Annotated in this window: 40 protein-coding genes; 28 read left to right on the top strand and 12 right to left on the bottom strand. The window is 37.8% G+C overall.

The annotated features are described in order from the left end of the window. Positions 1 to 10: 10 nt before the first annotated feature. Positions 11 to 559 (bottom strand): NUDIX hydrolase, encoded by a 549-nt coding sequence (locus GGG_RS0112125; RefSeq protein WP_029574568.1) that lies wholly within the window; start codon positions 557 to 559, stop codon positions 11 to 13. 125 nt (positions 560 to 684) lie between these two features. Here GGG_RS0112125 and GGG_RS0112120 point away from each other — a divergent pair, with 125 nt between their 5' ends. The 16 genes from GGG_RS0112120 to GGG_RS0112040 all read left to right on the top strand — a co-directional run bounded on the left by GGG_RS0112120 (position 685) and on the right by GGG_RS0112040 (position 15904). Then, a complete protein-coding gene (locus GGG_RS0112120; RefSeq protein WP_010115243.1) occupies positions 685 to 1299 on the top strand; it encodes a CoA pyrophosphatase in 615 nt (204 codons plus the stop codon). A 24-nt stretch (positions 1300 to 1323) separates the two neighbouring features. Continuing rightward, positions 1324 to 1860, top strand: coding sequence for a gamma carbonic anhydrase family protein (locus GGG_RS0112115; RefSeq protein WP_010115241.1), 537 nt, complete (start codon positions 1324 to 1326; stop codon positions 1858 to 1860). 155 nt (positions 1861 to 2015) lie between these two features. Further along, positions 2016 to 2681 carry a tRNA (adenosine(37)-N6)-threonylcarbamoyltransferase complex dimerization subunit type 1 TsaB gene (gene tsaB, locus GGG_RS0112110; RefSeq protein WP_010115239.1) on the top strand — a complete coding sequence of 222 codons (666 nt, stop codon included), beginning with the start codon at positions 2016 to 2018 and terminating at the stop codon, positions 2679 to 2681. A 32-nt stretch (positions 2682 to 2713) separates the two neighbouring features. Then, positions 2714 to 3538, top strand: a complete 825-nt coding sequence (locus GGG_RS0112105) for an undecaprenyl-diphosphate phosphatase (protein WP_010115237.1) — start codon at positions 2714 to 2716, stop codon at positions 3536 to 3538. 5 nt (positions 3539 to 3543) lie between these two features. Next, the gene (locus GGG_RS0112100) at positions 3544 to 4350 is read left to right on the top strand and encodes a class I SAM-dependent methyltransferase (protein ID WP_171057698.1); all 807 of its coding nucleotides are present in this window, start codon (positions 3544 to 3546) and stop codon (positions 4348 to 4350) included. 121 nt (positions 4351 to 4471) lie between these two features. Then, positions 4472 to 5911, top strand: a complete 1440-nt coding sequence (locus GGG_RS0112095) for a C13 family peptidase (protein ID WP_029574567.1) — start codon at positions 4472 to 4474, stop codon at positions 5909 to 5911. A gap of 44 nt (positions 5912 to 5955) precedes the next feature. Beyond that, entirely contained in the window at positions 5956 to 6792 is an 837-nt protein-coding gene (fghA, locus tag GGG_RS0112090) for an S-formylglutathione hydrolase (RefSeq protein WP_010115231.1), read from the top strand. A gap of 236 nt (positions 6793 to 7028) precedes the next feature. Then, entirely contained in the window at positions 7029 to 8135 is a 1107-nt protein-coding gene (locus GGG_RS0112080) for a YjgN family protein (protein WP_010115228.1), read from the top strand. Between the two features lie 49 nt (positions 8136 to 8184). Continuing rightward, positions 8185 to 9336 carry a M48 family metallopeptidase gene (locus GGG_RS0112075; protein WP_010115226.1) on the top strand — a complete coding sequence of 384 codons (1152 nt, stop codon included), beginning with the start codon at positions 8185 to 8187 and terminating at the stop codon, positions 9334 to 9336. Between the two features lie 205 nt (positions 9337 to 9541). Beyond that, on the top strand, positions 9542 to 10228 hold the full coding sequence (rpe, locus tag GGG_RS0112070; RefSeq protein ID WP_010115225.1) for a ribulose-phosphate 3-epimerase: 687 nt from the start codon (positions 9542 to 9544) through the stop codon (positions 10226 to 10228). A gap of 426 nt (positions 10229 to 10654) precedes the next feature. Continuing rightward, a complete protein-coding gene (locus GGG_RS0112065) occupies positions 10655 to 11077 on the top strand; it encodes a hypothetical protein (RefSeq protein ID WP_010115224.1) in 423 nt (140 codons plus the stop codon). A gap of 56 nt (positions 11078 to 11133) precedes the next feature. Continuing rightward, complete coding sequence (locus GGG_RS0112060; RefSeq protein WP_010115223.1) at positions 11134 to 12972, top strand: copper resistance system multicopper oxidase; 1839 nt, start codon at positions 11134 to 11136, stop codon at positions 12970 to 12972. Continuing rightward, the gene (locus tag GGG_RS0112055) at positions 12959 to 13936 is read left to right on the top strand and encodes a copper resistance protein B (protein WP_010115222.1); all 978 of its coding nucleotides are present in this window, start codon (positions 12959 to 12961) and stop codon (positions 13934 to 13936) included. The genes GGG_RS0112060 and GGG_RS0112055 overlap by 14 nt, the downstream gene beginning before the upstream one ends. 253 nt (positions 13937 to 14189) lie before the next feature. Beyond that, complete coding sequence (gene sugE / locus GGG_RS0112050; RefSeq protein WP_010115221.1) at positions 14190 to 14507, top strand: quaternary ammonium compound efflux SMR transporter SugE; 318 nt, start codon at positions 14190 to 14192, stop codon at positions 14505 to 14507. Positions 14508 to 14720: 213 nt separating this feature from the next. Further along, the gene (locus tag GGG_RS0112045; protein WP_010115220.1) at positions 14721 to 15203 is read left to right on the top strand and encodes a methylated-DNA--[protein]-cysteine S-methyltransferase; all 483 of its coding nucleotides are present in this window, start codon (positions 14721 to 14723) and stop codon (positions 15201 to 15203) included. Positions 15204 to 15238: 35 nt separating this feature from the next. Next, positions 15239 to 15904, top strand: a complete 666-nt coding sequence (locus GGG_RS0112040) for a nuclease-related domain-containing protein (protein WP_010115219.1) — start codon at positions 15239 to 15241, stop codon at positions 15902 to 15904. Between the two features lie 68 nt (positions 15905 to 15972). Here GGG_RS0112040 and GGG_RS0112035 read toward each other — a convergent pair whose 3' ends face one another. Together GGG_RS0112035 and GGG_RS0112030 are read right to left on the bottom strand one after the other, a co-directional pair. Beyond that, positions 15973 to 16464, bottom strand: coding sequence for a hypothetical protein (locus GGG_RS0112035; RefSeq protein WP_010115218.1), 492 nt, complete (start codon positions 16462 to 16464; stop codon positions 15973 to 15975). 285 nt (positions 16465 to 16749) lie between these two features. Then, entirely contained in the window at positions 16750 to 17517 is a 768-nt protein-coding gene (locus tag GGG_RS0112030) for a hydroxymethylpyrimidine/phosphomethylpyrimidine kinase (protein WP_010115216.1), read from the bottom strand. Between the two features lie 110 nt (positions 17518 to 17627). Between GGG_RS0112030 and GGG_RS0112025 the strand changes: the two genes are divergently transcribed. Continuing rightward, the gene (locus GGG_RS0112025; protein ID WP_029574565.1) at positions 17628 to 18272 is read left to right on the top strand and encodes an HAD-IA family hydrolase; all 645 of its coding nucleotides are present in this window, start codon (positions 17628 to 17630) and stop codon (positions 18270 to 18272) included. Between the two features lie 69 nt (positions 18273 to 18341). Here the strand turns inward: GGG_RS0112025 and GGG_RS0112020 are convergent, their stop codons facing one another. Together GGG_RS0112020 and GGG_RS0112015 are read right to left on the bottom strand one after the other, a co-directional pair. Further along, positions 18342 to 19085 carry a sporulation protein gene (locus GGG_RS0112020; protein WP_010115213.1) on the bottom strand — a complete coding sequence of 248 codons (744 nt, stop codon included), beginning with the start codon at positions 19083 to 19085 and terminating at the stop codon, positions 18342 to 18344. Between the two features lie 79 nt (positions 19086 to 19164). Further along, positions 19165 to 19629, bottom strand: a complete 465-nt coding sequence (locus GGG_RS0112015; RefSeq protein WP_010115212.1) for an Lrp/AsnC ligand binding domain-containing protein — start codon at positions 19627 to 19629, stop codon at positions 19165 to 19167. 138 nt (positions 19630 to 19767) lie between these two features. On the opposite strand from GGG_RS0112015, the gene GGG_RS0112010 reads away from it, so the two are divergent. From GGG_RS0112010 to GGG_RS0111980, 7 genes are all read left to right on the top strand, one after another. Beyond that, positions 19768 to 21027 (top strand): D-amino acid dehydrogenase, encoded by a 1260-nt coding sequence (locus tag GGG_RS0112010; protein ID WP_010115211.1) that lies wholly within the window; start codon positions 19768 to 19770, stop codon positions 21025 to 21027. An 81-nt stretch (positions 21028 to 21108) separates the two neighbouring features. Next, positions 21109 to 22236, top strand: coding sequence for an alanine racemase (alr, locus tag GGG_RS0112005; RefSeq protein ID WP_010115210.1), 1128 nt, complete (start codon positions 21109 to 21111; stop codon positions 22234 to 22236). A 29-nt stretch (positions 22237 to 22265) separates the two neighbouring features. Then, positions 22266 to 22637, top strand: coding sequence for a RidA family protein (locus GGG_RS0112000; protein ID WP_010115209.1), 372 nt, complete (start codon positions 22266 to 22268; stop codon positions 22635 to 22637). A 151-nt stretch (positions 22638 to 22788) separates the two neighbouring features. Next, positions 22789 to 24219: an amino acid permease gene (locus GGG_RS0111995; protein WP_010115208.1), complete on the top strand. Its 1431-nt coding sequence runs from the start codon at positions 22789 to 22791 to the stop codon at positions 24217 to 24219. A 149-nt stretch (positions 24220 to 24368) separates the two neighbouring features. Then, a complete protein-coding gene (locus tag GGG_RS0111990) occupies positions 24369 to 25472 on the top strand; it encodes an acyltransferase (protein ID WP_010115206.1) in 1104 nt (367 codons plus the stop codon). 83 nt (positions 25473 to 25555) lie between these two features. Next, complete coding sequence (locus tag GGG_RS0111985; RefSeq protein WP_138920277.1) at positions 25556 to 26563, top strand: hypothetical protein; 1008 nt, start codon at positions 25556 to 25558, stop codon at positions 26561 to 26563. Between the two features lie 6 nt (positions 26564 to 26569). Further along, positions 26570 to 26872 (top strand): hypothetical protein, encoded by a 303-nt coding sequence (locus tag GGG_RS0111980; RefSeq protein ID WP_010115202.1) that lies wholly within the window; start codon positions 26570 to 26572, stop codon positions 26870 to 26872. Between the two features lie 45 nt (positions 26873 to 26917). On the opposite strand, the gene hemJ is transcribed toward GGG_RS0111980, so the two are convergent. The 7 genes from hemJ to GGG_RS0111945 all read right to left on the bottom strand — a co-directional run bounded on the left by hemJ (position 26918) and on the right by GGG_RS0111945 (position 40053). Continuing rightward, complete coding sequence (gene hemJ / locus GGG_RS0111975; protein WP_010115200.1) at positions 26918 to 27370, bottom strand: protoporphyrinogen oxidase HemJ; 453 nt, start codon at positions 27368 to 27370, stop codon at positions 26918 to 26920. Positions 27371 to 27447: 77 nt separating this feature from the next. Continuing rightward, the gene (locus tag GGG_RS0111970; RefSeq protein WP_010115198.1) at positions 27448 to 28680 is read right to left on the bottom strand and encodes a beta-ketoacyl synthase N-terminal-like domain-containing protein; all 1233 of its coding nucleotides are present in this window, start codon (positions 28678 to 28680) and stop codon (positions 27448 to 27450) included. Between the two features lie 286 nt (positions 28681 to 28966). Then, positions 28967 to 32809, bottom strand: coding sequence for a DUF4132 domain-containing protein (locus tag GGG_RS0111965; protein ID WP_010115196.1), 3843 nt, complete (start codon positions 32807 to 32809; stop codon positions 28967 to 28969). Between the two features lie 117 nt (positions 32810 to 32926). After that, positions 32927 to 35101 carry a hypothetical protein gene (locus tag GGG_RS0111960; protein ID WP_010115194.1) on the bottom strand — a complete coding sequence of 725 codons (2175 nt, stop codon included), beginning with the start codon at positions 35099 to 35101 and terminating at the stop codon, positions 32927 to 32929. Beyond that, the gene (locus tag GGG_RS0111955) at positions 35098 to 36303 is read right to left on the bottom strand and encodes a VWA domain-containing protein (RefSeq protein WP_010115192.1); all 1206 of its coding nucleotides are present in this window, start codon (positions 36301 to 36303) and stop codon (positions 35098 to 35100) included. Before GGG_RS0111955 ends, GGG_RS0111960 begins: the two co-directional genes overlap by 4 nt. Further along, on the bottom strand, positions 36296 to 38959 hold the full coding sequence (locus GGG_RS0111950) for a DUF5682 family protein (RefSeq protein ID WP_010115190.1): 2664 nt from the start codon (positions 38957 to 38959) through the stop codon (positions 36296 to 36298). The genes GGG_RS0111955 and GGG_RS0111950 overlap by 8 nt, the downstream gene beginning before the upstream one ends. A 2-nt stretch (positions 38960 to 38961) precedes the next feature. Then, entirely contained in the window at positions 38962 to 40053 is a 1092-nt protein-coding gene (locus tag GGG_RS0111945; RefSeq protein WP_010115188.1) for an AAA family ATPase, read from the bottom strand. A 203-nt stretch (positions 40054 to 40256) separates the two neighbouring features. On the opposite strand from GGG_RS0111945, the gene GGG_RS0111940 reads away from it, so the two are divergent. The 4 genes from GGG_RS0111940 to fusA all read left to right on the top strand — a co-directional run bounded on the left by GGG_RS0111940 (position 40257) and on the right by fusA (position 45261). Beyond that, positions 40257 to 41759, top strand: a complete 1503-nt coding sequence (locus tag GGG_RS0111940) for an EcsC family protein (RefSeq protein WP_010115186.1) — start codon at positions 40257 to 40259, stop codon at positions 41757 to 41759. Positions 41760 to 41906: 147 nt separating this feature from the next. Next, positions 41907 to 42281 carry a 30S ribosomal protein S12 gene (gene rpsL, locus GGG_RS0111935; protein WP_002050319.1) on the top strand — a complete coding sequence of 125 codons (375 nt, stop codon included), beginning with the start codon at positions 41907 to 41909 and terminating at the stop codon, positions 42279 to 42281. A gap of 180 nt (positions 42282 to 42461) precedes the next feature. Continuing rightward, the gene (gene rpsG / locus GGG_RS0111930; RefSeq protein WP_005190966.1) at positions 42462 to 42932 is read left to right on the top strand and encodes a 30S ribosomal protein S7; all 471 of its coding nucleotides are present in this window, start codon (positions 42462 to 42464) and stop codon (positions 42930 to 42932) included. 190 nt (positions 42933 to 43122) lie between these two features. Continuing rightward, positions 43123 to 45261, top strand: a complete 2139-nt coding sequence (fusA, locus tag GGG_RS0111925) for an elongation factor G (RefSeq protein WP_010115159.1) — start codon at positions 43123 to 43125, stop codon at positions 45259 to 45261. Positions 45262 to 45355: the final 94 nt, after the last annotated feature.

Raw genomic sequence — 45355 nt, 5'->3', positions numbered from 1 at the left:
TATTTAAAAACTAACCAGTTTGATCCAAACGAGTACCTAAAGTTTCGATATGCATTGGGAAAGTATTATTTTTGCGATCTTCAAAATAATGTCTGAGCGTTCGTTCCACACTTGGAAAAGCTAAATCATTCCATGGAATTTCATGCTCTTCAAATAAACGGCTTTCAATGGTTTCTTCACCCGCGCCAAATACACCATCTTTAATGTGTGTTTTAAATAATACGTAAATTTGCCCGATACGAGGAATATTGTACATGCAGTACAATTGTTCGATTTCTACTTCGGCTTCAGATTCTTCACGTGTTTCGCGAGCTGCACCTTCTTCCATCGTTTCAAACAGTTCCATATATCCAGCAGGAAGTGTCCATAAACCATAGCGTGGCTCAATTGCACGGCGACACAGCAAAACTTTATTGTCCCAAATGGCGAGCGCACCGCAAATCACTTTGGGATTGACATAATGAATGGTACCGCAGTTGGTACAGACTTTACGGACTTTTTGATCACCTAATGGTATTTTTTCTATTGTCGTTTGACCACAAATAGTGCAAAAACTCATGAGCTTCATTGTAAATTTGAGATAACTCAGCATAACTGAAAAATTTCAGTTTCGCATCATTTATAGCCTTATCCATAAAATTTCATATATGATGTAAATAGAACAAAAAGGTAAGAGTGTCATTAATGCAGGATCATGAGTTAACCCAAGTATTGCAAAATCGATTACGTTTTGGCAAAAGAACACATCCTGCCAAGGCCGCAGTACTGGTTGCAATTACTCAAGAAGCCGATCCTAAAATATTACTAACAAGACGATCTGTTTACTTATCCAATCATGCAGGTGAGGTTTCTTTTCCTGGCGGTAAGCGCGACCCCAATGATACCAGTAATATCGTTGTTGCTTTACGTGAGGCATGGGAAGAAACTGCATTAAATCCATTTGATGTACAACTGATCGGTGATTTACCGATGGAGCGTGCGAAAAGTGGAATGACTGTAAAACCCGTTGTGGGGCTTATTCCTCCAGATGTAAATTTAATCGCTCAACCAACCGAAATTGATCGTATTTTCTATGCCCCAATTAAAAAAATGATGGAAGCTCAACCGATTCCTTATGAAGTTCGTCTTGCACATCAATCTGTTTATTTTCCAAGTTTAAGAATTGAAAATGAAGTCATTTGGGGCTTAACTGCACGAATTTTAATTTCACTGTTTAAGTATGGTTTGGATTATCAAAAAAACTGGCCTTTTTTGCTTAATCCACCGACTTTGACTTCAAAATTTTTTAATAAGAAGTAATCAGCTACACAAGGAACAGTTGTTATGATGTACAAATTTAAAGGTTATGCACCGAAAGCATTGCATGAACCTTTTGATGGCTGGGTTGCAGATAATGCAACGGTCATTGGACAAGTTGAATTTGGTCAGCAAGTTAGTGTTTGGTTTGGCGCAGTTATTCGTGCGGACAATTCTAAAATTCGAATCGGTAATTTTAGTAATGTTCAGGAAAATACGGTTTTGCATACCGATGCAGGTATTGAGTTGAACGTCGGAAACTATGTCACTATTGGACATCAAGCGATGCTGCATGGTTGTACCATTGGCGATAATAGTTTAATTGGTATCAATGCCGTTATTCTCAACAATGCCGTGATTGGAAAAAATTGTATTATCGGGGCAAACAGTTTAATTCCAGAAGGCAAAGTGATTCCAGACAATTCATTGGTGGTTGGCTCACCGGGTAAGGTTGTGCGAACTTTGGATGAAAATGCAGAAAATTTATTGAAAATGAGTGCATTGCATTATGCTTCTCATTATAAGGATTTTATTGATTTAGAAGTGTTTCAATTCGAAAAATGATTTTTAATTCGCTTTAAAGTTGATGAAAAGCCAAGAATTGTTTCTTGGTTTTTTTATGCAATATTTTTATATCTTTCGCTTTGGTGCTAAGCGCTCGCACTCTTGAAATGAGTGGAGTATCATAGTCAGCATTTTTAATACAGTTAAGGTTGTGCATGAAATTGCTGGCATTGGAAACTGCCAATGAGCAGTGTTCCGTTTCAATTGTTGATGAAACAAAAACGCTATATTTTCAACTTGATGAACGAGCAAAGGCACAAACTCAAACCATTTTACCAATGATTGAGCAGGGCTTCGAGCAAACACAGATTAAAAATGAGCAGCTTACAGCGATTGCTTTTAGTCGTGGGCCGGGCTCATTTAGTGGTGTGCGTATCAATGCGGCAGTGACGCAAGCTTTGGCATGGGCCAATGATATTCCAGTCATTCCTGTTTCAACTTTACAAGCACTCGCTCAAGCTGCATTTAGATTATTACAACTGACTGAAGTAACAGCAGTTTTAGATGCGCGAATGAAAGAAGTCTATATGGCGAGCTTTAAGCTTGATCAAAATAATATTATGCAACTCGTAGATGAAGAAAAGCTACTTGACTATCAACATGCTACTGAATATCAAAAATATACATTGGTTGGCTCTGGTTCAGCTTTAGTTAAGGAAGAGGCGATAGAGTTGCGCCACATTACTGCAACTGCTGAAGACATAGCAACGATTGCACGTCAAAATGCAATTGAAAAACATTGGTTCAGCGCTGAACAGGCCTTGCCCGTATATTTACGTGATGATGCATGGAAAAAAATTGCAGAACAAGGCAAACCATAATCGTTTTTTAGATTTAAATTTTAGGATTGAACATGGATCTTTTACTGCTTTTCAAAGCAGCTATCATGGGTATTGTTGAAGGTATTACCGAATTTTTACCTATTTCAAGTACTGGGCATTTAATTCTTGCTTCTGAATTGATGAATTTCTGGACCAAAGAAAAAAGTGATGTGTTTGTGATCGCAATTCAAATGGGTGCGATTGCGGCTGTGATCTATGAGTATTGGGGCAAACTGTGGGGGGCTGCGACGGGCTTATTCACAGGAGAGAAAAAAGGCCGACATCTCGGTATTAGTATTATTGTTGCTTCGATTCCAATTATCATCGTTGGTCTTACATTTGGGCAAACTGTTAAAGATTTGTTATTTAATGATATTACAGTTGCGATGGGTTTAATTATTGGCGGTTTGATTATTTGGTGGGTTGAAAAAAATCCCCCTAAAGTCAATGCAGTTGAAGTTGATAATATTTCCATCAAAGAGGCAGCATATATCGGCTTGATTCAGATTTTGTCTTTGATCCCTGGAACTTCACGCTCAGGTGCAACCATTATTGGTGCAATGATGCTCGGCGTTTCACGTAAAGCAGCCACTGAGTTTTCATTCTTTCTCGGTATCCCTGTGATTATTGGCGCAGGTTTACTCGATCTTTATCAAAGCTATGATGTATTTACAACAACCCAAGATTGGGCAGTATTGGCAACAGGAATCATCGTTTCTTTTATTTCAGCATTAATTCTGATTCGTGTTTTGGTTGCGTATGTAGCTAAACGAGACTTTATGGTCTTTGCTTGGTATCGTATTGCATCAGGGCTATTGATTTTATTATTTGCATTAACAGGTTGGAGATTATGGTAAGCGATATTCGCTTATTTACTGAATCCACATTTTTAGAGGAAGCACAGTCTTATCAAACTGTGCTTTCTTCACGTGGTGTGAGTGTAAATGTTGAAATCATTGAAAAACTCAATGCACGTTTTTTAAGGTTAAACCCTGAAATTGCGCTCTGTGCAGATGCATCGGGTTTAAGTTTATGTACCAATGGCATGAAAATGCAGCCAGACTGGAAAGCTGAGATCCCACGATTGAAACGTGCCAGTATTAAGTCTGAAATGATCGCGCGTGCCTGTAACATTGCTGAAAAACCTTCTTTGATTGATGCAACAGCAGGTTTAGGGCATGACACTTTGTTAATGGCTTGTTTAGGTGCTGAAGTGAGTTTGATCGAACGTCATCCGATTTTATTTACATTATTGGAAGATTCAAAAGTGCAAGCTGAAAATGATCCATTTCTATCGAAAGTGGTCAGTCGTATCCAATTGATTTTTGCTGATTCCAGTGAATATCTTAATCAAGCGATTCTTGAAAATAAAAAAGTCGATGTGGTTTATTTAGATCCGATGTTTCCACAACGAGATCAAAATCAGCAGGCGATTAAAAAGCAAGCCCAAGTCAAAAAACAAATGCAATTGTTACATATGCTTTTACCTGAAGATGGTGAAATGGATCTAGGGGATCATCTTTTAGTCTTAGCCCAGCAAATTGCCAAGCGAGTTGTGGTAAAACGACCTAGACTGGCTGTGTTTTTAAATGATCAACAACCAGATCATCAATGGCAAGGCGATGCTTGTCGTTTTGATGCATATTTTAGCAACAAGGTTATTGAGTAATTTGGTAACTGTTTCAATAATAGCCGAATTATTGATATATAGTTAAATGAAGCATTGATAAAATTTTAGCCGAGCATAAACTAGATATGCTGATTTAAGCCACCGCCTTTAAAGACTCTTTATGATAGATCTTAAACCATCAATTAACTTCTGGCATGATTTACAAAGTAACCAACGTGCAGGGGTTTGGTTATTTCTAGGATCTCGAAAGTCCTTACAAATAGTCCGACCATCCATTCTTCAGCTTATTTTTTGGGGGCTGATGGGCGGATGTGCCAATACGTTATTCAGTTGGTTAGTGGCAGGCGATGGTGGTGTATTTAATCAACAAGGCTTGGTCAGCTATGCGCTATGGCCTTTTATCGCACTGATTGTTGGTATTTTTCTTTCTCAGCGTACCAATAACCCACGTTTGATGCTCGTACCTGCGCTGCTATGGTTAGTTCTTGATACACACATTATGTTGTTTCAATGCCTATTACAATATTTAGGCAATCAAGATCTATTACCTTATGTGCTTTATGATGTTATTCCTTTACTGTTTTTTGCCTTATTTATTTGGCAAAGCCTTGCAGTGGTTTGGGTGATTTCTAGGGAGCTACACTGGCCGTGGTGGGAGCGTGCTTTGATTATGTTCGCGACAATCGCAACATTATTTACATGGCAAGTTTCGATTAAAGAGCAACCGATTTGGAAGGTTGAAGAAGTTCCACCGAGTCTGAGTGAAAAAGCATTTTATGGACAAGGGCTTGTACTGAATAAAGCCTTAGAACAAGTTCAATTTGGTGAATTTGCCCAAACGCATTGGTATTTTTTAGGCGTTGCTGGGGTGAGTTATCAAGATGTTTTTAAATTTGAAATAGACCGTATTAAAGAACAATTTGATACCCGTTTTGGTACTTTTGGGCGTTCCATTGAATTAGTCAATAATGCTGCAAGTATCAACGAAACTCCGATAGCTTCAAAAACCAGTATGGATCTTGCGTTACGCCGTATTGGGCAACAGATGAATCGTGAGAGTGATGTATTATTTTTATATATGACATCACATGGTTTACCAAATCAGTTTGAGATGGAAAATGAGCCCATTGATTTAGATGATGTCGATCCTAAATGGCTCAGAGAAAGCCTTGATAAATCTGGAATTCGTTGGAAAGTCATTGTGATTTCAGCCTGTTATTCAGGTAGCTTTATTCCAGCACTACAATCACCAGATACTTTGATTATTACCGCATCTGCCGCAGATCGTGCTTCATTTGGCTGTTCCAATGAAGCGGATTACACCTATTTTGGTCGTGCATTCTTTGATCAAGCCATGCGAGAGCAAAGTACATTGAAAGCTGCGTTTAATGAAGCCAGTGAAACGGTTGCGAAGTGGGAAAATGCACAAGGTTTTGAGCCATCAGAACCTCAATTGGTGATTGGTAAAAATATAGAAATGATGTTGCCACAATTGGAACAGCATTTATTCCCGCAACAAGGGAACGCCAATACTGCACAGGCTCAAAGTACAAAATCAGATACGCAACAAAAGCAATTGTTAACTGCGACGCCTGAATAAACGCTGTTCATTCATTGTTAATGTCAAAACATAGGGAATTGAAAATGGAACTACTCAGTAAAAATATCTGTTTTGATGGTGAACAAAGAGTCTATCAAATTCAATCTAAAGCTTTAAAAGGAACAACGAAGTTTGCTGCTTTTATTCCACCGCAAGCTTTAGAGGGACAAAAATGTCCAGCTTTATATTATTTGGCGGGTTTAACTTGCACTGAAGAAACGTTTATTATTAAAGCACATGCACAGCGTTTGGCTGCACAATTGGGTTTGATTCTGATCGCACCTGATACATCTCCAAGAGGCGAAAATGTTGCACAAGGCGATTCATGGGACTTAGGACAAGGTGCTGGTTTTTATTTAAATGCCACACAAGCACCATGGGCTGAGCATTTCCAAATGGAAAGCTATATTGTTGATGAATTATATCCTTTACTTATCCAAGAGTTACCTATACAAGCTGAGGCAGTTGGGATTTTTGGTCACAGTATGGGCGGTCATGGTGCATTAACTTTGGCTTGGAAATATCCTGAGAAATTTAAATCCATTTCTGCATTTGCACCGATTTGTGCGCCGTGTGAATGTCCTTGGGGTGAAAAGGCTTTTTCAAACTATTTAGGTAATGATCGATCTGAATGGATCAAGCATGATGCAACACAATTGCTTTTAAGCAAAGGGCAATTATTTGATGAAGTCTTGATTGATCAAGGTGTCAATGATCAATTCTATAGTCAATTGAACCCTGAGAAATATCAGCAGGCGTGTAGCGAAGTCGGGCAGAAACTTACCCTAAGATTTCAAGACGGCTATGATCATGGTTATTATTTCATACAAAGTTTTATGGATGATCATTTGCAATTTCATGCGTTGCAGCTACAAAAGTAATAAATTTTAAAAGATTAGACTTCATGTACAAGTTTATTTTTTATGAAGTTTGATGATCAAAATATATTTAAAAATCAGGGTTTATCTCTGATTTTTTTGATCAGTGCAGAGATGTATCAACTAAAAGATAAAGACAATTGAGAAACTATTTCATTATGGTGTTAAAAAATATACACTGAGTTGAACGACTTTTTTGAATTAAAAATCAAATAATATTTGGCAATAAGAGAAGAATGATGCAGAACCAAACAACGTCAGATTTTCCTGAAAGTTCAACTTTAAACTTAGACAAAATACCATCAACAGTTGATACACCAACCGAGCAACAATATCCAAGAGTTCGCCGTTTTAAATTTCATGGTAATGCGATGGAATATTTTGGTATTTGGATCGTGAATATTCTACTCACAATCGTGACTTTGAGCTTATATGCACCGTGGGCAAAAGTGCGTCGTTTACGTTATTTTTATGGCAATACCGAATTTTTTAGACGACGCTTTGATTTTACCGGTATACCGACAAAGATCTTGATTGGTCGTTTGATTGCATTAGGTATTTATGCTGCATTTAGTGTTTCATCGCAGTATTCGATGACAGCCACAGTGGTTGGTTTCGTGTTGCTTTATATGGCAGTGCCTTGGCTCATTCGTGCAACCATGCGATTTACGGCAAGAAATAGTAAGTTTGGGAACAGTCGTTTTTATTTTGCGGGAACAACCAAAGAGTCCTATAAAGTATTTTTCCTCAGTATTGCAGTTTATATTTTCTCTTTAGGTATTTTTTCCCCTGTAGCGATTTGGTTATATAAAAAATATTATATTAATCATTTATATGCTGGACAATTAGAATTTAAATTACATGCGGATTGGCCTGCATATATGAGCGCAGTTTATGTGCCAATTTTTATGTCTTTTGGTGTCATGATCGCATTTGGAATCGTCTATTTTAGCATCGTTGGTGCGATTGCAGGCTTTTCACCGCACATGGTCATGATCGGTGTATTTGCGATTTATGCAATTGCAGGGCTATTTATCTATCCATTAAGTGCAGCACGTATTTTCATTACCACTTGGAACAACACCACAGTTGGACACAGTCAATTTAAAACAGATTGTAATCAATGGCGATATGCATGGATTATTGCATCAAACTGGATAGTGAAAATTTTCACAATAGGATTGATGTCTGCTTGGGCTGCGATTCGTCTTCACAAATATCAAGTTGAGTCGATGAGTTTAATTTTACATGATGATCCTGATCAAATGATTAATCTTGCTCAACAAGAGCAAAGCGCACTTGCAGAAGAGATCAGCGACATCTTCGATATCGATATTTCTTTATAATGCTATGAATGTATAACTCTATGAAACAGTCATGTGAATTGGATGGTCTATGTCACAAACGATTGATGTAATTTTCTATGATGGCGTGGTGTCTAAACCACAGCATGCTCAAGTTTCGGCATTATCACCATTAGAAGTCTTGATTCGCTATGGTGAGCAGTTGCAACATCAACGACGTTACTTATATGACGATATGGTGTTGATTGGTGCTTTGGGACAATTACATCCAGTCATTGAGTTAAATGACGATGCTCGAATCGAATTTCAGGGCCCATTACCTGAGTGGTTTAATTATGGGACTAAAAATGTTCAGCATTCGGTTTGGAAATTGGAACGTTCTCCAAGCTTGATCATTTTTAGTCTTGTTTTTGTGGTTGCGTTTGGTTTTGCATTAATCAAATGGGGCATACCTGCGGCTTCTCATTATGTCGCATTTAAATTACCTGCGAATACTTTGAATAAAATTGGTGATCAAGTTGAAGAGTATGTACTTGATAATATGACCAAACCAAGCCATCTTGCACAAGGTCAAAAAGACCAGATCAAGGCACAGTATTTATCTACGATTGCTGAAGGTCGGCCCGCTAAATTGATTTTTCGAGAGGGAGATCATTTAGGAGCAAATGCTGTCGCACTTCCAAACAACACCATTATTATTACCGATGAGCTGATTGAATTAGCACATAGTGATCAAGAAATTTTAGGTGTTTTGGCACATGAGCAAGGGCATTTAGTCGAAAGACATAGTTTGCAACAAGGGCTTTCTAGCTTGGGAATGAGTGTGCTGTATATCGCTATCACAGGGGACAGTTCAGATTTATTGTCGTCTTTGCCCGCAGCAATGGTCGGTGCGAATTATTCACGTAAATTTGAAAAACAAGCAGATTTATATGCTTTAAATTTGATGGATCGCAAGCATATCGAAGTTTCACATTTTGCTAACTTTTTGCAGCGTTTAAACGATGAAGTGACTGCTGAAGAAAAGGCAGATAAAGAAAAGACAGAAGACTCTAAGCAAAAGTCTGATCAAGATAAAAAATCTGATCAAACGGGATCGCAAAAGGAACAGACTGAACAACATGTTTCTTTAGATGTTTTGGATGCTTTATCTTCACACCCTGCGACTGAGGAACGTATTCAGATGGTTCGTGATTTTGAGAAGCAGCAACAATCACGGGCATTACAACCAAAACAGCAATAATAGCTCTATTCAACAGTAGAATATTTTAGATGATTTGTTTGCTCCGTACTTTAAAAAGGCGGAGCTTTGATTTATAGCAAGTAAGTTTATAAAGTAAGTAAAATTTTAAAATGATCAAGATCGGTAAAACTGTTGGTTTTTGAAACAATTCAGCGTTTTAACTTTGTTATACTATGCAAAATCCAAATTCTTGCTAGGTTGATTCATGTCCAAGCCATATCTCATTGCACCTTCAATTCTTTCTGCTGACTTTGCTCGTTTAGGTGAAGAAGTTGAAAATGTATTGGCAGCAGGCGCAGATGTTGTTCATTTTGATGTCATGGATAATCACTATGTCCCAAATTTAACTTTTGGCGCAGGTGTGTGTAAAGCATTGAAAAAATATGGAATTAAAGCACCGATTGATGTACATCTGATGGTTTCACCTGTGGATCGTATGATTGGTGATTTCTTGGAGGCAGGTGCAGACATTATCACTTTCCATCCTGAAGCTACTCATCATATTGACCGTTCTTTACAGTTGATTAAATCAGGTGGCGCTAAAGCGGGTTTAGTCTTTAACCCTGCAACACCATTACATTATCTTGACTATGTTTTAGATAAAGTGGATCAAGTGTTATTGATGAGTGTAAACCCTGGTTTTGGTGGTCAAACTTTTATCCCAATGACTTTAGAAAAATTACGCCAAGCACGTCAAATGATTGATGCTTCAGGTCGTGATATTCGTTTGGAAGTGGATGGCGGTGTAACTCCTGCCAATATCCGTGAAATTGCTGAAGCAGGTGCAGACATGTTTGTTGCAGGTTCAGCGATTTTCGGTAAACCTGATTATCAAGCTGTTATTAACGAAATGCGTGCTGAATTAGCAAAAGTGGGTAGTGTAAATACATAAACCTTTCCACAATCTCGCCACTTGTCTTGTGGATAACTTTGACGATAACTCTATGGATAACTGTGTTGATAACCACATGGATAAATTGAGTTTAAAATAACCAAAGTAATATCAATGATTTGTGATATCGCTAAGTTTTGATTGAAAAAGAGCCGAAATGGCTCTTTTTTTTAGTTTTTAGATTTAGCATTCATTGAGTAAAACAGTATTCATTTTTAATTATTGTGAATGAAATGCTTATTCGCTCATTCATGCTTTGATCTATAACAGCTTAGTTTTTTGTGAAGTGTATTTGCTAGATACTCGATTCTTGTATATGCTTTATTTATACCCATTGTTTATTTAAATTTGGTTCTTATGTTCACTCAACTCTGCAAACAAGCTTGGTTTGTTTGTCTTATGGTTTTTGCCATAGGGTGGAGTAGTGTGTCTATTGCATCTGTAAAAACCATGCATATGAGTATGCAGATGCAACATGAGCAAATGATGAATCAGATGGGGACAGCGCAACATCAGCAAATGATGCAAGCGATGACTGTTCAAGACATGAAAGCACATTGTGCGGATATGCAAATGCAGTTAGACGAACATCATGCGAATACAGATTTACAAAAACAAAATTTGGCAGATTGCCATAAACAATTGATTCAATTCAAACAAGTACAACATTCTGAATGTCAGGATTGTGCTCTATTTTCATGTCAATCTTCGATTGTTTGGTTTAATAGCGACATTCCTCAGTTGGATTCACCTGAGCATTCTCCGCATCTAAATACTTTACAAAGTTCTTATCAAGTTCAACATCTTGCAGGTCATTGGCAAGAAATTTTGCGTCCTCCCAAAGCTTAATCTTAATTTTAAAATTATTCATTTTTAAATCATTTTTAAAATTACAGGATTAAGTCATGTCTATAAAATTATCACAAAGTGTGATCATCGCTGTCTGTATGCTTTCCTCAACATGGGGCTTTGCAGCAGTGAAAGAATATCATCTCAACATTGATGAAGGGACTGTCAATGTGACAGGTAAACCTTTACAGCGCATCACAGTCAATGGAAAGTTTCCTGCACCACTTCTTGAGTTTGAAGAAGGGGACGATGCGGTTATTCATGTGCATAACAATTTAAAAAACCAAGATTCATCATTGCATTGGCACGGTTTGCTGTTACCCGGAATGATGGATGGTGTTCCCGGTTTTAATGGATTTAATGGCATCAAACCGAATCAGGATTTTACTTATAAATTTAAAGTTCGCCAAAGTGGTACTTATTGGTATCACGCTCATTCCAAAGGTCAAGAACAAGACGGTTTATATGGTGCTTTGGTTATTTATCCAAAGGGAAACAAGCCTTTGGCTGAACATGAAAAAACAGACCGTGATTATGTGGTGATGTTGTCTGATTTTCATGAGCAAAAAAGTGATCAGATCCAAAAGAATCTAAAAATTTCTGCTGAATATTATCAAAATCAGCGTGAAACTTTGGGCGATGTTTGGAAGCAAGCCAAACGTGATGGCTTAGGTGCTACGTGGTCTGATCGTAAAATGTGGAATCAGATGCGAATGCTCAAAACTGACTTGTCGGATGTTACGGGTTATACCTTTTTGGTAAATGGTCAAACGCCTAAACAAAACTGGACAGCACAGTTTAAACCGAACGAAAAAGTCCGTTTACGCTTTATCAATGCTTCAGCCATGTCTTTTTTTGATGTACGTATTCCCAACTTAAAAATGACTGTGGTGAGTGCGGATGGTCAGCCAGTAAAACCTGTCAATATCGATGAGTTTCGTATCGGAACAGCTGAAACTTATGATGTGATTGTAGAACCAAAAACGGAGGATTATCAGATTCAAGCGGAGTCGATTGACCGTTCAGGTTTTGCAATAGCGACTTTGCATAATGAACTCAACCCAATCACACAGAATATACAGATGCCACAGGCTCGACCTCGTGCATTGTTGAATATGGGGGATATGGGACACGGTGCTACTGATCATTCAGATATGGATCATTCAAAAATGAATCATGACGATATGCAAAGCATGGATCATTCGAAAATGAATCATGACGATATGCAGAGTATGGATCACTCGAAAATGAATCATGATGATATGCAAGGTATGGATCATTCACAGCATCAACAAACGACATCTACTAAAAATGATGATGTGGTGGAAGGTTGGGCAAATGCATCTACGCCAAAGGGTGATAAAGCACTGCAATACAGTGATTTAAAGTCATTAACACCGCAAGCTGATACTCGTGAAGCGACCAGTGAATTGGTGATTCGTCTAGGTGGAACTATGGAACGCTATATCTGGACGATCAATGGCAAGAAGTTCAGTGATGCAGAACCACTCAAAGTGAAATATGGCGAACGTATTCGAATCAAATTTATCAATGACAGTATGATGGCGCATCCAATGCATTTACATGGCATGTTTATGCAGTTGGAAAATGGTCAAGCTGCGGTAGATATGCCGAATAAACATACCATTATTGTACCTCCTGCAAAAACCGTTACTGCTTTGCTTACCGCTGATGAATTAGGAGAATGGGCAATCCATTGTCATTTGTTGTTCCACATGAGCGCAGGCATGATGAATAAGTTGATTGTGGCGAATGTAACAGATGGAAAGCTGTCAACGACGTCTATATCAAAAACGACCATAGAAAAACAAGGCAACGCTAACACTGTGAATTCAGCAACTGAGCAGAAAGGAGATGAACATGCGCATCACTAATTTATTTCCTAAAACATTTTCCAAAACAGTGCTAGCGAGTTCATTGTTATTACTGAGTGGCTTGGTTTTAGCGCATGAAGGGCATGTGGATATTTCACCGCAACAGGTATCTGAACAACAGAATGATATGTCTGAAATGGATCATTCCAAAATGAACCATAATGATATGCAACAGATGGATCATTCTCAGCATCAATCCTCTCTGACTCAAGCTAATCAAGCTGAGCATTCTCAGACTAAACATTCCCAAACAAAGAAGCAGATGGCTGAAAACCATCAGGGACATGATCACCGTACAGAACACGGGGCACAGATTTATACGGTCACTACTTTGGACAATAAATGGTTGTTGAATGAAGATGGTGAGGGTGCATTAAAATCTGAGTTTGAAACACGTATTGGTACAGATGAAAATAAAATTTTCATTAAAGCGCATTTGGATAAACATGAATCGCATGATGCTGAATATGATGTCAAAGCACTCTATAGCCGTATGATTTCAGACTTTTGGGATGCGCAAATAGGTGCGCGCTATCGAGTTGAAAAAGTAGCACTAGATCATCATCGTAAGGATACTGAAGAAAAATTGGATGCTGTGATTGGTTTGCATGGTATGGCGCCGTATTTCTTTGAAACAGATGCCTACCTTTATGCAGGTGAAGATCATTATGCTGGTTTTAGTTTAGAAACCGAGCGTGATTTGCTGCTGACGCAAAAGCTTATATTTAAACCTTATTTAGATATGGATGTTATTTTCAGTGACGACTCAAAATATGCCAAAAAATCAGGTCTAAGCAATATCACTGCGGGTTTAGAAACACGCTATGAAATCAGTAAAAAAGTGATGCCTTACCTCGATATTGCCTATGAATATTCTAAGGGCAATGATTCAACTGCTTGGCAGTTAGAAAGTGATTCTGAAAAGGGTTGGTTATACGGCGCGGGCATTCGCTTCAAGTTTTAATACGGCAATTTTAGTATTTTGATTCAATATAATTGTGGAAATAGGGCTTTAGAGTGATGACTTTAAAGCCTTAATTTTTATAGGTGTATTTTGAGTCATTAAATGTAAAAATACATCCATTTAAAGCAATTTACAGTATAATTTTATGCATCATTAGGAGGAACGACCTCCCTGAGTGTTTTATTCGTAAGGAAAAATTCACTGAGAAAACTCGTCAGGACGACCTGATTCTCATTAAAATTTGGAGGTCGTCATGGCTTGGATTGTACTCATTTTTGCAGGTATTTTTGAAATCGTTTGGGCATATTCTATGAAAATGTCTGAGGGGTTTACTAAGCTAACACCGAGTATTATTACAATATTTTTCATGATTTTAAGTTTTGCACTTTTAGCTTATGCAATGAAAACTTTGCCTTTGGGAACAGCCTATACGATTTGGACAGGAATTGGGGCAATTGGTTCATTTTTGGTGGGTATTTTTATTTTAGGTGAACCTGCTACGGCAATGCGTATGTTTGCAGCTGTATTGATTGTTTCAGGTTTGATTCTAATGAAACTATCATCTTCATAAGTGAAACTTTATTCAAATCCAAGTTTATTCACCAGATAAATTTGGATTTTTTATTTTCGAAATTTTCTATATTCACTTTCACATGAATTATTTTTCGTAAAAGTCGTTTTGGTAACGAATGCATTTGTCGTGCTGATTTTTTCAGGTTTAATCTTAATGAAATTATCTTCGAGCTGAGTTAATCTGATTAAAAATTGAATATAAGGTAGAAAGATGCAACTTTCTTTTATGGAAATGAGTTCGCCAGTAGGCATATTAAAACTGGTTTCACATGAGCATGCATTGGTTGCTGTACTTTGGGAAAATGAAAATCCAAAACGAGTTCGTTTGGCCGAATTAATAGAAGATCAACAACATCCGATTTTGTTAGAAACACAAAAACAGCTCAATGAATATTTTGCAGGGCAACGTAAAAATTTTGATTTACCTTTAGATTTTGAAGGGACTGAATTTCAACAAAAAGTTTGGCAGGCTTTATTGAGTATTCCTTTTGGAGAAACGCGTAGTTATAAAGATATTGCTGAACAGATTGGAAATGTGAAAGCGGTTCGTGCGGTTGGTGCTGCCAATGGTAAAAATCCAATTTCGATTATTGCGCCGTGTCATCGAGTAGTCGGTGCAAATGGTAAATTGGTAGGTTTCGCAGGTGGTTTGGAGAATAAGGATATTCTTTTAAAAATTGAACAATTGCCATAGACTAGATTTGATTCTTTATCACATTAAAATTTAAAATGATTTCTCAGATTTTTGCTCCATTATTATCAAATCTTTGGTGGTTAATTTTACTTTTCATTGCCATTGCCGTAATTAAGCTTTTTAAACCTTTTCTAAAAGGAAAAATTGGCGAATTTGCGGTGAGTGCACATGTAAAACTCTATTTAGATAAAGAAAATTACACTTTATTAAATGATTGTACCTTACCCGATGAACAAAATCAGACGACTCAAATTGACCATATTTTATTAAGCCCTTATGGTGTTTTCGTTATTGAAACAAAGAATTATAAAGGTTGGATTTTTGGCAGTGAGCGTCAAAAAATGTGGACGCAGAAAATTTTTAAAAAGAGTTATAAATTCCAGAATCCATTACATCAAAACTATAAACACCAAAAAGTTTTGGAAGAAATTTTAGCGGATATTGTTGATCCGACATTGATTCATTCTGTCATCATTTTTATGCCAGACTGCGAGTTTAAAACTCAAATGCCTGAAAATGTATTTCGAGGTGCTGGTTGGACAGATTATGTGAAAAATTTTAAGGAATCTGTAATTCCACCTATGAAATTAAGACGAATTCAGCTTCGTATTGAAAAAGAAATTTTAGAAAAATCATGGAAAACCAATCGGCAACATGTGCAGAATTTAAAAGAAAAGCATATTGAAAGAACAGAAGGGTGAATACTTATTGATAGGTTGAGGTGTTCACCATTTCTATATGTATTTAAATTATCAGTATTAGCCTAGCTTCATGATTTGAGGTTTGATGGTTTAGGTTGCTCTAAGAGTTCTAAAACCATTTCCAAAGAAGTAGATGGTTGTTTATTTAATTCTCGATTAGCAAATTCATGAATACTTTTTTCATGGTTCAATACATATTCAAAGAAAAGTTTTGAATCCTGATCTGCATGAGCACACAATCGTTCAAAGACTTGCATAAAAGGCTGAGTGCCGTCTTTGACTAAATACATCGCCACAGACCACGGTAATTTTGATAATACATAACCTAGTGCAACACCTTGCGCTTTGATATGAAAACGTGAAGAAGCTTTTAACTGATTTTGTTGTAAAAACACCTCTAAGCGATCTAAGGTCTGTGACTCCAAAGCAGCAAGGGTTAACCACTTTTGCTTTTTGATTTGAGATTTTGTTTGCTTTGCCGCGGTCTTAAATAGCGCTTTACCAAAAATTTCTGATTCCAAAATTTTATTTAAATCTTCTTGATATTGTTCATATTTCATATTCTAGCCCTATAAAAATTATTCAATTTTTTATAAACCTTTTAGATTTCTTCTTTCAATAGCTTTCAAAAAGACAATAAAAGGATGTGTAAAGAATGATGTAAAATTCATCACTAAAAATATTTTAGAGTAATTACTCTAAAATTAAAAGAAAAACGATTAAGTAAATTAAAAAATGATTTAAAATGGTATTTAAGGCATTGTTTATTATTCAGTTTTAATTTTTATGATTATCGAGTTTCAAGCTTCAACAAATGATGAAACTTGAAACACTATTGCAAATAATCAAAAACGCTTTGGAATTTTTTGACCGCCTTCAACAGGTGTTTCAGCATTTTTTAATACGCCAAATAGCCATATTTCAGCATGTTGAACAGCCGATTTTAGGTTATCTCCAACAGCCAAACGACCTGCAATAAAACTCGCTAAAGAACAGCCTGAACCATGATATTCACCGTCTAAACGAGGACATTTTGATTCAGCAATCCTTTCACCATTTACGTATAACGCATTGCGAATATAGTCTGGCGTAGCTTCATGTCCACCTTTGATGAGAACGGCTTGCGCACCCATTTCAAATAGCTTTGTAGTGGCTTTTTCAATGTCCATTTCACCCGTTAAAGCACGTAGTTCAACCGTGTTTGGTGTGAGTATGCTTGCTAAAGGAATCAATTCAACAAAAGCTTTGACAAGGGTTGCTTGATCACCCAAAGACCCACCGCTATTGGCAACGAGTACAGGATCAAGAACATATAAATAATCAGGATGTTCACGTAAAAATTCAGCTAAAGCTGCAATATTGTCTGTAGTACCTAACATGCCAGATTTAACCACTTTAATGGGTAAATCACCGACGACAGCATTGGCTTGAGCAAGGAGTAATTGTTTAGACGTAGCCTCAAAACCAAAAACTTGCTGAGAGTTTTGAACGGTTAAAGCCGTACAAGCAATTGCTGCATGTGCGCCACTTTGACCAATTGCTTCAATATCAGCCTGTAAACCTGCTCCGCCAGAAGGATCAAGTCCAGAAAAACAAAGTACTGTAGGGCGCACGATGATGTCCTTAAATTCACAAATTTGCGTTAGTATAGGCAACTTTAGAAAAACTCTCGATAGTAATTTTTATCGAAAGGCTGAGATCGACTTGAGTGAAAGGTGAAGTTGTGATTAAAAATATTTTGATTGATCTGGATGGAACATTAACTGACCCTAAAGTCGGTATTACCACTTCTGCACGTTATGGTTTGGCCAAAGTAGGACATCCTATTCCAGAGTCTGAAAATATTGATTGGATTATTGGCCCACCGCTAAAAGCTTCACTGGCTAAAATTCTTAATGTAGATGCCAATGATGTGTTAGCAGACCAAGCTTTACTGGGCTATCGTGAGCGTTTTGCAGTTACAGGCTTATTTGAAAATCATGTTTTTGAAGATGTTGCTGAAACTTTGGCTGCGCTAAAAAATAAAGGATATCGTTTATTTTTGGCAACGGCAAAACCTGAAGTTTATGCACGTCAAATTTTAGATCACTTTGATTTATTACAGTATTTTGAATACCCGTATGGTAGCGAGTTGAATGGCGAACGTACTAATAAGGGTGATTTGATTGCTTATATTCTTAAAAAAGAGCAGTTAAATCCTGAGGAGTGTTTAATGGTCGGAGACCGTGAGCATGATATTTTTGGTGCACGTCACAATGGCATCGAAACCATTGCAGTTGAATATGGTTATGGTTCAAAACAAGAATTAGACCAAGCTCAACCGAAAGCAAGAATTCAGAAATTTTCAGACCTATTGAATATGATTTAAAAGTTCTATTCACATCACTGAATTAAACGCCACTTTAAGTACATTTAAGTACAAAAGTGGCGTTTAATTTTAGATGCCGAGCATTCTTCTAATTTCATTGACTAAAAGTGCTGGATTGGCATGTTGATGGGGAATGGTTAAACTTTTAAAACCATCACCTCTAAATTTACGATCAACTTCGAGTAGCACATGCGTTTGGTGCTGTTCTGCAACAAATGAAACTTCAATTTCATTGATTCCATTGAAAAATGTAGTGGGCTTAAACTCTAACTCTTGGTAACAACCAATGGTTGAGTGAAAACCATGTCCACGCAGTTGTCCTTTTTCCACATCCACTGTTGCTAAATTAAAGCCACATTGTTGCATGGCTTGAATAAAGGCTTGCATAGTCGGTGTAGGTAAAATCTGTAAATAGTCTTTGTCTGTCGCATCAAGTCCCCAATCCACATCCAAATGGGTATGTAGCCACACGCGAGTTTTATTTAAACGACAAGGTACTTGGGTAATGGGTGTTTCAAAAGGCAATTGGATTGAAAAGGGCAGGTTGTGCGATTGGTTTGCTTGTAATTCAAAAGCGCCACTAATATGCCATTGTGCGATGGTTAAAGCTGTATTGTATTCAGAATCGTCAGATTCAACTTCTGCCGTTGTCATTAATTTTAAATAGATACCATTGATATTTTTATTGGATGAAGCGCCTTTAAAAATCAATTCTCCATTGATCACTTGTCCCGCTTGAGGCGTTGCTGTGTAAATACAGGTATTCACTTGAACGCCTTGCATACCTAGACCAGACATCAGTTTATTGAACATTTATTTTGAACTTCCAACGTTTAGTTTGTTAATTTTCTGCTATTCAAATATGAGACTGGGGTGATGTCAATATCAAGTCTTAATGAACATCTAAATACAATGATTCTTTGATTTCTTCCATGACAATATAGCTATGTGATGAAGCAGAGGAGGGTAATTTTTTCAGCAAATCACCTAACAGTCGGCGGTAAGCACTCATTTCTTTTAAGCGTGCTTTGACTAAATAATCGAAATCCCCTGAAATCAAATGGCACTCTTGTACTTCTGAAATTTCCATTAAATCCTTGGCAACTTGTTCAAAGACATCACCTGATTTTGCAGAAAGACTGATTTCAAGGAAGACCAGTAAATTTCGATCAAGATGCTTGGGGTTTAGGCGAGCGTGATAGCCCATGATCACACCATCACGTTCCAATCGTTTCACACGTTCAGAACAAGGTGTTGTCGATAAGCTGACCCGTGAGGCAAGCTCACTGATGGCGATTCGACCTTCATTTTGTAGAATATCTAAAATCATCCGATCGATACGGTCTAATTTATGCATCAATAATTTCCTCTTTTTAATCTTTTTTCACGACAAAAAATTAAAACACCTAAATTATAACCTCAAAAACAGTGAAATAAACTATTGAACCAAAAATATACTAGTGAAATAAACTAGTAAATGCGTAAAGGATGAGAAATGCGTGTAATCGTATTAGGTAGTGGTGTAATTGGTGTAGCAAGTGCATATTACCTCGCGCAGCAGGGAGCACAAGTTACAGTTTTAGATCGTCAAGCAGGACCAGCAGAAGAAACCAGTTTTGGTAATGCAGGTCAGATTTCTCCTGGATATTCGACACCGTGGGCTGCTCCAGGTATTCCATTCAAAGCTGTGAAGTGGATGTTTCAACATCATGCACCGCTTGCCATTAATATTGATGGTAGCATGTGGCAGTTACAGTGGATGGCACAAATGCTGAAAAACTGTAACTCAGAAAGTTATGCAATTAATAAAGAACGTATGACTCGTGTGGCTGAATATAGCCGTGATTGTTTACGTGAGCTAAGAAAAGATACCGGTATTAGTTACGAAAACCGTTCAAAAGGAACATTACAAGTTTTCCGTAATGAAGCGCAACTTGAGATGGTGCAGAGAGATATTGCTGTACTCAAAGAATGTGGCGTACCGCATGAATTATTACTCAAAGATGATTTAGCCAAAGTTGAACCTGCTTTAGAGCATGCCAAAGATAAATTGGTTGGTGGTTTACATCTTCCAAATGATGAAACAGGCGACTGCTATTTATTTACCAATGCTTTGGCAAATTTAGCGAAAGGTTTAGGTGTCGAGTTCAAATTCAATCAAAATGTTGAAAAGTTGATTACTGAAGGCGATGAAATCAAAGGCGTATTGGTGAATGGTGAAGTTTTAACAGCTGATCGCTATGTACTGGCTTTTGGTAGTTATTCACGTGATTTCTTAAAACCACTTGAATTGAATTTACCGGTTTATCCAGTGAAAGGTTATTCACTCACCATTCCAATTGTTGAGGCAGCTTATGCACCACAATCTACCGTGCTTGATGAAACTTACAAAATTGCGATTACACGTTTTGATCAACGTATTCGTGTAGGTGGTATGGCTGAACTCAGTGGATTTAACCACGGTTTAAATACTGATCGTCGTGGTACTTTGGAAATGGTCACTCAAGATTTATTCCCAGGTGGTGATTTGGCGCAAGCATCTTTCTGGACAGGTTTACGACCAATGACACCAGACAGTACGCCAATCATCGGCGCAACACGCTTTAAGAATTTATTCCTCAATACTGGACACGGCACATTAGGTTGGACTATGGCATGCGGTTCAGGAAAATTGATTAGTGATTTAGTCCTTAATCATGAAACGGATATTAGTACAGAAGGCTTATCTATTCAGCGCTATCCGCATGCTGCATAAACTCAATAAGCTGTGAAGTACCGATTAATTCATTCAAAGTTATCCAACAAGATAGACGTTTAAGATTCAAGGACGAATGCAATGCCTAGACCCATTACTGCAATTATTCATCAGGATGCATTGCAGCATAATTTAAATGTTGCTCGACAATTCATGCCGGATAGCAAAGTTTTTGCTGTAGTAAAAGCCAATGCTTATGGGCATGGTCTTGAGCGAGTTTATGATGCATTTAAGTCTGCTGATGGGTTTGCATTATTAGATATTGCAGAAGCAAAACGTATCCGTGACTTAGGTTGGACTGGCCCTATTTTGTTGTTAGAAGGTATCTTTTCAGCCGAAGATTTAGTGGATTGTGAACGTTATCAGTTGAGTTTTAGTATTCACAATGAGCATCAATTGCAATGGCTTGAACATTATCAAGGCACTGCACAATTTGATGTATTTTTGAAAATGAATACTGGCATGAATCGTTTAGGATTTAAACCCCAGGTTTATCCAACAGTATGGCACACATTAAAACAGTCTAAATCGATTAAATCTGTGACGCATATGATGCATTTTTCAGATGCAGATGGCGACCGTTTTGGTCAGTCTGGCATTGAATATCAATGTACGCTTTTTGAAGAAACCATTAAAGATTTAGCTGGCGAAAGATCGCTGTGTAATAGTGCTGCGATTTTAAGATATTCCAAAGTGTTACATTCCGATTATATTCGCAGTGGCATCATGCTCTATGGTAGCTCTCCTGATTATCCAACACACTCAATCTATGACTGGGATCTCAAACCAAGCATGAGTTTACGCAGTGAGATTATTGCTGTTCAAGATTTACAAGCCAATGAAACTGTAGGCTATGGATCTAAGTTTATTGCAACACATCCAATGAAAATCGGCATCGTCGCTTGTGGTTATGCAGATGGTTATCAACGGATTTCTATGGATGCACCAGTTTTGGTCAATGATGTTCGTACTCGCACGATTGGACGTGTCAGTATGGATATGTTGGCTGTAGATTTAACCCATATTGCTGAAGCAGACGTTGGAAGTGAAGTGGTGCTTTGGGGCACATCGTCCAAAGGTGCTGTACTTCCAATTGATGAAGTTGCGGCAAGCTCAGGAACAGTCGGTTATGAGTTGATGTGTGGTGTTACAGCACGTGTTCAATTTATCACTCAAGCAAATGAATCAACTGATTTATTATTCAATTAAAATAGTTATCAACGGACAAGGAAATCTTCATGTCAAATGATTTACAACATACTGATATACAAAAAATCAACAGCACAGAAGTGATGAGTGCTGTGACAATATTCAATAAAGTCGTGTATTTATCAGGTCAAGTACCTAAAAATACCGATGCTGATATCACAGCGCAAACGCAAGACATATTAGCGACGATTGATCAATTATTGGCATCAGCTGATACCGATAAATCACGCTTATTGTCCGCTCATGTTTATATTAAAAATCTTTCAGACTTTCAAACCTTTAATGCTGTTTGGGTTGATTGGTTAAAAGGTTGTGTAGCACCTTCACGTGCAACAATCCAAGCAGATTTGGTGAATCCAAATTGGTTGATTGAAATTGCAGTCACGGCTGCACAGAAATAACTAAAGTAATAACAACAACTGTTGTGAATGAAGACTGAACCATGTTTAAGCAATATGGTTCAGTTTTGTAATAGGAAAAACGATAGAACGAGGATGTTCTGACGCCAAAAGCGAGTTTGACCTCCAAGAAAATGTCAAAAAGGATATTTTTATGACAACTTCAAGCCATTCAGATGACGCACAATCGTCGCCACATGAGCTACAACGAAAATTATCGAATCGTCATTTGCAGTTAATTGCAATTGGTGGTGCGATTGGTACAGGTTTATTCATGGGATCTGGGAAAACAATCTCCCTCGCAGGTCCTTCAATTTTAATCATTTATATGATTATCGGTGCGATGTTCTTTTTCCTGATGCGTGCATTGGGTGAAATTTTACTTTCAAATCTCCACTACAAATCTTTTATCGATATGGCACATGACCTGATTGGTCCAGGTGCAGGGTATTATATTGGTTGGTCATATTGGCTCGGGTGGATTCTGGTCGGTATTGCTGATTTAGCCGCCATTATCAACTATCTCAATTTTTGGCTTCCCGATGGAATGGCCTTTACGCCCATGGGGCAAGCACTGATCAGTGCCGCCTGTGTATTATTGGTTTTAGGTATCAACTTATTAACCGTTAAATTGTTTGGTGAAATTGAGTTTTGGTTTGCTTTAATTAAAATCCTCGCCATTATTGGACTGATTTTAATTGGTGGCTATATGGTCTTTAGCCATTTCCAAGCACCAAGTGGTTCGGTTGCAAGCTTTAGTAATGTTTGGTCGCATGGCGGAATGTTCCCTAAAGGTGTCAGTGGGTTCTTAGCGGGCTTCCAAATTGCTTTATTCGCCTTTGTTGGGGTAGAGCTGATTGGTACGATGGCTGCTGAAACCAAAGATCCTGAAAAGAATTTACCGAAAGCGGTGAATGCGATTCCAACACGTATCATTTTGTTCTATGTATTGGCATTGTTTATTGTGATGTCGGTTACACCGTGGACAGAAATTCCAGCAGATCAAAGCCCATTCGTTTCGCTATTCTTACATGCAGGAATTGGTGGTGCTGCCGTTATTATGAATTTGGTGGTGTTATCTTCGGTAATGTCGTCAATGAACAGTGGTGTGTTCTCAACCAGCCGTATGTTATTTGGTTTGGCAAAAGAAGGGCAGGCGCCTGAGAAATTAGCTGAACTTTCTAAACGTGCCGTTCCAGCGAAAGGTTTGTTATTTTCATGTGGCTTTATTATGGCAGGTGCAGCATTACAGTACTTTGTGCCAAATACAGTTGAAGCATTTACCTTGGCAAGTTCTTTATGCGTGATTTTATTCATTAGCATTTGGAGCATTATCATGGTTTGCTATATTCGCTATAGAAAATTAACACCTCAACTACATGATAAATCAACATTTAAAATGCCGGGTGGTGTTTGGATGTCTTATGTGGTGTTGGTGTTTTTAGCATTTACACTGGTGATTTTGAGTTTAGAGCCTGATACCTTAAAAGCATTAATGATTAGTCCTTTATGGTTAATTATTTTGGCAGTGACTTATCAAGTTTTATATAAACCTCGTATGAAAAAGCGTAATCAAAAGCTGTAATAATTGTAATCGTTGAATATCAGGAGATGAACTTTGGCTCATCTCCTGAATATAATTTTACATTTTGATCAAATTAAAAGACTGAATTCATAGTGAAATAAATATAAAAATCTATTCTAATAACAGCATTAAAAATTTATAAGCATGTTATGAGAAATTATAAAATTGATGTACTGCGTGGAATTTCGATCCTTTTGGTTTTGATCCATCATTTTAATATTCCTTATAAATTGCATGATACCTTGTTAGGTATGCCAATCTTTGGTGAAAGTCTAAGCACTTTAGTTGCGCGTAATGGTAATTATGGCGTGACGATGTTTTTTGTTATTTCAGGTTTTTTAATCACTCAACATACCTTGCAACGAAATCATTCTTTAGCTCAAATTAATCTCAAAGACTTTTATATTCGCCGTATTGCTCGAATTATGCCGTGCTTGGTATTACTTGTCGCCATTGTCACAATTTTAGGTGTAATGGGCTTAAAACCATTTATGAATCAAGCACCGAATGGAATTGAAGTATCGTATGGTTTAACGGTTTTTGCTGCTTTTAGTTTTTGGATGAATATTCTGATTATTGAAAATGGTTGGGTCAATTACGCACTCGGTGTTTTATGGTCACTCTCAGTTGAAGAAGTATTCTATTTGGCTTTTCCGATTCTATGTATTGCATTGGGACGTGATAGAGGCTTTATTGTTTTTCTACTCGCTGTCATCGTTTATGCGCCGTATTTTCGTAGCTTACATTTTGCAGAGGAAAGCGGCGCTTATCTGTACCATTATTTTTCAAGTTTTGATGGAATTGCGATAGGTTGCTTAACGGCTTTAATTGCCCAGAATATGCATAGAAATATACAGATTCCTAAATTAACTATTCCCGTAGTTTCTATATCGATGATTGCACTGTATTTATATGCTCCAATTAAAGAAGTAAGCACTTGGGGAATCAGTGTTTTTGCGGTGTTATCAGCAAGTCTCATTTTTTGCTTTGCACAGAATCCACAAACTGAATCAGCATCTATTTTTTCAAAAGGTATGCTATGGATTGGTCAGCGTAGTTATGAAATGTACTTATTTCATCTGATCATTTTGGGTTTGTTTAAGGTGTTTTATTTACCTAAAGAAACCTTGCCTATCGAAAAATTGATGTTATTACCCATTTATTTTATTGGTGTTTTTATTCTGAGTTGGGTGATTGAGAAGTATTATTCAACGCCGTTGAATGAGAAGATTCGGAATCGTTTGATCAGCTAGAGTGATAAAAGGGATTTTTGAAATTGTGCTATATTTGGCACTTTATACAAAATTGAAAAATATAAAATTATCAGGGTGACAATGTGCTAAGAAAAATTATTTTGGGAATGCTGGTCTTTTGCTTCATTCTGAGTGGCGCTTATATTGCATGGTTACAAAAAGAGGTTAAGCTAAATCAGGCAGCCGTGAATATTTTAAAACTCGTTCCAGCATATGACCCCAATGTACAACAACCTGCTTTTTTTCATGCTAATGGATTTGATGCATTAGCCGATGTTAATCCGTCGGTATTGGGAAAAGAACGTTATGATCTAGACTGGAAGTTGTATTTAGCCGATCCAGATACACAGAAAAATAGTCAAACTTTTTCAGAAATTACAGCCCAACAAATTGATTATAAAAAATTTTGGAGCAAAGAAGATAAAAAGCTGATTGCTGAAATCCAAAGTCATTTAAATTCCGCAGATTATATTGAAACACCTTTCTGGGATGAAAATAAGACACGTATAGAAACCATACTTAAGCAAAAACAATTTTTATTAAATCGTTATCAGCAACAAATTCATTATCAAAATTATCAGGCATTGATTCAAACACCAACTGCAAATGTACCTTACACATTATACTTTGATACGCATATATTATTTCTTGCGGATCTATATTTGCAGGGAAGTACAGATGGTGTATTGGCATATATACATCTAAAGCTTGATCGTTTAAATCATAATTTAAATAGTGTGGATAAAGCTTTGCTCATAGCTCAGTTGAATCAAGCGATTGATGTGCTCAATATTCTGACACAGCGCCAATCTAAACAAATTCAATTGCCTCAATTGAATGTTGAACAGTTGAGTTTTGAGAAACAAGCTGCTTATGAAATGCGTAATACTTATTATGTTTTTAAAAACGTAGATGAACGCTTTAAACGAGCGAGTGATCAGACTACAGGCTTGGCTAAATTATGGGGGAAAATTTATACCCCTTTTGCCTTTGATTTTAATCAGTCGATGAATCAAGCTTATTTAAACTATCAGCCTTATGTTGAAGTTTCAAAATTACCATATCCTGAATTTAGTGTAAAAATCAATTAGATTCAGTTGGCGAAACAAAGAAAATGGGCTTTAAGTAATAATATTGGTAATATTCTGAATCAGGTTGGTCGTCTTAATCGAGTGGACGATATTTTACAACCAAGACTTTTAGATAATAAAATTCAGGTGTTTAATATCGTTAATTCAAAGCAAAATTTGGATATGTTAATCAACAATAAAAGCAAAGAAAGTTATGTTTTTATTCGAAATAAAAATCTGCTTTGTATAGGAAACCCATTTAAAAATCGCCAACAACTTAAGGAGCGATTACAGCAGGATAGCTGTGTTTACCTTTATTCGCAAAGTTGAACAGATAAAAAAAACCTCCATTTAGGAGGTTTTTCAATGCATGGATTAGAAAGTGGGTTTAACCACCACCAAGATCACCACGGCTAATAGAATTAGGGTTGGCATTTCATTAAAAACGCGCCAAAATTTATGTGACTTATAATGAGCATTACCAATTAGTTTTTTACGATAATAACCACAAACAAAGTGGTAAATCACCAACAGCCCAACAAGACCAACTTTCAGATAAAACCATAGAGCTTCATGGTAATGATAGGTTGCATCGCCCCAATCAACCAAGAAGTGTGCCGTGATCAGCGTTGCGATCATCGCAGGCCACATAATGCCACGATACAATTTACGTTCCATCACTTCAAAGCGTTGATGGCTAGCATCATCATCGCTCATGGCATGGTAAACATATAAGCGTGGTAAATAAAATAAAGCAGCGAACCAACACACGACTGCAATGATATGTAAAGCCTTTACCCAAAGGAAAGCTTCTGAAGGAGCATTCATCAATTTACCCTTTTAAGGGCAGTGTGTCAGAAGTCGATCACCCAAAGTTCATATTTGAGCGATCAACGTTTCTTTGCTTAGCCTTCCCATTTTTTGAAAATAAGACAAGCATTTACACCGCCAAAACCGAAACTGTTACTCATGACAGTATTCAATTTTGCGTCACGTTTTTCAAGTACGATGTCAAAACCTTTTGCACCTTCATCCAGTTCAGTCACATTGATGTTTGGCGCAATGAAGTCATTTTGCATCATCAGTACAGAGTAAATTGCTTCTTGTACCCCTGCCGCACCTAAGCTGTGACCCGTCATTGACTTGGTTGAGCTGAATGCGGGAACTTTACCTTCACCAAAAGCACGTTCCATAGCTTTAAGTTCAGTAATATCACCAGCAGGAGTCGAAGTACCATGTGTATTAACATAGTCCACAGTTTCTACGCCATGTTGTTTGGCTTCTTCTAAAGCCATCAAGATACAACGTGTAGCGCCTTCACCTGATGGTGCAACCATGTCTGCACCGTCAGAGTTCGCTGCATAAGCAACGACTTCAGCAAGGATATTTGCACCGCGAGCTTGAGCATGTTCAAGGGATTCAAGCACCACGAAACCACCACCGCCAGCAATCACAAAACCATCACGGTCAGCTGAATAAGGGCGTGAAGCAGTTTCAGGTGTGTCATTGTATTTCGAACACAATGCACCCATTGCATCAAACAATAAGCTTTGTGACCAGTGATCTTCTTCACCACCACCAGCAAGCATTAAATCTTGTTTACCCAATTGAATCAGGTTGTAAGCATAACCAATCGCATCGGCAGACGTTGCACACGCACTGGTGATCGAATGTGCAATACCTTGCATTTTAAATGCAACACCGACGTTAGCCGTAATTGTATTTGACATATTACGTGGTACGAAGAAAGGGCCAATTTTACGAGCGCCTTTTTCTTCAAGCAGTTTGACCATTTCAGCGACAGAGGCAGTAGAGTTACCACCCGAACCACCTGCAATACCGTAACGAGGGTTTCCACCGATTTGCTCAGGGGTTAAACCTGCATTTTCAACCGCAGCGAGTGCAGCATTGTAGGCATACATGGCACAAACGCCCATGAAGCGTTTTAATTTACGGTCGATGCCATCAAAATCTTGTTCAGCAGCTGCGCTGACATGGCTTTTGAAATTCAATTCTTCATAAGTAGGATTATGGCGTGTTCCAGAAATACCATTTTGCAAAGAATGTGTTACATCTGCTAGGGAATTACCAATACACGAATTAATACCCATACCCGTAATTACAACACGACGGTTCATGCAAAGTCCTTTATTTATAAATAGGGATACAATGGAGTCATTTAAACGTTTTTAGTTTTCTATCGCAATGGCGAAAGATACTGATTCGCGACTAAGAATTGAAATCACCGAAATTGGTATCAAAACCAATGTAAAGTACGGTCATACTTAGTTTTATTGCTCATTTGAAAAAGCTTATTCCAGCTATGTTTTTGGCTAAAATTAGGCAAAACCATCCATAACGCCTTTTCATTATAGATGGTTATTGTATGTGAAAGCCTAAAATAGGCTGTCACTTTACAAGATTTTACCAAGGTGTTTTCTTTTCCCAATCAGGATCAAAACCATGAGTTGCATCTGCTACTTTTAAATAATCGGCATAACTTTCAGCCAGTAAAATAGGCGGAATTTCTTTAATTGGAAGCTCATGATTATTCCAAGAACGGCTACCTTTTTTGGAAAATGCTAATTCATACAGCACAGCAGGGATATTTTCCTCAGGGACATAACTGCCACTAAAAGTGATTTCTACATCAATACCCAATTGCTTAAAGGGCTTGGTGTAACGATCAAAAGAGCCGCCATCTTCGATACTGGCACGTTGGTAACCCAGTTTGGTAATCACACCACGTAGGGTAAAGGTATCGGTTAACCAGCCTTTACGCTCACTAATTTCAGTCACATTATCATTGTCCAGTTGAGGCACATGATGTGTCATTTGTTCAAATAAAAACTTCACTTTATAGTCTTTAAAATGTGTAATCCAAGCTTTGGCTTCATCTTCACCGACTAGAACGGCATGTGAAATTTGAATTTTACTGTCAGTACTGAGTTCAATTTCATCATCTTCCAAATTCAATAAAGCACCATCATCACTTGGTCTAAAGCTGACATTTTCACCATTCGCTTTAACTTCAAGCCACACCAAACGTTGAATCAACCGTTTCATGATGGGATGTTCAAAAATATATTCTTGCCATTCAGCAACATTCCATTGGCGTTCACTACACATTGCTTCATAGAGACGACCAGTTTGCATATCAACAACTTGTTTAAATTCTTTTTTACTGGTGCTGAATAATGCTTTTGCTTCTTTAATCAGGCTTTCATCATCATTTTGGCGTGCAGCGGGCAATGCTTTGATTTCTTTGCCTTCTTCATTTTTGAGAATGAATTTATCTTTATCATCGACAATCGCCGTAAACTGACGTGTACCATATTGCAGATGAAGCACAGCATTTTCATCTAACCCTGCGGTCGGAATAGTGCGGTCTGCCAATTCATCACTACTCCATTGATTACGTTCAGCAATTTCTGAAACCAAGCTATTAGCCAAGGTTTGCACCGAAGCCGTTCTGTAGCGGCGTGATAATGATAGTAAAAGTTGAATAATCAATGGATCATTACTAATGGATAAGGCACTGATCATCGCCTCAATTTGTGAGCGACGAGGGTAGTGCTGCTTCATATAGTTTTGCAATTGTTTGACTGCAAAACTCCCTTGTGCATTAGCTGTTAATGCAAGCAGACCTTTACTTTTAATGGCAGAACCTAGATAAATCGCCATGTGTTCACGTTTTAGTTCTTCAATCACTTCTTCCAAACTAATCGTGCCGTATTTTCCATAATATTCAGGATATTTTTCACCATAGCGCTGATACATATCACGGTAATGGCTTAAACGGCTCGGTGCTTCTTTCGTTGCGTGTGCCGTTGCTTCTTCTAATGTTGGGCTTAATGTATCTTGGTGAATAAAGCTTTGTAACAAATGATTGGCAAGTTGCTGTTGGCTTTTTTCATCCAGTAAAGCGATGTATCGTTGTAGCAATTCATTGGCTTTTGGCTCTTTCAATTTTTCAGCTAAAACCACCCACCATTGAATAATATTGGGATCAACTTCTTTTCCATCTTGCCATGTCGCTTTGGGTAATGTTTTAAAATCGAACCATGCAAAACTGGTTGAAAGTTTGCCTTTTAAGCCTTGCTCTGCTTCTTTGAGTAAAACTGCAGGTTTTAAATAAGCACTGATATCTTCGCCTAATTTTTCTAGTGCAGTGAGTAATGCCGCACGAACCACTTCTTTTTTCTCTTTTTTGAGTAAAGTATTCAGTGGTTTAACCGCTTCTGGATGTTGCAAACGTGCAAGCCATTCGATTGCGGTAATTCGAATTTCTTGCTTACCTGATTCCAGTGCTTCTATCGCACGTTGCTGAATATTTGGAATGTTTTGCAACGCTTGTTGTGCATCAAAACGTAGACGTTTATTTTCACCTAAAGCAAATTCTAGTAAACGTGGAATAAATTGGCTTGGAATAGTAGGGAAGCAGGTTAAAACATAGATCGCATCGGAAGAATTAAATGCTAGGTATTGATTTTTTTCCAAAGATGGAGAAAGCCCAAGTGCTTCACTGAGGAAATCCATATTTTCAGCAAAGAAAGGCCAAATTTTTTCAGGGTCACGGATATATTCTGCGAGGCTCGAATAATAAGATGAACCCATTAAAATGCCTTTGGCAACTTTTCGTTTTGGCTCAATAAATTTAGCAATTTCTAAAGCTTGTACCAAATCGCGTAATTCATATTTGCTGTATTCAGCTGGATCGAGCATTTCGAATAAATTGACCCAATAAATCCAATCTCGGTTTTGTGAGCCCAGTAAACGTGCCGCATGAACAATTGAAAATTCAGGATATTTTTTATATTTATTTTTATAAGTAATGATATTTTCATAACGATAATATTTCACCATCGGTTTATCATTATTTAATGCATCGACAGTGGCTAATAACGTACTTTGTCTCACTTCTTTGAGGTGTTTCAAACCATCTTTTGCCCAATTACGTTTATACTGGGGTTCTGCTTTATTGTATTCAATTTCATCTAGTAGTGCTTGTTCTGCTTTTTCAAGCAAAGCTTGATAATTGTCTAAAATATCTTGAGTAAAACTTTGCGGAATTTTTTGGACTATTAAAGGAACTTGTTCTGGAATATCAAACTGTTGTACTTGGTCTGCTGAATCTACAGATTTTAACCGTTGAATCGCCATTTGCAGGTTTTGTTGAACAGACTTTTGTTTTTCTTGTGCTAAAGCTTGCTCTAAAATTTCTAAATGATCAGCGCCCAAACGTGCTAATAAATCTGCTGAAAAGCTACGTTCTTGGCTTGAACCTTCAAGTAAAAATTCATTTAAATATTTTTGGCTGTCATGCGGGTTAAGTTTTGAAAGTAAGCTTGTGGCTTTGGTGCGAATGGTTTTAGATTTTCCAACAGAGAGTTTTACAATGAGGTCTGGAATTTGGATCAGAACATCATTTTTTTCAGCAACATAATCCAGAAAAATTTCTTGCCCATTCACAGAAAGTGTTGGAATCACTTGTTTGAGCTGATCTAAGCGAGCAAGAAGATAGGTTTGGCAGTCTTTAACTTCAAGGATATGATTTAAATTATTGCGGTGATAATTATCAATGTCTTTACGTTCAAATAAGTAGGCAACAAGTTCTTCACCTAAGCCTTGCTGGTCATATTCAAGTAACTGTCTGAACTGTTCAAGTGTCAGATTATTTTTGATTTCTTTGACTGGGTCAGATTCACTAAACTTTCTATTTTCAAACATGACGATGTAAATATCGATCGTCAGATAGATAAACCAAGTAGGAACTTTGTCATATAAGTTTTTGAAATTTTTCTGTTGTGTTGCAGCTTCCAACACTTTTGCAAAACGAATAATTTGTGCAGCATCTAAATATTCAAACATTTTCCCATAGAATTGACGGCGAGCTTGAATTGAATTTTCTGCAAGTTTATTTTGTTTTTTATCAAGCTGAATATTTCCCCAGTACCAACCATAGGTGCCTGGTTTTCCTAAAAGAAAAAGGGCTTTTTCATCAGGTAAACTATTTAATTTGAGTAATACATTCGGGTTTTCACCTTCAAAAATAAAGGTTAATACTTCTTTATGTAGATTTTGTTCAATTTCGGTCAAAGGTAAGAAAATTTTATAAACAGCTTCCACTTTTTTCTGAAAATTTTCATTATATTGGTCAGTGCTTTGTTGTGCTTCACGTTCCGTTGTTTGAGTATCTTTAGCGATTTCTTTATTTTCAGATTTGGAAAATAAGGATTCAATTTTTGAAAATAATTGATTGAACATAATGATTTCCTAAAGTGACAAAGTGCCATTTCTTAAATATTAAATTAAACGTTTCACTTGGTTGTTGATCGAAATTATAGAAAAACTAGAACAAATTTAAATATCAAAAATAATCTATCACGACACAATTTGACCTTCCAAAACGATGCGTTGATTTAAACGTTGTAGTTGTAATAAAACATGTCGCCATTTGAGTAGATGTAGCGCTAAGTTATTTTGAGGAGAGTTTTCTTTTAAGCTATTTGCAATAAAATCAAGTCCCAAGTCTGAAAACTGTTGTGCGATATCCTGAATTTTGTTGCGGTCAGTGGGATCAAGTACAGCACGTCCTGTATTGGCATAGAATTCTAAAAGGGTTTGAATTTCTATAAGAAGCAGATCAATTGCAGAATAATGTTGATGGTTTTTCCACTGTTTCTTTTCAGCTAAAAGTTTTTCAAAACGCCCTGTAATTAATTCAGCTAGGGTACTTTTCTTTTGCACAGGGTGGTCGTAATCCAAACTAAATATTTTTAAGCCTTTGGTTGTTTCTAAAAAGACACTGCATGGAATCAATTGAATGGGCTGTGTGGTGGTATCGATACGCACCAAACTTGCGACAACTTTTTCATTTTGAATCAGTTGGGTTAAATTTTTAATACGTACACGATATGAAGCTTCAATCGGTATAGATAATTTAAGCGCATTATTTTGATCATCCACCACACGATATTCAAAACTTTGTTCAAATTCATTTAAATCAGGTGCTGTAATACTGGTGTGGCGTAACAGCACATAGCGAGATTTGGTTTGCTCTAAACTGGAATGTGGTGTGATTAGCGTTTGTAAATTCTGCCATTGAGAAACACCAATATTGAGTTGATCGAGATCAGATTTTTTAAGATCGCTGACTAAACCTTTTTGTAAGAAACGAGTATCACTACTTGCACTGAATGAGGTGTCAGAACTGGCTTTGGCATGAGTTAATTCAAGCTGATGTTGCAATAAATAACTGAGAGAACTTCCCCAGACACCTGTTGCAGCAGCGCTTTGCATATCAAAAGTGCGGTCTAAATGATTGGCACGTGCTTGAGTGATTTCTTTAAGTTGTTTTTGTTGAACATCCCAAAAGCATAGTGTTAATCCACGTGCACCACTTTCAGTACTCCACCATTCACAACCAAGAGGAATGAGATGCTCAACGGTTTCTTGTTGATAATCTCGTTGAATTGATCCACGGAGTTGTGACAATGCTTTGCTTTGAATTTCTGGTGCTAATTTTTGAACTTCTGTTAATGCAGCCAAATATGCATATAAATGAGCAATCTGATTGAAAATATGCTGTTCTTCGATTTGAACATGATGTTCTAAAAATTGCTTCATCATGCCGTGCAATGAGCGTAATAAGCTGCCAAGACGTGGCAAGCTTTGTGCACGAGCTTGCATATTATAGATATGTAGTGCCATGACAGATTCTTTGGCGAGGTGTGAAAGCCCTTGTTGAATAAAACTCTCACAAATGCTTTTTAATTCATCAATAAATGCAAGATCATCCTGAGAAAGTTGATTGGCAAAACTTTGTTCATGTTGCGTTGTATCAATTGACCATTGCCATTGTTCAGGACTATTTTTAAGCCATAGATAAGCAATACATGCCAAATGTCCTGCACTTTTTTGCTTATCTGCAATTTCAGACAGCATGCCGTCAAAACCTGTTGCAGGGTAGAGTAAGACTTTATTCGCACTTAAATCTGTTTGAAAAATGATTTTTTCAGCTTGAATTTCAAATGTACAAAGTTCCTCATTCGCTAGCCAATTTTGCACAAATTCATAAGCAAGACGCACATTGGCTTTGCCAGCTTGTTTTTGAATCTTGGCAATATCAAATTCTAAAATAAGTGCTAAAGCAGTTTTTGTATTTTGAATGTTGTGCTGTTGCTGTTTTGATTTTGGAGAATTTAAATCATCTGATTCATTACAAATCGATGTGTCGCTAGTTTGAAATTGAGTTTCAGCTTGAATTTCAGTTTGTATTGACTCACTAAACACGGCAGTATTGTCCTGAATCCATAAGATACTGCTTAAAATATGTTTACAACTGCCTTGTGCAGAACAGTTACAACTGGCTTTGGTGATACCTTCACTAGGAAGTTTGACTTCACATTCTTCGACTTTAAATAAAAGTTCAGTCGCATCATGTTCAGATAGCAACTCAACCTCAGCCAAAGCTTTACGAGCTCGTCTAAGTAAGCCAGCATTGCTATGCATGGTTAAACTGTCTTCATCATATTGGGTATAAATTTGCCAACTCATTGCATCACCTCTGCAAACCATGTTGCCAAATGTTCAGGTGTCATGGCTGCGATTTGCATCCCGCGTTCTTCAAGTTTTTGTGCCATATTCATGTCATATACTGGATTCGCTGCTTGATCGAGTGCGGCAAGTCCTAAAAGTTTGCAACCTTGTTGGTTCAGTTGACTGGTGGTATTCAGCATATGTTGAACCGATGCACCTTCTTCAAAATCACTGATTAAAACCAAAATACTACGATTTGGTTGTTTGATTTTGCTTTGACAATATTGCAAGGCTTGTCCGATATTGGTTCCACCACCCAATTGAATCGTTAATAAGACTTCAACAGGATCGTGAGCTAAATGACTCAAATCGACGATTTGTGTATCAAATAAAACCAGACTGATCTTGACCGCAGGCAGTGCGGCTAAAATACTGGCACAGACCGCTGCATACATGACGGAATCAAGCATAGAGCCACTTTGGTCAACGCATAATACAATTTCCCAAGGCAAATGCTTTTGGACTCGTGCATTAAAATAAGGGGTTTGAATAATCAGTTTTTGTAATTCAGGCTGATAATTTTTGAGATTGGCTTGAATGGTTTTTTTCCAATCAAAATTCTGTGCTTGCTTGATATGAGAGCGTTTAAAGCGATTGCGACGACCTTGTAAAGCCTGTAAAAACTGCGAACGAACTTTTTGCAATAATTCTTCTACAACTTTTTGAATCAATTCACGAATAGCATCTTTCATTTCATTGCTTAAACGTCCTCGCATACTCAGTAAGGCTTTTGCAACAGCAGGATTCGGTTCAAGTTGTCGCACATGTTCTGGATTTTTGAGTAATTCGGTCAGTTGATAACGTTCAATCGCTTGTTTTTGCATGCGCTCAAAGGTTGATTTTGGGAAAAGTTTGCGGCTTTGATTGAGCCAATTAATGGCATTCAATTGTGAAGCTTCTAAGCCACCATGGCGGTTTTTACCTTGTTCGATACCACGACGTTTATATTCATGTTGATATAAATAATCCAGATTACGTTCAAGCTTTAATTGGTCGCTAGATAAGGTCGCTGCGGATAAGTTCTGATCTGCATAACGACCTAACATCAAACGCCAACGACGTGCTTGATCCATTGGGTCTAAAGATGTTGATGATTCATTGTCTATCTCTTTATTTTGAATATTTTCAATCGTGTTTTGATCAGGAAGCAATTCACTCATGATCTGCTCCTTGCGTGTTTAGCATCTGAGAATCTTGAATCTGTTGATTTATTTCAGAGTGAGTGTCATTTGGTGTATTCACCAGCCATTGGGCTAAGTGGTCATATTCAAATAAGCTACGTAATTGTTGATTCAATTGAACGCCTTGTAATAAATCTTTTTCACCAATATGACTGAGCACTTGATCTAAAATAGCGTCATCACTCAATCCTGTCATTTGTGCAATGATTTTAGAAACTTTACTGCTTTGTTTTGGTGTGAGTTGGCTAAAGATATAACGCAGATCAGGTAAAATTTGGATAAAAGTGTCTTCTGACCAATGGCTGACCAGTTGATATAACGCATCAATGGCAACTTTGGATTGCACGAAAATTTCAGGTGCAACAAAGAACATGCCTTGTAAATATTGCACTGATTCTTCGCTATCACTGCCGATGGCAAAAGCCAGTTTAAGCTGTTGTTGTAATTGATCTTGCTCAATTCGATGATCTAAAAATTGTAAAACATGAATTGCACCTTTGAGTTGATGGAGATGAAATTCATTGATTTTATTCACATCAATGTGTGCATACATCAGATCTAATAAATCTAATTGTTGCGTATCTAATGTTGGATGATTGAAGGGAATATTGTACTGTTTTAGATTTAAAATTAATTCATGTAAGCTTTTGAGATGTCTCAAATTTGCTTCAACTTTTTCTTCGTGTGTATCGTAAAGCTGATCCAGTAAAAAGCAGGCTTGATATACGGCAAAACTTAGGCTGTGTTCCACCATAGATTCAGGCAGATTTAAAAGCGTTCGTCCATGCCATAAATAGTAAAGTTGCTGTGCCGCACCAATTACGGAAGCCAAATTTTGATCAGTTTCAAGATAACCATCCAATTGTTGATTGAGCAATTGTAATTGTTGTTTTAAACCTAAACGACAGGCTAAAGCCAATAGTTTTGCGGTTTCTAATGCAGATTGACCAATACCATTTTGTTCATTGTCTTGTTGTAATTTGATGATTTTTAGCAAAGCAATCTGTTCAAGCTGATTGCCCATTTCAGCCAATTCAATCAAACGCGCTTCTACACTCGGTGTCCAAGCGTAACGCCATTCTTCAAATAATAAATCTAAACTTGCACCTTGCACAAAGTCAGGCCCTGAAAGGCGTTGTGCAAAGTGACAATCGACAAACTCAAGTAGATGTAAATATTGGCTAATGTCTTGGTGTAAAGGTTTACGATAAATATCCAGTTTACGATTGCGTAAAATCGTATCATTTAGATTAAAACGAAAATCTTTAATCTGTTGATAGGTGTTCTGTAAAAGTGCAGGACTATGTTGATCACTTGCTACCTTTCCAAGTTGTTGCCCACTTAAAAATTTGAAAATACAGGTAAATAAATACTGTTGCCCATCTTCAATTTCGCCTTTGATTAAAGCAGCCTGTAACGCATCCAAAAGATCATAACGACTTGGTTGATAATGCCCTCGGAGCATGGCCAATTGCCAAGCCAATTCAGCGGTATTTTTGAGGGCAATATAAGGTGTCACGTCTAAGACTTGTTCTTGGTCTAAGAAATGGCAGAGTTCATTTAAATATTGAAAGAAATTAAATTGAATTTGTTCAGGTGTTTGCGGATGGTCTTGATTTAAATTTTGCCAAATATGTTGATAATAGGCGGGTGAAGGCATACCTGATGCATAACCATTTAAAGCATCCAAACGATTAAAACTATAACGAATCAACCATGCCTGTTCTTGCCAATTTTGTTTTTGATCTTTGACAATAAAACGTTCTGCTGTTTTAGGGTTGGCTAAGTTTTCAATCAGTGCAAGGGTATGAAAACCACCTGTAACCACTAAAATTTTATGATCAGGGTGAATGGTGTCTTGAATACAATTCCACATCACATCTTCACGATGCAATGAAGCTTCTTGCAACAGCACATCTTTTTCATAATCTAATCGTGCAAGTGAACACCATGCAAAAACATCATCAAAAAAGTGTTTAGGTTCTGCTAACGATTCAGTCGGTTGGAGTTCGAATAAATGATCCCAAAGCTCATCGTGATTTCTACAATGCATTTTTAAAGCCAGTTTTTGAATATATTGGCTATGCGCAAAATAACGTTCAGACATTAAACTTCTTTGTTGCCAATTCAACGCAGGTTGTTCTATTTTCAAGGCACTTTGTTTAGACCAATCTAGATCGATAAACTTAACATTTGCTTGGATGCTTTTAGCCTGTTGAATCGCAACCCATTCAGGTGAGTATTCACAAAATGGGAAGTATGCAGAAAACAATTCAGGTAGTGGCGCGATCTCATCTTCATCATCTTTCTGAGTTTTTTGTTTTGAAGATGTTTTATTGTTGAGTGATTGATTGTGTGCAGACTGTGCTTGAGCAAAGATCGCAACAGGTGGTTGAGTATTTTCGTTTTGCAAACTTTCAATTAAAAATTCAAAACTGGTCGGTGCTTCAATTAAAATATGTGTTGGTTTGAATTCATCAATATAGCGTTTTAAAGCATAGGCACAGGCAGGGCTGTGATGGCGAATCGGTGCAAAATAAATATTTTGTTCAGCCAACTTTTGTTTGCATTGAAATGCCTGTTTTAATCGAGTTGGCATTTCACCAAATACATTATTTTGAGCCTGTTGTTGCATGATTAAAACTCACGGCTTGCATCAAAAAATGCTTTCCAATCTGAATCTTTACGAGCGCGTTCTTTGACAACAGTGTCCAAGTAATAACGCATGCGTTTGGCATCATCAGGATTGTCTTTAAACACCACGCCAATCAATTGTTGTGCAATATGACCTGCTTGTAATTTTCCATCACTCAAATAAATGGCTTGTAAACTCGCTGCATGTGCAATATTGACCGCTTCCGCAGTAGACATCACGGCATCAGGTGTTTTTAAGCTCGCACCTTGTAAGCTTTGACCTGTTCTCAGTTCATTGAAAACCGTGACTAAAAGTTCAATCACTTCAGGTCGAATGTGGATTTCACTATACAGTTGGGCTAGTTGTTGTTTGAGTTGTAAACCGACCAATTCAATCTCAAACTGGCGATTGGCAATCGGCTTTACTGTTTCAAAGTTAAAACGACGCTTCAATGCCGCTGACATTTCATGTACGCCACGATCTCTTAAGTTGGCTGTGGCAATGATGTTAAAGCCTTGCATGGCTTGTAAGCTAAAGTCTTGACCCATTTCAGGAATCATCATTTGCTTCTCAGACAGTAAGGAAACAAGGACATCCTGAATTTCAGGCGGACAACGAGTGATTTCTTCAAAGCGTGCCAACTGTCCATTTTTCATCGCATGAAACAAAGGCGAGGGGATTAACGACTTATCGGTCGGGCCTTCTGATAAAAGCAGAGCATAATTCCATGAATATTTAATATGATCTTCTGTTGTACCTGCTGTGCCTTGAATAGTTAGTTGCGAATTTCCTGAAATTGCAGCACTGAATAATTCAGAAAGCATTGATTTAGCCGTACCCGGTTCACCGACTAGCATCAAACCCTGATTACCCATTAATGTCACTAAGGCACGATCGACCAGTGCATCATCACCATAAAATTTCTTTTGGATATTGAGTTTATCGTCACCTAAAATAAAGGAACGTACTGCATAGGCAGAAAGTTGCCAGCCTGCTGGTTTTCGATGCTGATCCTGTTCTTTTAAACGTGAAAATTCTGCTTGATATTTTTGTTCAGACGTTTGTTTTATCTGTGTGCGAATATTTTCTATCATTGTAAATAAATTCAAAAAACTAAAGACTAAATCGATGTTAATGAATAAAAATACAAATGCAAAGTTGCTGTTTACGCTACTGCGACAAATTGTGTCACAAAGCGCTACAGTAAAAGTTTTAAATTTTTACTTCTTTAACGAATCAAAACAGATTACAGTGAATAACGAGTGCAACAATACCGATTATCTTGAAAGAAATATAAATGGGTGAGCAGAAGATGAAGTCTGATTCGAAGAATAAGCAACGTGGTGGTTTGATTTCTAATGCCTTTGGTGTGGCTAAAAAACTCAGTGAAACAGGACTAGATATGATCAATCATGTCGCACCAGGTACGGTGAGTAAATTAGTTCAAGATCCTAAAACCAGTCATGTTATTCAAGGTTCGGCCAAAGAAAAAACAGCTTTTGAACCTAAAAAATATGATAATCCGCAACAAATGATGCGTGATCATTTACCCAATGTTACGGGCAAGTTACTAGGGAAACATTATAAAAAAATTAACAATGTTGCTTCCTTTATTTCCCCTGATTTGAACGATAAATTGTCAGATTATCTTTTTGACAAGCTCAATGATTTTGTTTCAGAGTGGAGTTCTGTAGACGCGCTCTTAAAAGAAGTCGGTGCAAAGAGTTTATCGGAACTCGCTAAAGATCCTGCACGTTCGCAACGTATTAGTATGGCAATCGCCAATCAAAATAAAATTATCGCTGCGATTCAAGGCACATTAACGGGCGCTGTGGGAGGCGTAGGAGCGATTATTGATGTGCCAACGTCACTGGCACTTGCATTAAGAAGTATTTATCAAACGGGTCGAGCGCATGGTTTTGAGTTAAATACACAAGATCATGATGTAGTTGAATACATTTTTAAACAAATTGATTTAGGCTCAATTGCTGAAAAACAAGCCTTGATGGCAGCGATTCGTGCATTTACTGGGGTAATGGAAACACATAATGTGACGCAATTGCAGCAACTTTTAGGTTCTGGGAATGATATTGAACTGCTTAAAAAATGGGTTGCCAATGATGATGGTTCATTTAAATTAAGCTGGATGAATAACTTACCGCAGTGGGGATTACTTTCAAAATTAACCCCATTGGCAACGATGGGAATCAGTGCTGTATATAGTTGGAAATTGGTTGAGGATGCAACAGACCAAGCAGAAGTTGTTTTTTCAGGTGCGCAAAATTATTTATTACAACATTCAAATGTACAAATAAGCGTATTAGACGCTTATGAGAAATCTGTACAGCTGATTGCTCAAGCGAGTCCGCTACTATTGGATACAGTAGATACAGAAAAAAATATTGCTACAGGGAAAAGCCAAGGGACAGCACAAAAAGTTGCTCCTGAATCAGTACCAACAGTCGTTGAGAATGAAGCCATTACTCAGGTTGAAGTAAAAGCAAAAACAACTGAAGATGAGCACAAACCAAAAACTGAGCAAGATATTCAGCAAGGTATTCAAACACTTGTAGATAAACATGTTGATGAGAAAGTAGAAGTTAAACCTGTTCAAAGTAAGCCTCGCCGTACCGCACAGAAAAAAACTGTTGCGACTACATCACAGACTAAAGTTGAAAATTCAGCGGCAGCAAAAACTGTAACAAAAAAGCGTGCGCCAGCAAAAATGAAGGTGGCAACACAAGCGACTGAAAAGGCAATTGATGAAGCAGTTGATAAATCAGGAAATAAAGCAGATTAAAATTGTTTAAAATTTGAGTTAAAACTTAGAGTGGTCGATATTTGACGGTATGTTGAATGTTGACCATTTTTACTTCTTGGCTTACAATTGCATGCCCTCAAAAAGTGGTACTTTTTTGAGGCTTTTTATTAACGGGAGAATTGCCATATGGCAACAACAAATCAGTTGATCCGCAAGGGTCGTACGACTTTGGTTGAAAAATCAAAAGTTCCTGCGTTAAAGGCTTGTCCACAACGCCGTGGTGTGTGTACACGTGTTTATACAACTACACCTAAAAAACCTAACTCAGCAATGCGTAAAGTTTGCCGTGTTCGCTTAACTTCAGGTTTTGAAGTTTCAAGCTATATCGGTGGTGAAGGTCATAACCTACAAGAGCACAGTGTTGTTCTTATCCGTGGTGGTCGTGTTAAAGACTTACCGGGTGTACGTTACCATACCGTTCGTGGTTCTTTGGACTGTGCTGGTGTTAAAGATCGTAACCAGTCTCGTTCAAAATACGGTACTAAACGTCCTAAGAAATAATTCTTTAAGAATTAGCTTCTTTAGACAATAGAACCGCAATCCTTTATCGTCTCGCTTGTCTGATTTCTGCATTTAATTTTGTGAAATTCAAGCGACGTGTAGTAAGGCCAGTGAATAGCACACGACACTTTGTGCTCATGCTGGATAAACCTGAAGTGTCATATTTATAGGTAGTTTAAAATGCCAAGACGTCGCGTAGTCGCTGCTCGTGAAATCCTTCCGGATCCGAAGTTCAGTAGCCAAACAATCGCTAAATTCATGAACCACGTAATGCAAGATGGTAAAAAATCTATTGCTGAAAGTATCGTTTACGGTGCTTTAGATCGCGTTCAAGAAAAAAACAAAGTAGACCCAGTTGAATTTTTCGAGACTACTCTTGAAAAAGTTCGTCCTATGGTCGAAGTAAAAGCACGCCGTGTTGGTGGTGCTACTTATCAAGTACCTATGGAAGTGCGCCCATCCCGTCGTACTGCCTTAGCTATGCGTTGGTTAGTAGATGCTGCTGCTAAGCGTTCTGAAAAAACTATGGCGTTACGTCTTGCTGGTGAGTTGCTTGATGCAGCTGAAGGTAAAGGCTCAGCGATCAAAAAACGTGAAGATGTGCATCGTATGGCTGAAGCCAACAAAGCCTTCTCTCACTACCGCTTCTAAGCGGCTAAAACAGTCCCTAATCAGGAGAATGCTCATGCGTATTGCAGCTCGATTTAACATCGCCCTCTACTCTGGTGGGGGATTTGCGGGAATTTAAGTTGTCCTTAAATTCGTATTGAGTATCCGTACGCATCAATAAGTTATTGATGCGTCCTGTTTTAAACAACAAAATTTAGGAATGCAAGAAATCATGGCTCGTCAAACCCCAATTTCTCGTTATCGTAACATTGGTATTTCTGCACACATTGATGCTGGTAAAACCACGACTACAGAACGTATTTTGTTCTACACAGGTGTATCTCACAAAATTGGTGAAGTACATGATGGTGCAGCAACAATGGACTGGATGGAACAAGAGCAAGAACGTGGTATTACTATCACTTCAGCTGCTACAACTTGTTTCTGGTCTGGTATGGGCAAACAATTTGCTGAACACCGTATCAACGTTATTGACACACCGGGACACGTAGACTTCACAATCGAAGTTGAACGTTCTATGCGTGTTCTTGACGGTGCGTGTATGGTTTATTGTGCTGTAGGTGGTGTTCAACCTCAGTCTGAAACTGTATGGCGTCAAGCAAACAAATATAAAGTGCCTCGTTTAGCATTCGTGAACAAGATGGACCGTACTGGTGCAAACTTCTTCCGTGTTGTTGAACAAATGCGTACTCGTTTAGGTGCTCATCCTGTACCAGTGGTTATTCCAATTGGCGCAGAAGATACCTTTGCTGGTGTTGTTGACCTTATCGAAATGAAAGCAATCATTTGGGACGAAGCTTCTCAAGGTATGCAGTTCGAATATGGTGATATTCCTGCTGATCTTCAAGCATCTGCTGAAGAATGGCGCACCAATATGGTTGAAGCTGCTGCAGAAGCATCTGAAGAGTTGATGGACAAATACCTAGAAGAAGGTGATCTTTCTAAAGAAGACATCGTTGCGGGTATTCGTGCGCAAACTTTGGCTGGTGAAATCCAACCAATGCTTTGTGGTACAGCATTCAAAAACAAAGGTGTTCAACGTATGTTGGATGCTGTAATTGAATTCTTACCATCGCCTACAGAAGTTAAGCCTATTGAAGGTATTCTGGACGACAAAGACGAAACTAAAGCAGTTCGTGAAGCATCTGATGAAGCTCCATTCTCTGCGTTAGCGTTCAAAATCATGAACGATAAATTCGTTGGTAACTTAACATTCGTACGTGTTTATTCTGGTGTTCTTAAACAAGGCGACCCAGTATATAACCCAGTTAAGTCTAAACGTGAACGTATTGGCCGTATCGTGCAAATGCACGCAAACGATCGTCAAGACGTTGAAGAAATCCGCGCTGGTGATATCGCTGCATGTGTAGGTCTTAAAGACGTTACTACTGGTGATACACTTTGTGATGAGAAAAACATCATTACTCTAGAGCGTATGGAATTCCCAGAGCCAGTAATTTCTCTTGCTGTTGAGCCTAAAACTAAGGCTGACCAAGAAAAAATGTCTATCGCTTTAGGCCGTTTGGCAAAAGAAGATCCATCGTTCCGTGTACGCACAGACGAAGAATCTGGTCAAACGATCATTGCAGGTATGGGTGAGCTTCACCTTGACATTCTTGTTGACCGTATGAAACGTGAATTTAACGTTGAAGCGAACATTGGTAAACCAATGGTTGCTTACCGCGAAACGATTAAAAAATCTGTTGAGCAAGAAGGTAAATTCGTACGTCAAACAGGTGGTAAAGGTAAATTCGGTCATGTATATGTTCGTTTAGAGCCTATGGATGTTGAAGAAGCTGGTAAAGAATACCAATTCGTTGAAGAAGTTGTAGGTGGTGTTGTACCTAAAGAATTCTTCGGCGCGGTTGACAAAGGTATTCAAGAACGTATGAAGAATGGTGTCTTGGCTGGTTACCCTGTTGTGGGTATCAAAGCGACATTATTTGATGGTTCTTACCATGATGTCGACTCTGACGAATTATCGTTCAAAATGGCAGGTTCTTACGCGTTCCGTGATGGTTTCATGAAAGCAGATCCTATCTTGCTTGAACCAATCATGAAAGTTGAAGTAGAAACTCCAGAAGACTACATGGGCGATATCATGGGTGACTTAAACCGTCGTCGTGGTATGGTTCAAGGTATGGACGATCTTCCTGGCGGTACTAAAGCAATTCGTGCTGAAGTTCCACTTGCTGAGATGTTTGGTTACGCGACTCAAATGCGTTCTATGTCTCAAGGTCGTGCGACATACTCTATGGAATTTGCTAAATATGCTGAAACTCCACGTAACGTGGCTGAAGGCATCATTTCTAAATTCCAGTCTGGCGGTAAAAAAGGTGACGACGAGTAATCTTTCGATTACTATAAGCCCAAACTAATTCATAGTTAAAAACCAAGTGCTCATGCAGTGACCCTGCATGAGTAGTTTAAAAAGGAAGCTCTCA

Source organism: Acinetobacter sp. P8-3-8 (assembly GCF_000214135.1).
In the GTDB taxonomy this organism is placed as follows: Bacteria; Pseudomonadota; Gammaproteobacteria; order Pseudomonadales; family Moraxellaceae; genus Acinetobacter.
This window is presented reverse-complemented; position numbering and strand designations above follow the sequence as displayed.

Coding starts and splice junctions, on each gene's coding strand:
- GGG_RS0112125 (WP_029574568.1), bottom strand. CDS start 559: ATGAGTTTTTGCACTATTTGTGGTCAAACGACAATAGAAAAAATACCA.
- GGG_RS0112120 (WP_010115243.1), top strand. CDS start 685: ATGCAGGATCATGAGTTAACCCAAGTATTGCAAAATCGATTACGTTTT.
- GGG_RS0112115 (WP_010115241.1), top strand. CDS start 1,324: ATGATGTACAAATTTAAAGGTTATGCACCGAAAGCATTGCATGAACCT.
- tsaB (WP_010115239.1), top strand. CDS start 2,016: ATGAAATTGCTGGCATTGGAAACTGCCAATGAGCAGTGTTCCGTTTCA.
- GGG_RS0112105 (WP_010115237.1), top strand. CDS start 2,714: ATGGATCTTTTACTGCTTTTCAAAGCAGCTATCATGGGTATTGTTGAA.
- GGG_RS0112095 (WP_029574567.1), top strand. CDS start 4,472: ATGATAGATCTTAAACCATCAATTAACTTCTGGCATGATTTACAAAGT.
- fghA (WP_010115231.1), top strand. CDS start 5,956: ATGGAACTACTCAGTAAAAATATCTGTTTTGATGGTGAACAAAGAGTC.
- GGG_RS0112080 (WP_010115228.1), top strand. CDS start 7,029: ATGCAGAACCAAACAACGTCAGATTTTCCTGAAAGTTCAACTTTAAAC.
- GGG_RS0112075 (WP_010115226.1), top strand. CDS start 8,185: ATGTCACAAACGATTGATGTAATTTTCTATGATGGCGTGGTGTCTAAA.
- rpe (WP_010115225.1), top strand. CDS start 9,542: ATGTCCAAGCCATATCTCATTGCACCTTCAATTCTTTCTGCTGACTTT.
- GGG_RS0112060 (WP_010115223.1), top strand. CDS start 11,134: ATGTCTATAAAATTATCACAAAGTGTGATCATCGCTGTCTGTATGCTT.
- GGG_RS0112055 (WP_010115222.1), top strand. CDS start 12,959: ATGCGCATCACTAATTTATTTCCTAAAACATTTTCCAAAACAGTGCTA.
- sugE (WP_010115221.1), top strand. CDS start 14,190: ATGGCTTGGATTGTACTCATTTTTGCAGGTATTTTTGAAATCGTTTGG.
- GGG_RS0112045 (WP_010115220.1), top strand. CDS start 14,721: ATGCAACTTTCTTTTATGGAAATGAGTTCGCCAGTAGGCATATTAAAA.
- GGG_RS0112040 (WP_010115219.1), top strand. CDS start 15,239: ATGATTTCTCAGATTTTTGCTCCATTATTATCAAATCTTTGGTGGTTA.
- GGG_RS0112035 (WP_010115218.1), bottom strand. CDS start 16,464: ATGAAATATGAACAATATCAAGAAGATTTAAATAAAATTTTGGAATCA.
- GGG_RS0112020 (WP_010115213.1), bottom strand. CDS start 19,085: ATGTTCAATAAACTGATGTCTGGTCTAGGTATGCAAGGCGTTCAAGTG.
- GGG_RS0112015 (WP_010115212.1), bottom strand. CDS start 19,629: ATGCATAAATTAGACCGTATCGATCGGATGATTTTAGATATTCTACAA.
- GGG_RS0112010 (WP_010115211.1), top strand. CDS start 19,768: ATGCGTGTAATCGTATTAGGTAGTGGTGTAATTGGTGTAGCAAGTGCA.
- alr (WP_010115210.1), top strand. CDS start 21,109: ATGCCTAGACCCATTACTGCAATTATTCATCAGGATGCATTGCAGCAT.
- GGG_RS0112000 (WP_010115209.1), top strand. CDS start 22,266: ATGTCAAATGATTTACAACATACTGATATACAAAAAATCAACAGCACA.
- GGG_RS0111995 (WP_010115208.1), top strand. CDS start 22,789: ATGACAACTTCAAGCCATTCAGATGACGCACAATCGTCGCCACATGAG.
- GGG_RS0111990 (WP_010115206.1), top strand. CDS start 24,369: ATGAGAAATTATAAAATTGATGTACTGCGTGGAATTTCGATCCTTTTG.
- hemJ (WP_010115200.1), bottom strand. CDS start 27,370: ATGAATGCTCCTTCAGAAGCTTTCCTTTGGGTAAAGGCTTTACATATC.
- GGG_RS0111970 (WP_010115198.1), bottom strand. CDS start 28,680: ATGAACCGTCGTGTTGTAATTACGGGTATGGGTATTAATTCGTGTATT.
- GGG_RS0111965 (WP_010115196.1), bottom strand. CDS start 32,809: ATGTTCAATCAATTATTTTCAAAAATTGAATCCTTATTTTCCAAATCT.
- GGG_RS0111960 (WP_010115194.1), bottom strand. CDS start 35,101: ATGAGTTGGCAAATTTATACCCAATATGATGAAGACAGTTTAACCATG.
- GGG_RS0111955 (WP_010115192.1), bottom strand. CDS start 36,303: ATGAGTGAATTGCTTCCTGATCAAAACACGATTGAAAATATTCAAAAT.
- GGG_RS0111950 (WP_010115190.1), bottom strand. CDS start 38,959: ATGCAACAACAGGCTCAAAATAATGTATTTGGTGAAATGCCAACTCGA.
- GGG_RS0111945 (WP_010115188.1), bottom strand. CDS start 40,053: ATGATAGAAAATATTCGCACACAGATAAAACAAACGTCTGAACAAAAA.
- GGG_RS0111940 (WP_010115186.1), top strand. CDS start 40,257: ATGGGTGAGCAGAAGATGAAGTCTGATTCGAAGAATAAGCAACGTGGT.
- rpsL (WP_002050319.1), top strand. CDS start 41,907: ATGGCAACAACAAATCAGTTGATCCGCAAGGGTCGTACGACTTTGGTT.
- rpsG (WP_005190966.1), top strand. CDS start 42,462: ATGCCAAGACGTCGCGTAGTCGCTGCTCGTGAAATCCTTCCGGATCCG.
- fusA (WP_010115159.1), top strand. CDS start 43,123: ATGGCTCGTCAAACCCCAATTTCTCGTTATCGTAACATTGGTATTTCT.